We start from the raw sequence: 56,771 nt of genomic DNA, 5'->3' as shown, positions 1-56,771 counted from the left end.
TGTTGATCTTTGTTTTGCTGATCTTTGTTTTGCTGATCTTTGTTTTGTTGATCTTTGTTTTGCTGATCTTTGTTTTGCTGATTTTGATTCTTTTCTTTTTCTTTCTTTAAAAGATCTTCAATTAATTTACGGTTATAAAGTGCATCTTGGTTGGATGAATTAATTGCTAATGCTTTATTGTAGGCTTTAAGGGCTTCTTCATATTTTCCCATATGTGCTAAAGAATTTCCTTCATTATAATATCCCTGCTCATTTCCTGAATTTTGATACAATTCAGCCGCTTTTTGATAGTCTCCAGCCCTATATGCAGCGGCAGCAGCCCAATCACTTCGTGTAAAGGTTTCTTGGGCTTCTTTAAATTGATTTTTTGACATTAACTCTTGCCCTTGTTGGTCTGGGGTAATCCATAAGTCGTGCCAATTAAAAGCATGAACGGAAAAGGAATAGAATAAAAATAATAAAAGAATGAGGCAGCGCTTCATACAGTTACCCTCTGCATCCAACCGCGTCGAAACACTGGTAAGAGCAACAGCAGCGCGGGGATTAAAAACCATCGCCCTTCATCCCGCCAAAGTGGGATATCTTCATTTTGGCTTAGAGCATATTTGTTAGTATTTCCAGAGTTAAGCCATTGATCCAAATCACTTGAGTCGGAGGTATATTTTATCAATTGTCCTTCCCCTTCCTGGGCGAATTTCTGAAATAATGGGTTTAAATTTTGATCTGCTTTGATTGGCATAATCGAGGAATAAATGCCTGATTCTGCTAATTTCTTTGCAAGCGCAATCGATTCGCTTGAAGGGGAGTCTGCAGTCATTACTAAAATTTGTCCTTGATTATAACCTGCTTGTTTGATCAGAGTGCTGGCCTCGTTTAATGCGCTATGTAAATTTTGACCTGTCACGGGCATTATATCTGGAGTTAATGAAGCAAGTAATGATGAAATTGTTTGCCCATCATCAGTCAGCGGGGAGACGACAAAAGGTTCGCTAGTAAAAATTACTAAGCCAAACTGACCTGCATCTTTGTGTGCAAATAAGTCATGCAATTTAAATTTGGCGCGACTTAAACGACTTGGCGATAAATCATTTACCATCATATTTTCAGACATATCCAAAACCAAAACCCTGGGCTGTATTGGCTTGTAGGTTGCCACAGGTAGTTTATACCATACCGGGCCTGCACTACTTAAAATCATAAATAGAAGGCTGAATATTAAGCTCAATAAAGAACCTACTCGTTGGCCTTGTTCTTTCTTTTGAAGCAGGTGATTGAGCAAATGTGGATCACAAACTTCGGCCCATGCATGTAGCTTGGGTTTTTGTCGCCATAAAACCAGGGTTAATCCTAATAAAGGCATTATCATCAAAAGCCACCATGGTCTTAAAAAATGAAAAGTTGTCATCATGGCCTTAATGCCTCCCTTTTTTCTGCTGAAAAGTTTACTCTTAAAGACAGGTCAGTTTTTTCAAACAGCCAAAAGAAGCAAAGAACTAAAGCGAAAGCAACAAACCATGGATAATATTCTTTTTGTGGTCGTACAGTAGCTTGCTCTTGGTTTATCGTTTCTAATTGATTAATCGTTTTGTAGATTAAATGGAGTGATTCAGTATCTGTTGCACGAAAATAGCGTCCTCCTGTCATATCAGACATTTTTTTCAAGGTTTCTTCATCTAAATCTGCCGCGGGACTTTGCATGAGAAAATCACCAACGAGGGCTCTGGAATCGCCTTCCGAACCTAAACCAATAGTATAAATTTTAATTCCTTCCTCTTTCGCTAATTCAGCTGCCTTAAGTGGAGCAAGTACGCCTGAATTATTCGCTCCATCAGTTAATAGAATAATAACACGCCCTTTTTTGGGTGCACTATCTAAACGTTTGACTGCAAGGCCCACCGCATCACCTATAGAAGTTGTTTTGCCTGCAAGTCCGGCTGTGGCATCTTCAAGGCGTAAAAGTATTGAATGTCGGTCGTAGGTTAGAGGTGTTTGTAAGTAAGCTCGGGTGCCAAAAAGTATTAAACCAATTTTATCGCCTGAGCGCTCACGCACGAATTGTTCTGCGGCGCTTTTTACTATATTCAAACGGCTTGTAGGTCTCCCATGCAAAATCATGTCTGGAATTTCCATGCTTCCTGATAAGTCCAAGGCCATCATGATGTTATATCCTTCACGAGAAACGGGTTTAGGGGCACCAACCCAACGTGGCCCAGCTAGAGCAAATACGAGTAATAACCATACTAAGGCCGGTATTAAAAGAGAGTGTTGTACAGAAATAGAACTCTTTTCCTGATCGGCTATGTCAATCATAGCTGCGAAGAAAGGTACTCTTAAAGCCGTGGGCAATTTTACTTTTACCCTGGGCATTAAAAACCAGAGAATTAAAGGCAAAGGAACAAGTAATAAAACCCAGGGGATGGCTAATTCGAACATGGCACTCTCCGTTGTTTAATCCAAAGCTGTGCAGTTTTGAACAGTGGGCTGAGATCCATGGTTTGACCTGTTTTAAAAGGGGCATCTAGAAGCATGTCTTTTACTAAGTTAAAATCTATTCCTTTACCTGTTGCATTTAAAAAACGCAGCCAGTTTTCCTCATGTAAGCTGGCAACTTCACCTCTTGGATAGTAGACTAAGGCAACTCGGCGTAATAATTCTGAAATACGGGCACTTGTCAGGGCTACATTGTGTTCTTTTTCGTATTCTTTTTGATAATTCATTAATAAAATTAAAGCGCAGTTCTTTGCTTTTGCATTACGATGATTTTTGTAAATCCAATAAAAAACAAAGATGAATATTAATACCATAAGTGCGATGACCACATACCACCCCGGGGCTAAGGGCCACCAGCCTATAGGTGTGGGAAGATGAATATCTTTTAATTGCGCCAAGGGGTCGGTGTTAGCCATGGGAAGACCTCCTGGGAAAAGTTTGCCGTACTAATGGAGCTAAATCGAGATCCGCGGTTACTTGAACATACTGAATATGTAAGCGACGTAACTGTTCCTGTAATTGGGTGATGCGCTGCTGGCAGTAATGTTCGTAAGCAATGTTTATTGAGTGAAGGCTGGTATCAAGAATTATTTCCTGTTTTCCATTGGTAATGGCATATTGCTGCGGTTTTGGTGGAGCGAGTTCTATTTTGTCGCAGATATGATATGCCAGAATATCATTGTGTGAGCGTAACCGATTTAAATGCCGCTCACTTTCATTATCCAGAGAATAAAAATCACTGATTAAAACTAAAATACTTCCGGGTCTAATCACACGATTTAAGCGGATCAATACATCACTGAGTTGTCTTGGCTGAGCCTCTCGTTGTTCTTCGGTTTGCGCCGTATAATGACTTAACGAAGCGAGCATGGGAAGAACCCCTACTTCACGGCTACGAGGGGTAAATTCACTGTGTTCGGTGGCTGAAAAAAATAATCCACCTACCCTATCTCCCTCCTTGATTACCGTCCAGGCAAGAAGCGCCGTTAATCGTGCAGCGATTACGGATTTAAATGCGATGCGCGTACCAAAAATCATTGATGGATTAAAATCGGTGAGAATGACTACAGGGCGCTCTTTTTCTTCCTGATACACTTTGACATGAGGTCTACCTGTACGTGCAGTGACACGCCATTCCATGTGACGAATTTCATCACCAGCTTGATAATTCCTTACTTCAGCAAAATCCATTCCTCGACCACGTAATCGGGATAAATGGTTGCCTGAGCGTATCGCTTTACCTTCTGGATGATAACGAACGGATTGTACATAACGTCTTAATTCAATCAGTTCATTGAGTTCTGCAACAACACCATTTGCCATAAAAACCTCTAGTACTTCATTTTACTTAGCCTATTAGATTCTCTAACACGATCCCCAAGTTTTTTTTCGGATCATCTACAAGACCAACTTCCAGCTGCTTTTACGCAGGATCCAGCACTATTGCCAGAACTAAAAAGCCCGCCTACAAGCAGTGGGGCGTCGACATTGTAAGAAATCAAGCATGAAAACTTGAGGATCGGGTCTAAGGAACAGCAACTAAGCGTAACAAGGAGTCAATAAAGTCATCGCTATTAATTCCCTCTGCTTCAGCTTCAAAACTTAATAAAATTCTATGTCGTAAAACATCATGAGCAATTACATGGATATCATCTGGGGTGACGTAATCTCTTCCTGAAAGCCATGCATGTGCTTTTGAACAACGATCCAGGGCAATTGTAGCACGAGGACTGGCACCAAAGCGTAACCATCTAGCTAATTCTTCGCTATACACCCCGGGATTTCGAGTGGCGATGACTAATTGTACCAAATAATTTTCTATTGCTTCGCTAGTATGAACATTTAGCACTTGCTTACGCGCTTCAAATAATGTCTTCTGGGGTAATTTTTCAGTTGTAGCTGGCTTGTTGGCCATCGCAAGACCCATGGCTTCTTTGCGGGATAACGCTAAAATATCGTGTTCTACCTTCGCATCCGGATAACTAATTTTTACATACATTAAAAATCGGTCTAATTGTGCTTCCGGCAAAGGATAAGTTCCTTCTTGTTCAATAGGATTTTGAGTTGCCATTACCAAAAACAATTCTGGTAAGGGATATGTTTTACCTCCTATGGTAACTTGTCTTTCTGCCATGGCTTCGAGTAACGCAGATTGTACCTTAGCTGGGGCTCTGTTAATTTCATCTGCTAAAAGGAGATGATGGAATATTGGGCCTGGTTGAAAAACAAAAGAGCCATTTTGGGGGTGGTACACATCAGTTCCCGTCAAATCCCCAGGCAATAAATCCGGTGTAAATTGGATGCGGTGAAAATTACCTTCAACTCCATCAGATAATTCTTTAACAGCACGCGTTTTTGCCAAACCCGGCGCTCCTTCAACCAATAAATGACCATCAGCAAGTAAGGCGATGAGCAGACGCGAAATTAACGCTTTTTGGCCTAAAATTTGCGAGTTTAAGCGATGACTTAACTGTAATATTTGATGTTGCACCGAATTTTCAGTTTTATTGTCTTCTACTTGCTCCATAGTTTTCTACCTTAAATGTGAATAAATTCAATACTGAGATTAGAGGTCATTGACATTTTGCCTCCTAAGTCTACGTGCCCTATTTTCCTTATATGTGGAGCCAGTGCTGATCATATTCAAGTACCATGATACTAATCGATTCAATATCGCCTTGATTCCGCACACAAAGCTCGAAAAGTAGACAACCTGGAATGAATTGTCAACAGGTTCTAAAATAATGAACTTATCCTAACGTGAATTGCATCTGCTGCCAAGTCCCACAGATAATGGCTGTTTATTATTTGAGCACCAAAAGGGGTGTTGTTAACTTTTTTGAAAACTCGCTAAAGAGTGCAAAGCGCACTAATTATGAAATGCAGAATCCAGGGGCTTCTCTATGAAAACCCAGATGCAGGGCTTCTCTCTACCGTTGATAATCTGGGTGAAGTTCCAAAGGCATCATCATTTGTAAGCGTTGATAAAGGGAAAGTATTTCTTCACAAAAGACATGAAATTGTTGCTGGTTTTCCCAAAGATCAAAATCCGTACCTTTGTGAAAAGCCTGCTGTTTGGTCAATGTTTTTAATAAAAGGATTTCTTGATGAGAAAATCCCAAATGACGGTTTAACTCAACCAGTTCCATAAGCTTCTTATATTCCTTGATTGGACGATGTTCATGCAAACAATAAGCTTTTAATGTAAGTTGAAAGGCTTGATACATCAATGAAGTGACTGGTGTTAATACAATCAGGGAATCAGAGTCCCTTACAGTCCCTTGAGTGAGTTGCTGAAGCAAATAGTCTGCAGCATAGGCATGTTGTGTTGCGATGTTGAGTATTTCCAAAGGAGATAAATAACGTTTGTCCATGAAGGATTTATCCTATTTAATTCGATTTTTTTTCAATTATGTTAAAATTCGCACTCATTATATCCATGAATGAAATTGATGCACGCTTTTATTAACAGTTCTTTGAAAATTGGAGGTTTAACACTACCTCATCGACTTATCCAAGGCCCCTTGGCAGGCTATAGTTGTGCTCCATTTAGAACATTATTTCATAATTATCGCCCACCAGCTTACTGTGTGACTGAAATGAGTTCTGCAATCGATATCCTTTACAAACATTCAAGAAGTTCCCGCTATATTTATCGGGCTCCGGAAGAGCAGATTCTCGCTTATCAACTTGCAGGCACAGAACCACATCTTTTGGCACAAGCGGCACAAAACCTACAACGTTATGGTGCTGATATCATTGACATCAATTGCGGTTGCCCCAAGCCTAAAATCCGTAAAAAAGGTGCCGGAAGCGCATTACTTGAAGCCCCTGACCAATTGGTGAAAATTGTTAAAGAAGTTCGCGCGGCAATCACGATACCGTTAACCGTTAAAATTCGCATTCAAGGCAATGAGCAAGACTTTATTTTGGCGAAAAAAATTCAAGAAGCAGGGGCTGATGCATTGATTGTGCATGGTCGTCGCTGGATGGATGATTATGAAGTCACCCCCGATTTACACCAAATTGCATGTATCAAGCAACGTTTAGTGATTCCTGTTATTGCTAATGGCGACATTCATGATCTTGACAGCCTAAAAAAAACTATAGCGCTTAGCGGTTGTGATGCTTATATGATTTCTCGTGCGGGAAGCGGTAAACCCTGGCTTTACCAGGAGTTATTGGCGCAACAAAATGTGGCGGTGAGTTTTTCTGAAAAAATTAATCTTTTTATATCGCACTTACAAGGCCTTGCTGCATTAGAAGATGAATATAAAGCTGTTTTACAAAGCAAATCTTTGATACGTTACTATTTTGGAAAAGTGTTGGATGCATCATTATTGAATCGTTTTTATCAGTTGGATTCTTTAGAAAAGATAGCGCATTTTTTCATGGTACTGCAAAACGACTGAAAGGGAAATTTAGTATGGTGAAAAAGAGTATTCGGTGGGGAATTATTGGGACAAGTTATATCTCTGAAGTTATGGCACGTGCTATCGAAGAGTCTTCCACAGGTCTACTAGAGGCTATAGGGAGCCGCTCGATGTTAACTGCCCAAACATTTGCAGAAAAGTTTGCAGTGCCTCATTATTATGATAATTATCAAGCAATACTGGATAACCCTGAAGTTGATGTGGTTTATATTGGATTGCCGAACCACTTGCATCAAGAATGGATCATTCGTGCGGCTTTAGCAGGGAAACACATACTTTGTGAAAAACCCTTAGTCATGAATGTACGTGAGCTGCAAGAAGTGATTGCAATTACTGAAGAATCTCAAGTTATCTGTATGGAAGCATTGATGTATCGCTCCCATCCTTTGACGCAAAAAATAAAAGAAATTATTCGCAATAAAAGCATCGGAGAGGTCAAACTATATCATGCGACTTATACGGCAAATATTGCTGAAATCGCCAATCCTATTGCAGGGGGATGTATTCGTAATCTAGGATGCTATCCCATTTCGTTAATACGATTTTTAGCTGATGCTGAACCTGTTGAAATCAAAGCAATGGGTAGAATAAATCCTGTCAGTAACAATGATAATCAAGCAAGTATCCTTTTAAAATTTGAAAATGACGCACTGGCCGTGGTATCTACAGCCGATGATATTGAGATGTACTGGCAATTTGATGTTTATGGGACTGAAGGTCATTTGCAGGTAGTAACAAATCCCTGGCTTCCTACTCAAGACAATAACCTGCTTTTAGTTTGCCGGCATAATGAACCTGCACTGGAAATTCAAGTAGCGGCTGAAGCTTCATTATACAGCTATCAAATTGATTTAATGAATCACATGATTCTTAATGGAGATACATTAAATTCAAAACGTATCTCTTTATTAGAGAGTTATGGAACTATTTCTGTTTTAGAAACCTGGCTGCAGCAAGTAAAAGCTCAGAATTAATGCAAGGCTCTGGAAATTTTAAGTTCCTATCCGCCTTTATGTCCTGACTACAAAATTTGAAAGATGTTTGTATGGAAGAGGAACTAGGTAAGTATGCTTCTTCCTCCGTCAACTTTAAGAATTTGTCCCGTGATATAAGGATTTTCAGCCAGGGTTAAAATGGCTTGGGCAATATAATCTGGATCGCCGTGTTTTTTTAAAGGTATTTTTGCAATTATTTTTTCTTGTATTTCTGGCGTTAATGTATTGGAACTCTCTGGCCAGATGATCGCTCCCGGCGCAATTGCATTTACTCTGATTTCAGGAGCAAATTCGCGGGCTAAGCTTTTTGTTTGCATTTCCAAGGCCGCTTTGCTTTGGCAATAGACAGAATATCCTTTCAGGGGGTTTTCCGCATGGATGTCAGTCACATTGGTAATGGATCCGGATTGTTTTGCAAGTAAAGGACGGGCGGCAAGACTTAATAAAAAAGGGACTTTGACATGAATATCGAATAAGGCATTCCAATTAGGTGGGCTAAAGGATGTCATTTCGGTGCGTATGAAAAGAGAGGCATTGTTCACGAGTAAATCCAACCGCCCAGCCCAATCATTTACTGCAGTCATAATGTCTTCAGCAGCGCTAGCATCAAATAATTCTTTTTGTACCACAAAAACACTGTTCGCGCGTTGGGCATTTAGATTTTTTGCAAGGAGTTGTGCTTCTTGCAGGGATTGATGGCAATGGATAACTACATTATACCCTGTGGCATGCAGTTTTTGGACTATTGCGGCACCAACACGGCGCGCCCCGCCTGTAACCAAAGCGAGTTTTGCTTCTTGTGTTTTTTCGAATTTCAAGGTATTTTCCCTAGATTTTTTATTTATTTTCGTTATGAGTATACTACAAACACTGCAAGAACAACTGGCTCAAAGACAAGCGATCCCCTTTGTAGAATTCATGCAACTGGCATTGTATGCTCCAGGTGAAGGATATTATAGTTCAGGATTGCAAAAATTAGGGAAGCAAGGCGATTTTATTACTGCCCCTGAATTAACACCTTTATTTGGTAAAACTTTAGCAAATCAATGCCTGCAAGTATTTGATGTCCTTGAATCACCTTCAATCTTTGAGTTTGGTGCGGGTTCTGGTGCACTTTGTGTTTCTATATTAGAGTATCTTGCCGAGTATAATTCTTTGCCCGAAGCCTATTACATCCTTGAGGTCAGTGCTAATTTATGCCATCGCCAACGTGAGATGGTCGCACAAAAAATCCCCCATTTAGCGCATCTCGTCACCTGGTTGGATCGTTGGCCAGAAACCCCATTTAATGGCGTGGTTTTGGCAAATGAAGTCCTGGACGCCATGCCCGTGCATCGCTTCATGAACACAAACCAGGGGATTATGGAAAGTTATGTGCGCTTAGATGAACAGCAGCAGGTGGTTGAGATTTTCAAACCTTGTCAAAATAAGCGTTTGCAACACTATATAAATCACAAAATATCCTCGTTAGGTGTCCCCTATCTTTCAGAGGTGAATCTTTTTATTGATGATTGGATTTTGAATACTTATCGTATGCTGAAGCAAGGAGTTGTTTTTTTGATTGATTATGGATTTCCACGCCATGAGTATTATCATCCCGATCGAAATCAGGGAACTTTGATGTGTCATTACCAACATCACAGCCATTCAAACCCTTTCTTGAATCTTGGAGCGCAAGATATCACTGCGCACGTAGATTTCACCCATGTAGCAGAGGCTGGACAACAAGCAGGTTTCCATGTTGCGGGATATACCAATCAAGCCTCTTTTTTGCTGGCCAATGGTTTGTTAAGCTTTATTAACTCATCGGATAGTGAGTTAGAACAGATGCGTGCAAAACAAGCGATAAAACAATTGACGCAACCTAGTGAAATGGGTGAATTGTTTAAGGTAATTGCATTGAGCAAAGAGATAGACATTGCTTTACATGGGTTTCAACTAAATGATAAACGAGTGAGTTTATGAACGAGAAAAAATATCTTACTACCGTAGAGTTACAAAAAGAATCGATGAAGTTTTCTGCTGGCCATACGACAATTTTCTCTGCCACAGAAAGAGAACCATTGCATGGTCATATGTATGGAGTTTATCTTGCATTGACTACCTGGGTTGAAGAAAATGGGATGACCTTTGATTACCGTTATTATAAAGAGCGTATCCATAAATTATGCCGTTATTTGAACCAAACTTTTTTGATGCCGCAATATTCACCTTTTTTAGAATATGCTGAAGATGAGGCTTATTATTATTTTACGTTCAACCACAAAAAAATTCCTTTTCTCAAGGAAGATGTCACTCTATTACCAGTAACCAATATTACCGTCGAAGAACTTTCAAAGTGGTTTGTTCATGAGTTAATTCAAGATAAGGATGAGTTGGATAGGCATCGCATCGAAAAGGTTGTCGTCAAGGTTTTTTCTGCCCCTGGACAATCAGCCAGCCATGAATGGCAAAGAGCGGATGAATAAATCTCTTTCGCAATATACTGCGGAGCTAAAAATGCTTGAAGATAAGGAGTGTACAATTGGGGCACCTATGAAGTTAGGCAACGATTCAAGCACCTTATCGACACTCCAAGTAACAGTTAATACTGTTTATCAAGTGTGTATCCCCAATACCAACCGAGATTGTTTTGATTATATTGCGGATGAATTTGCTCCATGTATCGGAGCCCGAGTTTGGGTTCCGTTTCGCAAACAAACGCGGCTTGGAGTCGTAATCAGCCTAAAAGAAGCTGTGCAGGATAGTGTATTATTAAAAACCATCAGCGCTGTTATCGATAAAGAGCCTTTACTTGATGAAAAAATATTGACTTTATGCCTATGGATAGCAAGTTATTACCAATCCCCCCTATCGGAAGTATTGCCTTTGGCTTTACCCAAAAAATATCGTTTAGGCGAAGTTTGTCAACTGCCTATGAGTGATTTTTATCAATTAGCATTACCTTTGGATGAGGCTAAAAAAAATATCCCTGCTCGTGCACATAAGCAGCTCAAGCTTATCGAATTTTTAAGTATCCAAAAAGAACCTGTTGCGCAACGTGATTTAATCCAAAAAGGGTTTAATCACAGTCAATTAGGTCACTTGGTTGCCACTCAAGTTCTCTCTTTATCGCAAAAAATCATATTCCCTCAACGAGCTGAGATTTCACACATACCGTCATTGACGCTGAATTCGGAACAAGCTGTTGCGGTCGCAACGATTAAAGAAAAGCTAAGTCATTTTCAATGCTTTTTATTACAAGGGGTTACGGGAAGTGGTAAAACGGAAGTTTATTTGCAAGTGATTGCTGAAGTATTAGAGCAAGGGAAGCAGGTGTTGGTTTTGGTTCCTGAAATTGGGTTAACGCCACAATTAGTAGCCCGTTTTACAGCACGTTTTAAACAACCTATTGCAGTGATCCATTCTGGCTTAAATGAATCCGAACGCCAAGTTGCCTGGCAACTGGCAAAAGAAAATAAGGTTAAGGTAGTCATTGGAACCAGGGCTTCTATTTTCACACCAATGCCTGCCTTAGGATTAATTGTGGTTGATGAAGAGCATGATCCCTCATTAAAACAAATGGAAGGGGTGCGTTATTCAGCTCGTGATACGGCATTAATGCGGGCAAATTTAGCAAATATTCCCATCATTTTGGGTTCAGCCACACCAAGCCTTGAAAGTATTTATAACTGCAAGCAGCAAAAATATAAATTATTACGCTTGACTCATAAAGCGTTATCAACAACGCCATTGCATTACCAACTCATTGATCTGCGCTCCCAGGTAGTACAACATGGTTTAGCCACCCCAACCCTGCATGTGATCCAAGAACACTTAAAGAAAAAAAATCAGGTTTTGGTATTTATTAATCGCCGTGGTTTTGCACCGGTATTGTTATGCCATCAATGTGGTTGGATGGTTGATTGTCGTGCTTGCGATAGCCATTTGACGCTGCATAAACAAATAGGGCAGATGATTTGTCATCATTGTGGTTTGACGCAAAAAAAGCCTGAGTATTGCTCGAATTGCCAAGGCACGGAGTTGATGCCGGTAGGAGCAGGTACCCAGCGTATTCATGAATTTTTAGGCTTGCATTTTCCTCATATAGAAGTTATGCGTATCGATCGCGACGCAGTGCGTAAAAAGAATTCTATGGATGAGCATTTAGATAAAATCCATAGTGGAGAGGCTCAGCTGATTGTTGGCACGCAAATGTTGGCTAAGGGCCACCATTTTCCACGCCTGTCCTTGGTAGTGGTGCTCGATGCGGATGCTGGACTGTACAACCAGGATTTCCGAGCCCTGGAGCATTTAGGACAATTACTAACTCAGGTTTCAGGTCGTGCAGGACGTGCAGATTCTGCAGGACACGTTTTAATTCAAACCCACATGCCGGATCATCCATTACTTAATTTGTTGATTCAACAAGGCTATGATAGCTTTGCAGATTTTTTATTAACAATGCGCCAACAAGCTGAAATGCCCCCGTTTTACTTTTTGGCAGTGATTCGGGCACAGGGAAAAGCAGCAACAAATGTAGCAAAATTTTTACATGCGGTTAAAGAGCAGATAAAAACACACTCTATTATCGTTATGGGACCTGCACCAGCGCCCATGCCTCGCAAAGCCAATCAATACCGCATGCAGTTATTGATTAAATCAGCTTCAAGAAAAGCGCTAAAATATGCATTAACACAGTTGCGTGAATGGCTCACAAAAAATAAATTAAGTAATGGTATACGCTGGAATGTAGATGTAGACCCTGTAGATTTATCTTAATAATACGTAAAATGGAATCTAAAATGAATGAGCGAAAAGTTGAAATACATAAAAAAGTGTTCTCTATTGCCTGGGGGGACATGGATGCATTAGGGCATGTGAATAATGCACGATATTTTGAGTATTTTCAGGAAGCACGTATTGAATGGCTAAGGGACTTAAAGATTAATATGACTGAAAAAACAGGTCCAGTAGTGATTCATGTTGCGTGTACTTTTTTAAAACCGGTAATTTATCCTGCAATGGTTACTTTGTGTTCCAAAATTCATAGCTTGGGTAATTCCAGCATGATTATGGATCATGAGCTTTATCAAAATGAAGTGCTTATGGCACATGGTAGCTGTAAAATTGTTTGGGTGGATTATACGCAAAATAAATCAATACCGTTACCTGATATTTTTCGTACTCTTTATGCGATGCCACAAAATTGAAGAATATTTTTGGCTCTATGTATATTGACTATGCTTTGATGAGTATCTTACGTTATCGCTGGATTTGATCTGACAGCAACTCCTGAAACGCTGGAACTGTCAGATCATAGTTGAACTACTATGCCTTTATTTTTTGCTCTACTTCTACTTCCATCCTCTCAAGCATCTCTTTGATTCGTTCCAATTTCTTGGATGATTCGGTTTCAGGTGTTTTGAAGAATGTATTAACGTATCCTGTTTTTGTTGTAGCAACCATTAAGGCAGGGAGTACAGTGAGAGCCGCGATTACACCCAATATACCTTTGAGAACAGGATGAACTTTATGCCATAAATCACGGTGTTGTTTAAATTCTCCCGCCGCTTCATTAATACTGTAATGGCAAAATTGTTTAAATACTTCAAATCCTTCTGCAGAGGGCTGTTCAAAAAATAGTGCGGCCTCTTTTAATTTGCCATACAAATCCAAGGCAACTTGGGTCACGTTTTTGTAGTTTGCATTGTGTTTTTGTTTCTTTTGCAGATCCAAAACAATCACACCAAGTTGTTTTACATAATTAAAATACTCGCTCTTCTGTTTACTTAGCATTTGAGCCCGCGCCTTGGTCGCTGCTTCTTTGGCTACAGGTATGAAGTTTTGTTGGTGTTGTTCTTGCTGGGTCTTTATTAGTGCTCTGTCCAAAGATTTTTGTGCTGCTTCTTTGACTACAGGTACGAAATTTTGTTGGTGTTCTTGCTGTGCCTTTAATAGTGCTCTGTCCAAAGCTTTTTGTGCTGCTTCTTTGGCTACTGGTACGAAGTTTTGTTGGTGTTCTTGCTGTGTCTTTAATAGAGCTTTGTCCAAAGCTTTTTGTGCTGCTTCCTTGGCTATTGGTTCAAACTTTTGTTGTGTAGCAATTGGCTTCACTGATTCTTTATTTGCTTTTTCTTTATCGAGGAATATTGGTGCCTTTGCGTCGAGTTCTTGGTGTGTTACTGTTGCTTCATTTCGTCGCAAGTCCTCTAATGTCTCTGAAATTAATTTTTTTAATTGAGCTTTGCAATGACTGTCTTGAGTCTCAGGAAGCAAAGAATTGAATTGTTCGACTATGGGCGGTGCAATGGATCTGACTATTACTGTCATAGGCATGGTAATCCAGCTCATCGTAGCCAAGAATGTGGATTTCACACTATCAGCATTAGTCAGGTTCTGTAAGGGTTTCATATCTTCAATAAATCGTGCTTTTTTATCTTCTGGAAGATTAGCCATCAAGACATTAAATTGTTCCTGGTTGCTGGCAATGAAGTCTAAAAGATATTTTCTTCCAACAATTTGTGCGTCGTTTTCATTTGCCTTGTTGAGAAGATCCTGCAGCATAACGAAGACATTTGCTTTGGTTTCCGTTGTTTTTTCGATACAAAGTGGTGGTTGTATCTCTATTGGTGCTATTTGAGTTTCTATTGTTTCTTTTTCCAGATTTTTGTCATTTTGATTCTTTATTTGTTGCGGTTCCACCTGCTCATTGATTACTCCAGTCTCTAAAATTACTCTTGCTTCCTCCTTGATTACCGCTGCAAATTCTTGTGGACGCACTTCATTTTGATCCTCGGGTTGATTTATTATTGTCTCTTTAACCCGAGCCTCTTCCTGTTGCTGATTTTCAAGCTCCTTTAATAATTTTTTAGCCTGTTGTATTTGTTCTTTTAACTCTTCTTTTTTATACTTTGTAGATGTTCTGGCTAGGGCAATCAATTCCTTAACTGCTGCAATATGTTTTTTGAGATTACTAAAATTTTTACTATCAAAGATCCAGTTCATTTGCTCGGTTATATAGATCCCTTTAGCTATTGCTAATTGGTCCCTCAATTCATCCTTAATCACTTTAAATGCTACTTCCCTGGAGCGCGGGGTTCTCTTCCTGTAATCGTCTATATTGCTTAAAGTTTCCATAGATACATGATATTCATCAATTATTTCTTTGCATAAACGAAGCTTTAGTTGTGCATCAGAAGATTGATCGGCATCTTTTATCTTTATTTTAAAGCTATTTAGTAGCTTACCTAATTCTAATCTTACATCTTGTTCTTTAGTAAATTTTGGCATGATGATCACCCTGTAAAATTTTAAAAATTTTGCTAAAAATTAATTAACCAGCCTTATCGGTGACATTCCTTTTTTGAAAAATGAAACTTATCCATTTTCCTTTAAACCACAGCATTACTCACCACATGCGATATCGAGCCAGAGAGCTCATAATTAAAACAATCAGGCCTTGATTAATCCAACCAAATGAATTTATATGTGATATAAAAAAATTAGTTACTTATTGATAAAATTAGAAAAATATATGTTTTGAACGATGTAAATAGTTGTTTTATTTCTTGTGGAGTATGATTCTCTTTTTTAAGAAGTCTGTCATCGTGAGAAATTTGGGATGACAGACTTTTGAATTAAGGTTTCGCAATCGATGGAGAAGGTTGCTGATCCGTTAATTCAAACACAAGCGTGTTGATGTCTGTTTTGATCTCTTTATATAGATTCGTAGCTTCTTCCATTTGATGTTTCGCGATCATTTTCGGGAGTTCGCTTTCCAATTCAGCTAAAGCATTTTTTTGCAAGTTCTCTACTATAGGTAAAATTTTATCAGGGGTACAGTTTCTATTGATAAGCGCCCTGATTTTTATTATTTGAGAAGTGGATTCGTTATAATTTGTCATATCATTCGTATCTTCAAGGTCTGCCTTTTGTAGATTAGCCAGCTTGATTAATGCACTTTTTACTTTTTCAATGAGTTCTTTATTAGACATAATATTCTTCCTAAAATGTGTTTGCGGTTTGATGGTATACATCTTTTTCTGGATTATTGTTGATTTGAGTAGTACATTTTAAATGTTTCAATTGACTTTTATAATTATGAAAATGATTTATTTGCTCCAACTTCATACATTCCAAATTTTTCTCGTATACCTCCATGGTCTTGGGAGGAATAGTCTGTCCTAATTGAATTTGTCGCTCAATAACTCTTCCCCAACCTGCATTCATATTGGCGCCATGGCTAATCTCTAGGTGATTTTTTGCTAAGAAGTCTCCAGTAAGCAACACCTCAACTAATTGCTCTTGTGTCTCCCCATAAAGGGTACTACCATCTGCAGTAATCAAAAGCCATGCTCCTTCTAAATTACTTCCGTATGGGTTTCTCATATCAAAACCATGTTGATATAAATCATGGACATTTACATCATGATGCAGATGGGGAATAACATAAGGCGTTTCCTTTTTAATAGCCAAGACGAAATGCGAGGCCATATGCTCAGTAATTTGATTCAGCAAACTTGGAGATATATTCTCCTGCTCCAGCATTATTTCTGCTTGCACTAATCGTCTCGATATATCCATAATATTTTCAGATGTAATAACATCTTTTATAGATACTAATTTATCCATAGCTTTTTGCACTGCATCTGTATTATATTTTTCGCCATAATGAGCATTTAATTTATCTCGATACGCATGATTTAACACTTGTTGAAAAACAAACTCATGAGGAGTAATGCAACCCGCACGTGCTAGAGCGAAATCACTTACTATTTCAGTAATACTGGGTATGGCTAATGTTTTTTCTTCAAATGAAGACAATTGGATGCCATTTGATTTTTTTTCTTGGGCTTTACACTGGATTTCGTTTAAATAGGCATCTGACAGTTCTAAAAGTTTTTGCTTATTTTCAATCCCTTCTGCTTGCGGCGCAAATACATTAATCACTTCAGCATATTTGGAATCTAAACCAGGAGGATGCCCTAAGGCCATGCCATCCCAGTCACCAGCAACAATACGGCCTCCTTTGTCATAGATTTCTAAAATGACCTCATTGGCTGTTTCTTCTTCTAAATGAGTTTTGAATTTCGCTAAAATTTTTTCAAGCGAAGTACATTCTTTTATTAACCCATAGTGAGGATGGTCAATTCCCATTGCTTGTTTAAATTCTTCAGCACTGCGTGGCCTATTGGCAAAAACTTTCGCACTTTTAAGTTCAGATTCGTTCAGATGCGCGTTTTTTGACTCTGCATACTGTAGTTTAAAAGTATGATTAAATAGTTGCTTATAGAGTTCATCGGATACTGCTTCTAGTTCAGGAGGCTTTTTAATAATACCCTGACTCGCATCCCAATTTTTGTCATGTTCTGCTTTATCCCACTCACGAGAGTAAAAAATGGGGTTATTTTCCCCAGCTAATAAATTAACAACAAATTGACCCTCGAAGCCAGTTGGGGAGTTGTCATCAGGTTTAGGTCCATGCCCTTCTTTATACTCAAATCGTAACAGCCCACTGTCTGGATTAAATCCTAAAACTCGTAAATCACCATCAGGCCCTATCTCACGTAAGATGTCCCGCATATTGATATCAAGTTGCATCGTATGTTGATATTCTGGATCAGTAGGTTTTAATGAAAGATGCGCTTCGTCCTTGGGATGATGAGGTCTAGGCTCACCATTTTCAATGCGTGCAAAACGAAGTTCTTCTGCAAGTGAACCTTTAAAGAATCCTTGTTTGCTCGTTTTACTTAAGTTAACCCCGCTTTTAGGACTCCTATGTTTATTATATTGGGGAGGATCTCCTGCTCTTAAAATGATACTGCTGTTAAGCGCATGAGCTTGCATAATATTGGCAGTGACAAATTCAGATTGAGCCCCCGCAGCAATCATGGCTTGTGCACCTATAAGAATTCCCTGGCTTGTTTTGTTATGTGCTACGGTAATTTTTGGGTTAGAGACTACTTGCATTGCAAAAGGCAGATTGGATCTTGCTTTTATATCTTCACTTTTAGGTTTATTCATGATTTCGCCTCATATCCTAAAATAGGATTAATTTCTTAAGCTCATATTAAAAAGTTTAACAAGCCAATGTTATGAGACGCTGATCGCAGAAATCTAATTTTGAATAATGTATTCTTTAAAAGGCAAAATGGATTAAGGAAAAATAAAGAAAGAAGCCTTGCGGATAACAACAATCAATAATTGTAAGCCCCGAGTTTCTCATCAATCTTTATTAGGCAACAATCAAACCCACTTCAAATAATCATAGTGTTTAGGTTAAGTCAATTTGAGCTCATTTCGCATTAGAATGGTTATTACAAGCAATAATTGGGATAAAAAGTGGGGAGCCGTTATTGCTTCTCGGCCACATAGATGTAACTATAAATGTTGCGCTTCCGGTGTATAATTGATTTTAGTTTGTTGTTTGAGGATACCATGAAAAAACAAAGGATTGTACTTAGCTTATTCTGTTCTTTTTATCTCATTTTAAGTTTTGCCGATACTGCATTAAATAAGGAAAAGCAATCAACAGGGGTTAATAATAATCCTCTATTTTATCTTCAAGGCATTTATAGTTATCGAGATTTCAAATTTAAATCAGTTAAGTCTGGGAATTACAACAGTTTTCAAGGCCATTCAAATTTCTATGCGCTAGGAGCCAATAACCTGCAAATAATGGAGGGGCTTACGGGAGGTTTATTTATTTACCGGGCTGATATGAATTTGGGTTCTAACGTGCTTATTTTTCCCACTCCGCTTATTCAAACATCCCAATCAATCCATAACAATTCGCTTTTTGGTCATTTAACAAAATCGATTAAGCCACATCTATTTGTCGATTTTTATGGTGGTTACGGACAAAATAAGCTTAATTACCTTACATTAATGGCGCCTAAAACACCTAATCAACAAACCGCAGCAGCTACAAACCATAGTAATAATTGGTTTGTAAGTTTAAGTACTTTATATAGCACTATTTTTCATAATTTTTTAATTACCGGTGCATTTAGTGTTTTGCATAACGAAATTAAACAAAATGGATTTACTTATTTTTTTCGACCTAATTTAGTAGCAAATACCATAGCACCATTAACCAATAAGTCATCATATCTTTTGGAAAATGCGGAAATAGGCTACAAGATCACGCAAACCATACAACCTTTTATCAATGGGGGCTTAATTCAGGTTGTCCAGTTCTCAAATAGCCGTCCGCTTATAACAGGTACTTTAGTGAGTACTGCGCCTGAATTTAATTTAAATCAAAATGGATTCCAGGTCGGTGGAGGAGTCAATTTTTCATTGAAAAAATTGACCTTGCGCTTGGAGCAACAATATGTACAACGCGCTAATGTATATCATAGCAACCTCTCTATAGTTTCCTTAAAGATTGCCATGGATTAAGGGGGCTTTTTCTTTGATGAAAGCAATTAAGATTAGAACGATTCAATTAGGGTTAGGCAGTTTATGCCTCGTTTTTATTCTTTTATTACAAAGTGAGCAGCCTGCTTTTTTAAATCGTATTAATGGCCTTATCTATGATTATTTATCCAAGATGAGTTTGCATCAGAAAAAAAACTTTCCTCGAGTAGCGATTATCGATATTGACGATTATTCTGTCCAACAAGAAGGCCGTTGGCCGTGGCCGCGTGATAAAATCGCTCTTTTATTGAATAATCTAAAAAATCTTGGGGTAAAGGTTGTTGCTTTTGATATAGTGTTTTCTGATGTTGAAAAAAATTATGCCCAGAGCTTAAAAGAAAAAGTAGCTCAATTACCATTTGCACAAAAGGATACGCAAGAGCAAATTATCCACTTGTTGAATCAGATAGAACCTTATGTCGATAATGATAAGATTTTCGCTGCTACTTTATCAGGCAACAATGCTGTGCTTGGTTATTTATTACATTATGATGCGCAGGTAAAAAAAGGTTCTTTACCTCAACCGCTGCTTAATCAAGATGCGAAACCTATTGATGCAACAAATTACATAGTACCTGAGTTTTTGGGGTATAATGGGATATTGCCCTTATTATTAAAGGCATCTCCCCATGCTGGTTTCGTTTCCAATATTCCAGATCTTGATGGCGTTATCAGACATGGCAGCCTATTAGGAAATTATGCCAATAAATTGTATGCAAACATTGCACTTGCAGCAGTCATGCAATATCTGGATACGGATCAAGTAAAATTGATAACGCATAAGAGCCATGGTAAGGAGCTTTTAGATGGGATCACCATTAAAGATATTTTTATACCCACGAATCATAAAGGACAAATTCTCATCCCATTTTGGGGGCTACCAGGTACGATTGATTACTATTCAGCAAGTGACGTGATACAAAATAAATTATCCCCTGACGAACTTGCTGGTTCAATTGTGATTGTAGGCTCCACTATGGTACTTTTAGCAGATTTGCACCAAACTCCTTTATCTCAAACTTTTCCGGGTGCTGAAATAAATGCCAATATAGTTACAGCAATTTTGACTCAAGACGCGCTGGTAGAATTTAATTGGAATACTGTTACGGGCATACTGGCGATAACTGCATTAGGTGGTATTTTAGTTATTCTATTTCCTTTTTGTAGTCCCTTTATATTGCTGCTTTTTTATTTCTTTATTATTACTTTAATTTCAGGCATTTCATTTTTATTGTTTAATTATCAAAATTTATTTATTGCCCCAGCACTAATATTTCTATTAACTGCTCTATTAGCAATTCTTAATTTTTCATATGATTTCATTCTTGAAAAGCGACAAAAAAACAAAATAAAACAATTGTTTGGACAATATGTTCCTCCTACTTACGTTAAAAAACTCACTGACTTTTCAGAAAATTACACTATGGAAGGTGAAACGCGTGAGATGACAGTTTTTTTTGCTGACATCCGTGATTTTACTACCTTAAGTGAACATTTAGAGGCTAAAGAGATTAAACGGTTGCTGAATGAATTTTTTACGCCAATTACTGATATTATTTTTAGTCATAAAGGCACTATCGATAAATATGTGGGCGATATGATTATGGCTTTTTGGGGGGCTCCTTTACCTGATAACGAGCATTGCTATCATGCTATTTCAGCTGCTTTAACGATTAATGATAATCTTGAAGAAATTAATAAAAAATTATTAAAGATGAATTTGCCCTACATCAGGATAGGTATGGGTCTTGCTACGGGCTTAATGGATGTAGGCGACATGGGATCAGAGTTTCGCCGCTCCTACACCGTCCTTGGCGATACAGTAAATTTAGCTTCTCGTTTACAAGATTTAACCAAATACTACCAAATTTCTATTTTAGTGAACGAGTCAACGCAAATGAAGGAGACTCCTTTTCTATGGCGTTTGGTGGATCAAATTACTGTGAAGGGGCGACATATTCCCTTGAAGATTTATGAGCCTCTAGGCTATAGACAAGATGCTTCGCCAGAACTTTTAGCCGAGTTACAAGAATATGAGCAAGGATTAAAATCCTATTATGGGCAAGAATGGGAGAACGCAAAAGAACAATTCCTAAAACTACTGGCACGTAATCCCGAACGGCATCTTTATCAAATTTTTTTGAGTCGTATTGAAGGTTTCATTCAAAAGCCACCGCCAAAAGACTGGAACGGAGTATTTGTCCATACGCAAAAATAAAAGTTGTTTATCATTTAATCAATAAATTGCCAGGAAAGCAAATGAAAAAATTAATTGTCATCAGTGTACTTTTCTATTCTATCAATGCAGTGGCACAACCTGTTGCTAAAGTGTTAAATGTCACCAATACCGCTATCGCTAAAAAGGGTAACATACAACGAATACTATCTCCGGGCTCACCCGTTCATGTAGGTGAAGCAATCATCACTGAGGCGAATGCCAAAATAGATATTCAATATGAAAACGGTACTCTTGTCGCGGTACAAAAAAATTCTAATTATGAAACGGTGGCGTATAAACCACAGGCAGAATTAAAATTAAACGCTAAATTAAATAAAGGCGCAATTGAATACAAATCAACAGGAAAAAAGAAAGGCCTCATACAAACACCAGTTGTCGCACTTGCTATCCAGGGAACGCAATTCAAACTCATTGCAATACCACAAAAAACATACATCCAAGTTACTGAAGGAATGGTAAAAAGTGGTAACGAACTTCTTGGGCCTTCACAAAAGTTTGCTAGTGGTTCATTTGATAAAAATCAAAAATTTACTCCAGGTTCTATTCCCTGGAAAACTTACAGCAGCTTAGGTGCAACAAACGTGGCGCAGCCCACTCAGAATCAGGCTGTTATACTGAGTAATGAACTCAATATGGATTTAGTTGCAAATGTAAGTACAAATGCTGCTTTAGATAGTTTAGTGACTATGCCGCCAACGGAGTTGGCTGAGCTTATCATCGGTTGCCAATAGATCAAATAGCGTAATAAGCCACCCCAACCAGTTAGAGGCTATATTTGACGTATCCTGAACGAAGGTAGCTGCGAAAATACGGAGGAGCTACAGTTTGTATCACAAGCGATGGGAACGATCTCCTCGCGACCTGTTTTACGTTCGGGATCATTAAATGGGCTCATTTCAAGAGGAAGTGAGCCCATTTAAGATGAAACAATTTAGAATTAAAGATTCCCTGTTATTGCAATACCAGTCGGGTTACTAAATCCACTTCCAGTTGTTCCTGGACAACTTAATGCACCACTACTTTGAGTAATGTTACATAGAGATACGGAGCTACTTCCGCTGTTTGCTATATAAGCAAGAGTATTTGCAGGGTTGATAGTAATGCCAAAAGGCTGATTAAACCCACTCCCTGTTGTGCCTGGACAAGTCAGGGCTCCCGTACTTTGCTCAACGCTGCAAAGAAATACTTGACTAGGGCCGCTGCCGCCAAAACCGTTACTCACATAAGCAAAATTTCCTGCTGGATTCAGCGTGATCCGATTAGGGTGGTTAAAATCACCTGTATACACAGCACAAGAGGTAAAATTACCTGTACTCTGATCGATAGCACATGCAGAAATATTATTAGCCAGCTCATTAACTATATAAGCAAAAGTACCTGCCGGGTTTACTGTAATACCTCCTGGCCCGTTAAATCCACTACCTGTTGTACTCGGACAAGTTAGTTCACCTGTACTTTGATTAATTACACATTGAGAAATGGAGTTATTTCCACTATTAGTGACATAGGCTATAGTGCCTGCAGGATTAATCGCAATGTCAATAGGACTCTGAAAGGTACCGCCCGTGGTCCCTGGGCAAGTTAATACTCCTGAGGTTTGATTCACATTACAAAGCGTAATTTTGCCATTATTTTGATTTACTATATATGCAAAGCTACCTGTGGGATTAATATGAATGGCACGAGGATTGTTAAAGCCGCTACCTGTTGTTCCTGGACAAGTTAATACCCCGGTAGTTTGATTAATATTGCAAAGAGATACAGTGTTTGCTCCGCTATTGGTTACATAGGTATATAAAACCACACAAGTAACGCTTATGTCCGTAACATCTGCCATAACATTTGTACCAGTACCATTGCTCACACTGCATTTTAGCCCACTAGGTTGTTGCAGTACGGTCACCTCATAGTCTCCGCCCTCAGCAATAGGTGTAGAAAATTGGAATGAGGTCGCATTAGCAGGAACAGATAAATTGTCTCCGCCATTATTTTGGAGAACCAATCCAGTTGCGGACAATCCCGAAATTGAACCTCCAATTGTATACGTCGTTACGCTACAGACAATAGTAATATTGTCCACATTAGCCGTAACATTGGAACCTGTCGCATTACCAATGGTGCAGGTTAAGCCTGTTGGCTGTTGCTGTATGGTGACTGCATAACTCCCGCCCTCAGCAATAGGTGTAGAAAATTGGAATGAGGTCGCATTGGCAGGAACGGATAAATTATCGCTGCCATTATTTTGGAGTACTAAGCCGCTGGCTGTTAATCCCGAAATCGACCCTCCAATCGTATAGGTCGTTGCATTACAGACAATGCTTATATTAGTCACATTAGCCATAATATCAGTGCCTGAAGCGTTATCAATGGTGCAGGTTAATCCAGCCGGTTGTTGCTGGATAGTAACGCTGTAGCTTCCTCCTGCTGCAATCAGGTTAGAAAATTGAAACGAGGTCGAGTTAGGAGCAACAGATAAACTATCGCTACCATTATTGAGAAGAATCAATCCGCTGGTAGTTAAACCAGAAATTGAGCCGCCAATTGTGTACATAGGCACACTACAGACAATGTTTATATTGGTTACATTCGCCATAACATCAGAGCCTGAAGCGTTTTCGATGGAGCATGTCAACCCAGTAGGTTGGTGCACTATGGTGACCTCATAACTTCCACCCTCTGGAACTGGTGTTGGAAATTGAAATGAAGTTGCGTTGGCGGGTATCGATAAATTCTCGGTACCATTATTTTGAATAATTAATCCGTTAGACGTTAATCCGGTAACAAAGCCTCCGATTGTATAGGTGATTGCACTACAGGCTATGCTTATATTAGTTACATTAGCACTAACAGTACCTGAACCATTATTGACAGTGCAGGTTAACCCATTCGGTTGCTGTAATATAGTAACATTGTAGCTTCCACCTGCTGTAACAGGATTTGAAAATTGAAACGAGTTTGCGCCAGCAGGTACCGATAAATTATCACCCCCATTATTTTGGAGAATCAAGCCGCTCTTTGTTAATCCCGAAATTGATCCTCCTATTGTATAGGAGGCAGCAACAACTTCCATGGTAATATAAGAAGTACTTGTTCGAGTACCAACAATAGGTATCGAAGTGGCTGCATGTGTTGTTTTACCAGGCAAAAACTTGAGTGCACAACTCTTTTTTGGGGGTAGAACGGCACAATTAGAGGCATCTTGGGAAACATCGACCCAATTAGAGGGTAAAATAGCGTGAATATTAGATGCTGTTACCCTTGCCGAATTATTAAAAATGGTTACCGTAGCCGGTACATTAGAACCGGCAGTCATTTGTACGATACATTCACCAAGGTGATTTCTGTTAAGACAATTTTTATCAGGTATAATAGACAAAGATGCATTAGCCTGAACTAGAGCTAATAACCAACCCATTAAAATTATTATAAGCTGTGCGAATTTATTTTTATTCATTAAATATCCCTTTTCCCTTTAAAAGCAATGCTTATCCTATGGCGACTTTATTCACAACAATCTCCCTAAAGTGTTGCAATATTTAAACTCGACTTCTTGTGGTTAAGCCAGTTAAGAGTCGAGTTTAAATAAAATATATGTTACACAGCAATTGGGGCTTTGATCGCAGGATGAGATTGATAATTCAAAAATTCAAAATCATCAAATGTATATTCAAACAGCGATTGAGGTTTTCGCTTAATGTTTAAAGTGGCTAAAGGCAAAGGCTCTCTCGTTAATTGAGTGCGAGCTTGTTCCAAATGATTCAAATACAAATGGCAGTCACCGCCTGTCCATATAAAATCGCCCACTTGTAAATTACATTGCTCGGCAACCATATGGGTGAGCAAAGAATAAGAGGCGATATTAAAAGGCACCCCCAGGAATACATCTGCAGAGCGTTGGTATAACTGACAAGAAAGAATATTATTGGCAACATAAAATTGGAATAAAGCATGGCACGGCATGAGCGCCATTTGCTCCAGTTCACCAACATTCCAAGCACTGACAAGTAAGCGACGGGAGTCTGGGTTGGATTTAATTTCTTGTACAACTTCATTGAGCTGATCGATTGTGCGACCATCAGATGTTGGCCAACTTCTCCATTGTTTGCCGTATATAGGTCCTAAATCCCCATTGCTATCGGCCCATTCATCCCATATAGTGACCCCGTTTTCATTAAGATAAGCGATATTTGTATTACCACTTAAAAACCAGAGTAACTCATGCACAATACTGCGTGTATGAAGCTTTTTGGTGGTTAATAAAGGAAATCCCTGGCTTAAGTCAAAACGCATCTGATACCCAAAGATTGATAAGGTTCCCGTTCCTGTTCGATCTGTTTTTCTTGTCCCGTTTTTTAAAATATGCTCTAACAAATTCAAATAAGTTTTCATCGTTTGATCCACCATAACCAAATTCCCAGCAACAACATGGGAATAGATAAAATTTGCCCCATTGTTAACCATCCGAAAGCTATAAAACCTAATTGAGGATCAGGTTGTCGGAAAAATTCTGCAATGATACGGCATACCGCATAACCCATTAAAAAAACAGCAGACACTCGACCGGTAGGGCGAGGTTTACTTGCATAAATCCATACGAGTAAAAATAGGCACACTCCTTCTAACCCAAATTCATAAAGTTCTGAAGGGTGACGTGGCTGGTTATCAACATGGCTGTAAACCATACCCCAAGGCATATCCGTTACTCGTCCCCAGAGTTCGCCATTAATAAAATTACCAATACGCCCCGCACCTAAACCAATAGGAACTAATGGGGCAATAAAATCGCCAATTTCCCAGAAAGGTTTACTTTGTCTGTAAGCAAAGATCCACAGTGCAACCACGACACCGAGTAAACCACCATGAAAAGACATCCCCCCTTGCCAGATTTTAAATAAGGACAAAGGGTTATCTATCAGTTCAGGAAAATCATAAAAAAGCATATAGCCCACACGGCCACCGATAATTACTCCGAGGGCAGCATAAAAGATCAAATCGCTTATTTGTTCGGATGTCCAATGTAATTTATAGTGCTTACTGCGCCAATGTGCCAATAACCAGGCACTGACAAAGCCAAGCAAATACATTAGACCATACCAATGGACTTGTAATGGCCCTATTGAAAAAGCAATTGGATTTATATAGGGGAAAGTGAGCATATATTTTTAGGTTCCTTTTTTATAGCCATGCTTCTTGTAATAAAAAATGGTGTCCATTGTAGCTTGGGTGGAGGCTAAGAATCTAGATTTAGAGTGCAAAGAACTCCAGGGCTCTCTATATTTCCCAGGATATAATTTTTATCGTATTGATCTTTATAAAGATTTCCCAGCCCTGATGAGACTGCCCAAGCCTACTTCTTCCAGAGATTTTTGCAAATGAAAGCGTATTTGTGCTGGATGCTCAAACTCAAGGACTTCTGCAAGTATTTTGCGCGCACTGGCAATAGCAAAATTACGGATAACCCATTTTACTCTTGGTAAGCTGGAAGAGTTCATGCTCAAGGTATCAAATCCCATTGCAATTAACAAAATGACGGCGAGTGGATCGCTGGCCATTTCACCACAAATACTCACCTCAACTCCTGCAGCGTGACCTCCTTCTACAACTTTAAGTAAAACCCGTAACATTGCTGGATGCATGGCATCATAAAGACCTGCGACGCGCGCATTATTTCTATCTACAGCTAAGAAGTATTGAGTTAAGTCATTGCTACCTACTGAGAGAAAATCGACTCGCTTTGCAATTTCACGCGCCAAATAAGCAGCCGCGGGTACTTCGATCATCACGCCTAATTTTGGTTTTTCAATGACGCATCCTTCTTCCAATAACTCAGTAAAAGCTTGCTCAATAAGATAAGCTGCCTCCTCAACTTCACTTAAATTGGTAACCATAGGCAACATGATGCGCAAATTGTTTAATTCCTCACTGGCACGCATCATGGCACGTACCTGCATTAGAAATACATCCGGATGATCCAGGGTAACCCGAATTCCTCGCCATCCCAAATAAGGATTGTCTTCTTTTACGGGGAAATAGGGGAGTACTTTATCACCACCGATGTCTAACGTTCGCATTGTTACTGGACGTGGTGCAAAAGCTTTTAATGTTTGCCTGTAAATAATGGTTTGTTCGTCTTCCGAAGGAAAATGATCGCGACTCATAAAAGGGACTTCTGAACGATATAAACCAACTCCCTCTGCTCCCACACTCATTGATAAACCCGCATCCATCGCCAAACCGGTATTTACTTGCAATGAAACTTTATAGCTATCAATAGTTTCTGCGGATTTATCTCGCAAACTTATTAGACTTTGATTTAATGCTTGTTCTTCTTGTTCAAGAAGTTTGAACTCTGCAAGAACAGATTTAGAAGGCGAAATATAAACTTGGCCATAATATCCATCAACAACCATTGCACGCTTGGAAAGTGATTCTAATTTTAAACCACGCACCCCCATTACAGTAGGTACACCCAGTGCGCGAGCTAAAATAGCAACGTGCGAGTTATTTGAGCCCTTTGCTGAGACTACTCCAGCCAAGTAACCTTCAGGTACTTCCGCCAGAGCGGCGGCAGTGACTTCTTCCCCGACAAGGATGGTTCGTTTGGGATAAACAATCTCTTCTTGTTGCGACCATTGTAATGCAGCTAAAACACGACGTCCCAAATCACGAAAATCACTGGCGCGCTCGCGTAGGTAAGAGTCTTCCATGCTTTCGAATTGAGCGATATGTTTTTTTATAACAGTCGCTAAAGCTGCTTGTGCTCCAATTTTTTCCTTGCGAATAACATGCTCTACTTCGACACCCAAGCTGTCTTTATCTAGAATGCGCAAATACACGTCGAAAAGTGCGTGTTCGTCTTCAGCAACAACTGCTTTCATGCGCCTGCTTAAGCGATGCATATCTTCTCTGGTGGATTCAAGGGCTTCATAAAATGCTTTAATTTCTTCATCCAATGTTTCTACAGGATGAAGTGGAACCGCATCGATATCGGCTTGAGGATACACAACTACAGCAGTACCTATTCCAATACCTGGTACGGAGCCAATCCCGGTAAGCGCCGCCGAGCTTACTTCGACTTTGGTCACTCCCATGGGCTTGGGTAGCGTCAACTCCGCTAGTTCCCCCGTAGCCTCTGCGTGAGCGATGATCCCACCAAGCTGGGCGGCTAAGGTAATTAAAAAGGACTCTTCTGTATCATCAAAATGACGTTGTTCTGCTTGCTGAACAATGAGAACCCCATAGATCTTTCGATGCTGGATAATCGGCACCCCTAAAAAGGCTTTGAGATGTTCTTCACCTAATAGGGGATTATGATAAAAATCAGGATGGGCAGGGGCATCTTCAATGTTAATGGGTTCTTCACGTCGTCCTACAAGCCCAACAAGACCACTATCTAATGAAATGCGTACGCGGAATTGAGCTTGCTTGTTTAAACCCTCGGTAGCGATAAGAACATATTCGGCATGTTTGGTATCAATAAGGTAAACGGAAGCAGCCTCCGCATTAATGGCTTTATTAATTTGTTGCACTAAAACACCAAGCGCTTCAGAAAGCTGTCTTGCTGCAGTGACTTCTTGAACTATCCGTTTAAGTACCTTGAGCATCTCTGCTTATTATTACCTCTTTTTTCGTTTAAGGCCGTAAGGTGTACGACGATTTTTTATTTTTAATAAAGGTTCCAGCTCTTTTAACGCCTGAATATATACTTGGCGTTTAAAAAAGATGACCTGCCCTTCGGGTTCATGAAAATCAACCCAACGCCAGCTGTCAAATTCAGGAGAGTCACTGAGATCAAGCTTTACCTTTTGTTCGCTGGCAGTAAGCTTTAACAAAAACCACTTTTGCTTTTGTCCAATTACCAAGGGTTCGCTGCCATGGCGTAGATACTGTTTAGGCAACCTGTATCTGAGCCAACGTTTTGTAGAACCTATGACCTCAACATCCTCCTTATCCAATCCTACTTCTTCATGCAACTCTCGAAACATTGCTTCTAGTGATGTTTCACCAGCAGCTAATCCTCCTTGTGGAAATTGCCAAGCATCATGACCGCTTCTTCTTCCCCAAAAAACTCTGTTCTGTGAGTTGACAAGGATAATTCCTACATTCAGCCGATATCCGGCTCGATCAATTACCATGATGTCACTGTTTTCAATTAAACCGCTAATGTATTGATTCTTTCATAAACTACAAGACCTTGGCAATTAAATCTGTAATTATTATTTAAAAATGGTTTTTATTAGGTGAGGGGAAATCTCAAAAAGGCTGTAGATGGTCGCGTTTACAATAAAAACAACACTCAAATGCTTATTATATAAACCAAGATTTCTGTTTTAGAGAGCGCTAGAAAACCATTCAAAATACACTAATTAGCAACCTGAATCGTTTTCATTAGACCATTTTAAATATTTTGTCGCAGCTGTTTCGATTTTTTGCACGATGCGAACGCCAAACTTGACTCTCTCCAAACCTCAAACATAAAGATCATCAGCCTCTTCTACTGTTTCAACTGTAAGCTGTGTGACAAGATTCATTACTTATTGTCTTACATTGAAAGTTAATCGTCATTTAATCCCTAACCGAAGTTAAAACTAAATCCTGTTCTATTAGTTAGATCTTTAAAAAAGCTTATTGATATCCCTTTTTCCAGTAACATCGCCGCTTGTTTAGTTATATAATTGGAACAAAACTTCTAGTTGACGACCATATGCGTAAACGAATTTTAATACTTAATACCGGTGGTACCATTAGTTGTATCAAAACTAAAAATGGTTATGAGCCATCCTTGGGTTACGTGGGATCAGCATTACAGCAGATTCCTTTGCTTCAACACCAGGATATGCCAGAATATACCATCAAGGAATACCAGCCTTTACTCGATTCTTCCAATATGACGGTGCATGATTGGAACAGAATTGCCAAAGATATTGCAGATGATTATGAGCATTTTGATGGCTTTGTCGTTTTTCATGGTACGGACACAATGGCTTACACAGCTTCTGCCTTATCATTTATGTTGGAGAATTTAGGCAAGCCTGTGATTCTGACCGGTTCTCAGATCCCTTTATCTGAAGTTCGTAATGATGCCATTGATAACGTGGTTACTTCTTTATGGTTATGTGCACATCAACCAATTCATGAGGTATGTATTTATTTTAATCAACATTTGCTGCGTGGGAACCGAACGCAAAAAATAAGCTCCCAGGGGTTTAAAGCGTTTGATTCTCCCAACTATGCTCATTTAGCATCTATAGGGATTGATATTAAAGTTCATAAAAATCTGTTGTTAAAAAGGCCACAAAAGCCGTTTCATTTACAAACTATTGAGCCTCAATTTATTGCTAACTTCAGGTTATTTCCAGGTTTTGCTACGGATGTTTTGGCCTACATATTAAATCAACCCTTATGTGGTTTAATTTTAGAAACTTATGGTGCAGGGAATGCACAAAATAATGATCCTCGTTTTTTAAAACAACTGACTGATGCTTGCGCACGTGGGGTAATCATTATTAATTGCACCCAATGTCAGCAAGGTGGAGTGGAGATGAGTCAATATGCTACGGGGCATTCTTTAAAAAAAGCAGGACTTATTAGCGGCCACGATATGACTCCAGAAGCAGCACATTGCAAGTTATTGTATTTATTAAGTAAACGATTGGATATTTCAAAAATTAAGCAATTAATAGAAACAGATCTTTGTGGCGAGTTAACTTCATAGCCTAGATTTTCCAGGCTATGTTTCTTGCTGAAATTAAAGCGTGAGTGGCTCTGTAACAACTGGTTTTTTAAGCGAAGCAATTTCTTCGAGTACGTGTTGCATACATACCTCTAATCGACCTCTACTTGGTTTGAGCGTCGGGGCTTTCACATTCGCTGTTGCAAAAAATGAGAGACTCACCGGAACGCTCGTAATCGGCTGTGCTTGCCTGCAAATTTCAGCATTTTCTCGTTTAATCGCATCTACTTCTCGAAGTACCAATTCTTGGCGCATCCCATCATATTCATCCCCTTCTTTTACCCCTTTTAACAGATCATCACATTTTTTCAGATGGGAAAGTAAACACGCTTCTTTGTGCTCTCTAACGCTTACAGTCGATGTAGCTCCAACAAGTGATGAAACAGCCTTAACAATATAACCTTCATCGACAGGGTTAAAAATATTTTCACCGAAATAGTATGCGGCATGGGCACAAAGTATATTAAAGGGATGTTTTGAGTTTTCTATATCATTAAGAGGAAAGGGTACAGTTGCCTCAGAGGTCTTAAAGGATAAGGTGGAAATCGTATTATAAAATCGTTCCAGATTGGAATTCATTTCGGTTAAGGTTGTATTCAAATTTCCACGAGCATATTGATATTCCTTGCGTTTTCCCTCTACTTCCGCATCAAGTTCGGCAATTGCTTTCTTTAAAGCAAGCAAACTTTTTAAATCGGTCTCTTTAGGAACAAAGTCATCAATTTGCCTCCTTAGTTTAAGAGTTAACTCTTTTTGTGCCTCAGATAGCTCTGCGTTTCTAAAGCCGCCAAACCAGCTTTGGTTTTTGGCACTTGAGTCTTCCATCGACTTGTCTAGGCATTGAAGCATTAATCTTTTAGCTGCTCTAATAAAAACGGTCATCGCTCTACTCCTTGAACTGCAATTTAGTTATCATACCTTTAGTGCTATTTATATTTAGGTAGATTGTTTCATTGCATACCTGTTATTGTTTTTAACCTAGGAAATTATAATTTCATGAACTTACAAATTATCATTTTAGCTGCAGGCCAGGGCAAACGAATGTATTCCAATATCCCTAAAGTACTTCACCCGCTTGCGGGGAAGCCTATGCTGGTTCGGGTAGTGGAAACCGCACAGCAACTAAATCCTGATGCAATTCATGTTATATATGGTCATGGTGGTGAACAGCTTAAGAACTCACTCCCTGACTTACCTGTGCATTGGGTATATCAAGCGGAACAATTGGGTACAGGCCATGCAGTGATGCAGGCTTTACCTTTTATTCCACCAAAAACACAAGTTCTTGTTTTATCTGCTGATGTGCCGCTTATCCAAGCTAGTACATTAAGTGCTTTAATTGAATGCAGCAATCCAGCAAATTCTTATCAATCCGTTTTGACACTCTTGGTTGCTCATCTTGAAGATCCCTGTGGTCTTGGGCGTATTATTAGAGACAATCAAGGTGAAGTTTCCATCATTGTAGAAGAAAAAGATGCAAATGAGCAAGAAAAGAATATAAAAGAAATTTATACTGGTATTTGCTGTGCAATTTCAGATGATTTAGAAAAATGGTTACCCAAATTGAGTAATGATAATGCCCAAGGTGAATACTATTTGACTGAAATTATTGCCCTAGCTGTCGCCAATAAAACATCTATTAGAACACTAAGTGCAAAAGATGACGCCGAAATCCAAGGAGTCAATAACCGACTTCAATTACAGGAATTGGAGCGTATCTGGCAAACAAGGAAAGCGAATGAGCTATTGCAACAGGGGGTGACCATTGCTGATGCAAATCGTTTTGACTTACGAGGAGATTTAGTTTGTGGCAAAGATGTATCTATAGATGTCAATTGTGTGTTTCGCGGAAAAGTAATACTTGGTGATGGTTGTATTATAGGACCTAATTGTGTGTTGGCAGATGTAGTTTTAGGAGCAGGATGCGAGATTCAGGCTAATAGCGTATTAGAGGGTTGTGTTATAGCAAATGATTGCATGATTGGTCCTTTTGCCCGTTTAAGATCGGGTACACAGTTGGCTGCAAATTGTAAGATCGGTAATTTTGTAGAAACCAAAAAGGCAATATTTGATGAAGGATCGAAAGCCAGTCATTTGAGTTATTTGGGTGATGTCGTATTAGGAAAAGAAGTTAATGTTGGCGCTGGTACTATTACCTGCAATTATGATGGTGTTAATAAGCACAAAACTATTATTGAAGATGGTGTTTTTATTGGTTCAGATACACAATTAGTTGCTCCAGTAACAGTCGGTGCTCACGCAACTATTGGTGCTGGGAGCACGATACGTAAAAATGTTCCTCCCGGTGAATTAACTTTAACGGAGTCAAAGCAAAAAACGGTATATGGTTGGAAGCGCCCTGTTAAAAAAGACTAGAATAAACTTACAAAACAGTTAATGATGCCAACTTAACGAGTTTGTAATGACCCCGCCCCACAGCCTTTGACTTAAGAAATAAAGATAGACTTCCTAAGCTACTGGCAGTGGGGTTGGGTTCTTTTATTAAGGGTTCAGCAGGATAGAATCTTCGTTAAGAGGTATAACCTCATTCTCCTTTGCAAAACGCGGAAAAGGGTCAACCTAAGGAAAAATTGACGCAAGCCATCGTTCTGCTGTTGAAGATGGAGATGTTTTTTTAATTAATCTGACAAGAAATACTTTTTAATCATATTGCAAGGCAGTTAATGTTTTATTTTTTTCCATATGGGTACATAGCCATAAAATGAAAGGTAAAGAAATCAACGTCATTAGTAACTTGTAGTTCCAGACATTAGCCACTAAATTAATGATCTGATCATAGGGATAAATACCGCCAAACAATAAACTGTAATCAATTAAACACAATAAAGAATTCGCGCAAATATTAGCAATTAAGATGCGAAGAGGGCGCTGTAAAGCCCATTTTGGTTGTTTTAAATGATGCAATAACATCGCATTGCTTATGAAGGCGAGAAACAATGTCAAAGATGCGGCAGGCAATCTTTTGAGCATGATGAAGCTGTAAAAAGGGTTCAAATTCAAGAAGGTAGGTGAGGGTAAGGCTACAACAATCATTAATAAGACATCAAATATAAATTGAGTCGCAATTAGAACCAGACACAGTTTTAAGTTTACTTTATAACCCCATAACTCACCTAAAATCGTACTGATCACCAGGGTTATAGGAAAAAATAAAGAACTTGCTGATAGGATATTGTGTTTGTTAAAGAGCGCAATTATTCTGTATTCGCAAGCCAGGCAGATCAACATGACGATGATTGCAAAACAAATAAGATAATCATATAAAGGTAACTTTTCGCTACCTCGCTCGGGGGTAAAAGCTGTATTTTGATGTTTGAGTAAAAAAGTCAAATAAAAAACCCCAATCATAAGCAATATGAGGGAGGCAATCATGGAGGAATCAATAAAAATTTGTTTGAAATTAGGTAGATATGTTCCAGAAAATAGAAGCATAAAGTCCAAACCAAAAAAACTTAGCCCTCCTAATACAGCCAACAGCATGCATTGCTTCGATGTGGGAAGCGTCCTACTGGATTTTGGATAAAACAGTAGGTGCGGTAAGTAAAAACTAAGTGCAAAAGCTGTCGTAGTCGCAAAGAATTTTTTGGGAATATCTTCAAAAATGATTTGGTAAACTGGATTATTATGCATATATTCAGCGGCAGGTAAATTCACTAATACAAACACACCGATACAAAATACATATACAGTCATTAAAGAAATGTTCAAAAAATGCCTTTGTTCTTTAATTGTGAAGTTTCTTAAGGCTAATAAATATAATCCTGCAACTAGCGGACAGATTAAGCCATTCACAGAAAACATCAGTCCCTGCAGAAGGACAATTTTAAAAGAAACATTAATTAATAAAATCAGTGAGGTAATGGCACTTACAGTCAAAAATAAAAAACCAGGGGAATTCTGTGCAGGCAACGATTGATTCATTTGTGTCGGATTTCCATAAACAGTCCTGGCTTTTTCTACGATAATTGCTTTGTAACGAGCTAGTTCGTGCGCAAATATAACACTATAGTATTTAATATGGCAAGCAAATAAGAGCGGTTTGAATAAGGCTTCCTGGCGTTCTTTCTGCGGCAATAGAAGTATGAAGAAAAAGGAATGCTAATGGGATACTTTATCAATAAAAGGCTCTATTGGGCGTATTTGGAAAGAAAATCAAATACGTACGGCTTAACTATTTCTTCGTAGATTTAAAGCCTGGGCACTGCTTAGTAACCCCCGGGGGTCGCTAAGCTGCTCCAGACTACAATGCACCCTAATTGCACCCACTCTTTTTAAAATTGGTTAGCTGTATTGTAATGATTGTATCTCATCAATTTTAGGACCACTATTTAGATTTTTTCGCTGTTTTGTAGAAAATAAACTATTAGCCGTTATTACAGAGGATGGTTTATGAGAAATCAACTGTTTTGCATCAGCGATCATTGTTGGCCGAGGTGTCTTTAACTCTTCAATTGACGGAGGTATTGTTGTTGATTTTTTTGTATCGGATGGAAGTTCGATTATCTTATCGGTTTCGTGTAAGCCAGCTTTAGAATTTGTTTTGGTTAAAATGATTTCACGAGAGACATCGTTGCGTTCAATCCAACGTTTAAGTGCAGTAACAAAATTCCAAAAATCTTCTTTTTTACTTAAAGATAAAAGAAATTCAGATAGTTTTATAGGTAAACCAAAACGATACCAAAGAATTTTAGGTAATGTGTATTTAACTGTAGAAGCAATTGGCTTAGCCCCAGTTGTTAGGGTTTGAATCGGTTTTGTAGATTCAACAATGTCTATAATATTAAGTAAGTCGCTGCGTATTTCAGGCCAAAATTGTTTGATTACTGGATCATTAACGGCATTTTTGGGATTATGAAACATATTAGGCAAAACGACCCGGGTAGCTTGCTTAAAAAATCCAGGTTGGGAAACCTGTACTTTTTCTAAATCACTTTCCAATATTTTTGTGAAAAACTTAAATACAGTTGAAAGTGGAATAAAAGGTTTCGCGCCTTCGGGGGGTTTAAAATCAATAGGCACTCTTTTCATTAAACCTGCAAAGACTACATCAATAATAAATCGTTTTGTCCGGTCATACAAAAATAAGGGATCAACTGGAATTGGGGTATCCTTTTGTGGTTTGACCAAGGGTAGCGACATATGAGAAGCAACATTGATATGCAATAAAAGCAGCAAATGTTGTAATGTTCTGTTATACAGATAGGGGGGGACGCCTACAGTGGATTCAAGTGCGTAATTCATGAGCGCGGAGGTTCCCGTGTACGCCAAACCCAAAGAAAGTATGGATTCTGATTTCATGCCTTTATGACGCTCACAACGCTCAGGTGTGGCCATATAGGTGATATATTCACCGTAAAAATAAAGGCCTAATACCCATGCAATTTGTTTACCACCATACGGAAATTGGCTAATTCCCCATAGCGTGAGATCATTTAAAGCTAATCCTATGGTTCCTCGCAGAGAGCCTTTAAACTTTCGTTTAAAATTGCAATCTTCTTCGACACAAAGCGTTGGGGTTGACGGGACAAGGGCTTTGTGTTCGTTAAAAGCAGAGGGTGCTATTGTGTCGAGAACTAAAGTATGGGCTACTAATTTAGTTGCCTGCCTATAGTTATAGAGTTGAACACCGTAATTGACTAAAGAAAGGGTGGATAAGAAAAGAGCATATGGAGCCAGGAGTGAACCCTGTTCTTCATTATAACCCTCACGAAAATAAGTTTGAATACCGTTATTTACATAGTTTACTGCTACTACGGGAAGTACGTCATGGAATACAACGCTTCCCATCCCCTTAATCACTTTTTTTACGGATTCCACCTCTGGTGTCATTTCTTCTACGCGAGTCTTAAATGGGGCAATTAAAGCAGGAATTGCTTCGCGTAATGCTAAAACTTGTTCGGTCACATAAAAGGCCGTATCTGCGGCATAGCTTACTACTTGTGTGATGGGGGCTTTGCTCAATGCCCAAGCTGCTCCATTACCAAATGATTTAGCCCCATCCATTACCGACGTCAACCAGTTCATACTTTTGCTCTCCGTGCAACCAGGAAATCTCATTGTATGAGGAAAAAATAAGAAATGCCAGTCTTTTCCTCATGAAGTACAGTAACACTACATTTTGCTATGATTATACTATTATTTATTGCATTTAAGACGTAAAACTGCTTAATTTTGTTACTCGCTTCCACCTTGTAGAGGAACAATAGCAATATCGTCACTAATTAATTGCTTTTTCCATGGTAAATCTCTATAAGTCTGCCCTTCGCTTAGCGGTAAAATTGGATATTTGATGACATCAAAAAATGGCGAAAGATCAAAGTCACTTGGTGTATAGAGACGAGGATTTCTATGTATCAATGCATAGCCTGTTTTATCTTTTGTAATCAGAGGTAAAATAGGATAATTCACTGATTGAAATACATCAGCGATCATTGAGGAACAAATATCTTCTGTGGGTTGTAACATATTATGTTGGAATAACGAAGAACGCCATCTGCGTGGAAAAATACTCCAGGGAAAAATAAAACGCGCAAGATCAAAAAGATGCCGTAAGCTGTAATTTTTTCCAATTCGGTGAATTGCCGAAGCAATCACCTTTTCTCTATCTTCTGGTAACAAAAAAGAAGGTCTTAAAATCCTGATGTGCTCACTTTTGTATTCATCGATGCAAGATACTCGAGTTCCTTCTCCGAGTAAGCTTTCAATAATTAACTGATCTGAAGAAAAATTTTTTATATGTTTTTGTACCAATTCATGTAAACCTGGAGCTGTTATGTCATCGATACGGCCAATATATAAAGCGGCATGAGTCCAAGTGCTTTCAGATATGAGCCTAATGATATTACCAATTCGGGTGTGGCTTTCGATTAGCAGAACATCACCAGGTTTTATCTCTTGGGTCAGTTGCACAAAATCATATAAATAAGTTCTTTTTGCCACACAGTCTTCTTTGGATAAAAAGCGATAAAACTTTATTAATATTTTATTTATAAAGGTATTTTTATGATGTGCGCTCATTATTGTTGTCCATAACTTACTATTATATTTTGTCAGTGGAAACTAAAGTTTGCCAGTTATTGTCTGCACTCAAATTATAAGAAATTGCTTCGTGCTGTAATTAACGTCAGCCTCGACAAAAAATAGAGTTATTTTTTGTCGAACAGTTTTATCTGCCCTGGATCTCGTATAAATGCCACCCATTTTACGGGATAGCGATTGTTTAACCATATAAAAGCTTTTCTATCCCTTTTATGCCGAACTCACGTTAATTATGATAAATTTTTATCCGGGTATTCGCAAAGATCTTCAATAATACACGATTTACAATGTGGTTTTCGTGCAGTACATACATAACGCCCATGTAATACTAGCCAATGGTGTGCGTCTTTTAAAAATTCAGATGCTGTATTCTTTATTAAGTTTTTTTCCACTTCCAAAGGAGTCTTACCCTTGGCGATCCCTGTTCGATTCGCTACTCGAAAGATATGTGTATCCACCGCTACAGTAGGCTGCCCAAAAGCAGTATTGAGCACCACATTGGCTGTTTTTCGACCTACCCCAGGTAATGCTTCTAATGCTTCGCGCTGCTCAGGGACTTTTCCATGGTAATTCTTGATCAGCATCTCACATGTTTTTATGATATTTTGTGCTTTGCTGTTATATAAGCCTATAGACTTTATATATTCTTTAAGTTTTTCTAATCCTAAATCAAGGATCTCCTGAGGTGTATTTGCTACAGGGAATAATTTAGCGGTTGCTTTGTTTACTCCAACATCAGTTGCTTGGGCTGAAAGAATTACAGCGATTAATAACTCAAAAGAAGAATGGTAGACCAACTCAGTAATTGGGTGTGGGTTTTGCGCTTGGAAGCGCAGAAAAATCTCACGGCGTTTTTGTTTATTCATGGGTTTTTTTAGCGTTGACACGTGCCAAAGCGAGTTGGATATAATCTTGCTTGGCTTTTATCTCTTGTGCTTTATTTGTGGCTTGCATCGCCAATTGGCGCTTTTCTCTATAAGCCTGTTGTTTTTCATGATCTTCTCGTAATAAACGGGACTGTTTGGCATGAAAGCGGATACGAGCCAAGTCTTTATCATATTCGGCAGCTGACGACTCCACCATCTCAATACAATCTACAGGACAAGGGGCAACACACAAACCACAACCAGTACATTCGTGTGTCATCACTGCATGCATTAATTTACCACTACCAATGATTGCATCTACAGGACACGCTTTAATGCATTTAGTGCAGCCTATACATTCAGCTTCGCGAATGACAGCAACGGATGGGGGGCGAGTATTTGCTCGTACTTCATCCAGATAGGGTGTGGGGTCGATATTGAGCAAAGCGCCTAATGCTGTTGCAGTAGCAATGCCACCTGGCGGACATTTATTGATTGAGGTTGTACCCTGGACAAGCGCTTCAGCGTAGGGTAAGCAACCCGAATAACCACACTCGCCACATTGAGTTTGAGGTAACAGAGCATCAATTTCTTTAACCGAGGCCATGATGCACCTGTTTTGATTGTTCCAGCATGGCTTGAATTTTTTCTTTTTCAACACGAACCATTAACGGTTGGAATGCATTGATTTGATGGTTCAATAAAGGGGTATTGATTGCTTCCCAAGTTAAGGGATTACAATTTAAGAAGGTTTCTGCCGAATGACTCATTAATGGCAGCACTGGTTTTAAATAAGTAATTAAAATACGAAATAAATTAATGCCCATAGTACAAATATCCTGTACCTCGCAAAGACGCTCTTCTTCTTTTGCCAATACCCAGGGTTTATTGGTATCAATATATTGATTGACTTTATCGGCACAGTCCATAATGTGGCGAATAGCACGTGCATAATCACGCGAAACAAATGATTCAATGATTTCGCTACGTACTGCGATGAGCTCTGCGTATAGTTGGGGTTCACTTAAATGTTCGCTTAGGGTGTTGTCAAATCGTTTATTGATAAATCCTGCACATCGACTTGCAATATTAACCACTTTACCTACGAGATCGGCATTAATTCTACTGGTGAAATCATCAAAATTTAAATCCAGATCATCGACACGACCATTGAGTTTGGCGGCAAAGTAATAGCGTAAATATTCCGGGTGTAAATATTCGATATAAGTGCGAGCTTCAAGAAAAGTCCCCCGAGATTTAGACATTTTTTGTCCGTCAACTGTTAAAAAGCCATGTGTATAAACCGCAGTAGGGGTGCGATGACCGCTAGCAGCAAGCATTGCAGGCCAAAATAAGGCATGGAAGTAAACGATGTCTTTACCCACAAAATGGTACAATTCTGTGTCAGAATCTTTATTCCAAAATTCTGCGAATGAAACTCCATGCTCATCACAGTATTTTTTAAAGCTTGCCATATAGCCTATAGGAGCATCTAACCATACGTAAAAGTACTTATCAGTTGTGCCTGGGATAGGGAAGCCAAAATAAGGTGCATCACGAGAAATATCCCATTGCTTTAACCCCGCTGCAAACCATTCGTCTAATTTATTGGCAACTTCAGTTTGTAAATGACCACCTCGAGTCCATTCTTTTAAAAGATTTTCATATCGAGGTAAATCAAAGAAATAATGTTCTGACTCTTTTTCTATAGGTTTAGCCCCGGAAATTGCAGAGACAGCATCAATGAGATCGGTTGGCGAGTAGGTAGCACCACAGACTTCACAGTTATCTCCATATTGGTCTTTAGCGCCGCATTTAGGGCAAGTTCCTTTGACATAACGATCTGGTAAAAACATTTCTTTTACCGGATCATAGGCTTGATGTATGGTTCTTTTAATGATTGAGCCATTTGCTTTAAGCTTTTCATATATTGCTGCAGCTAAAGCCTGATTTTCTGGCGAATGGGTAGTGTGATAACAGTCATAATCTATAGCAAAAGCTTTGAAATCACGTTCATGACTTAGCTTTATTTCAGCCGTTAATGTTTCTGGAGTGAGTCCCATTTGTTCTGCTTTCAACATAATTGGGGTACCGTGCGCGTCATCACCACAAATACTGATGCATTCAATCCCAGACATTTTATGAGTGCGAACCCAAATATCAGTTTGAATGTGCTCGACTAAATGCCCCAAATGTAAATGTCCGTTTGCATAAGGTAAAGCGCTGGTAACCAGCATTTTGCGTTGTTTCATCAATATAAAGCACCTACTTGTATGACAGATGGTTGATTATAACGCAAAAGGAAAGTAAATGCTTTAGAATGATATGTAGAATTGTAACCAGGTTTTAGTGGGACGGGTAGAAATAAAAAACGCGACTTAAGTCGCGTTTTTTATAACCTGTTATTTACATGATTAGCAAGAAAGTTGAAGTGCTTCCTCTTGATCTTTTTTCTCAACTACTGGTATTGAACTTGAGAATAATTCTGTAAATTTTGGTTCACTCTCGCTCTCTTTAGTAGCAAAATTTGTACTTTTAGGAGCTTGTGAATTTAATAAAATGAGGCTTGGGTTAGTATCAGGAATTTCATCATGGCTGTGTGAACTTTCGTCACTTAAAGATTCCTCATTACTGGCAGCTAATTTATCTGTTTTGCTAGGACGTTTAAAGTAACTGGCAATAGCAGAAACAGTGTTTACTGCAGCCGCAGTTAAGTAAGTACCAACAGAAGCAGCAGCAGCAGCTAATCCAGCAGCAAATCCAATTTGCAGCGCAGTGTTAGCGCCAACGATGCCTGCAATAGAAAAACCATATACTGTAAAAGTAGCAACGGCAGTTAAAGCAGCAGGCCACAAGAATAATGTAAGGCCAACACCGGCAGCCGCTGTTAAAGACAGCCAAGCAGCAACAGAGATTGCTCCTCTATGCGCACCGATGAAATTAGCAGTAGATTGGGCAACAGATTTAACTCCGTCAAGAAGAAGGCCTAAAAGACCACGTTTTGTCTTGACTTCTCCCTCTTTATTTTTTTGAGAAGAGCCTAATGTAAGATTAACCGCCCCGATAAAAATATCAGCTGGTAAATAAGCAACCGTCTGCATAAATTTTTTCATGTTTTACTCCAAGGTTATAAATCAGAACGGATGATAGCAATGAATTTGCTACATGTGAATCAAAAATGCTCAGTTTGTTGTAACAAAAGTGTAAATTAATTTGACTTTAAGCAACTTATTGGTTAATAGTTTTTCAGGTTTGTTATTATTTATTCTAAAAGAGCCGTTTTTAATAAAAATCTGATTTATTCGGTTTGTTAATACTCATTTTGGTTCTATAGTAGCAGGACCGTTTTCTACAATTTTGCAAATAGCTGCAATGGTGTTGGCGTTAAATAAAAAAACGCTTTCCTGCTTATCACCGATTGTCATTAGGTTAAGAAGCAAACAACCCAATTTCAAAACTCGGGTTGTTTTTTGAGGGGAATATTATTCTGCACCCTGCGTGTGTTATCAGCTAATAAATTTTAACGGCATCCTATTCAGGATGGCGGTATAAAGTAGGGTCATCAATGCCTGCGCCGATAAATCCTCGCTTTCTAAAAGTACAACTATCACATTGGCCACATGCTTCTCCAGCTTCGTTGGCCTGATAGCAAGAAACAGTCAGGCTATAATCTACGCCCAAGCTTATTCCAAGTTGTATGGTTTGCACTTTACTTAAATATTGTAGGGGGGCATGGATGGTGAAAGAATCGCCTGTTACTCCTGCTTTGGTAGCCAAGTTAGCTAGAGTTTGAAATGCACTTATAAATTCAGGGCGGCAATCGGGATAGTGAGAATAATCCACGGAACTTGCCCCGATAAAAATATCTCTGGCACCTATAGATTCTGCAAAACCCAATGCCATGGATAGAAAAATAGTATTGCGTGCAGGTACATAAGTTACTGGGATCTCCGAGCCTTCCTTAAAATCAGGGACATCCACGCTTGGGTCCGTCAAGGCAGAGTTATGAAATAATTCAGTATCCAAGGTGACAATCTGATGTGTTTTTGCTTTGTAATGTTTTGCAATCCGTTGTGCAGCAAATAATTCTGCTGAATGCCTTTGCCCATAGGAAAAGCTTATTGCATAACAGGCAAAACCTTTTGAGGCAGCTAAAGCAAGGCAGGTTGTTGAATCGAGGCCGCCTGAGAGTAAAATGACCGCTTTTTTCATTGAAAGTCTCCATAAATGACTTATTTTAAACCTAAATGGAATTTGTTAATTATGTTTGCTGTAAAAAAGAACCGCTTTTTTTAGGTAAAAAATACTGTTAGAATGCGCCAATTATGCCATAACATGGAACTTTATGACGACTACTCTTTATCCCGTTATCCTTGCAGGAGGTTCTGGGACTCGTTTATGGCCTTTGTCGCGAAAAAATTACCCTAAGCAGTTTCTTGCCTTAAACGGTGAATTGTCCCTTCTACAACAAACTGTGAAAAGAGCACAAAATCTTAAGAGTTCGCATACCCTTATTGTAAGTAATGATGCACATTACTTTCTTTGCCAGGAGCAACTCGATACTTCCGCTCATTCAATAACGTATCTATTGGAGCCGTGTGCACGCAATACGGCGCCGGCAATTGCAAGTGCAGCCCATTATATATCACAAATTGCTGGTTCTGATGCCGTGATGCTCGTGTTACCCTCAGATCATTGGATTGCTGATGATTTGGCATGGCAAGAGGCGATGCTTATTGGTGCGCAATTTGCCGCAGAGCAACAAGCTTTAGTGACTTTTGGCATTCAACCTGATAGTCCCAAAACAGGCTATGGTTATATAGAGGCAGGAAGATCACTTGCTGAAAATGTACATCAGGTTTTAAGCTTTAGAGAGAAGCCTTCAATTGATACGGCAAAAGAGTTCATCGCAAGTACTAATTATTATTGGAATAGCGGCATTTTTGTCTGTCGTGCCGGTGTATATCTGAATGAATTAGTGGAGCACCAACCAGACATCCATTATTTTAGTCGCCAGGCTGTTTTAAATGCCCAACACCACCATGACTTCTTGCGTCTTGATTTGGAAGAGTTTTCGCGCTGTGAAGCAGAATCAATTGATTATGCAATCATGGAAAAGACAAATAAAGCAGCCGTAATTCCTGTTGCAATGCAATGGAGTGATTTAGGGTGCTGGTCTGCAGTTGCAGATGCGAATAAACCCGATGAGGATGGAAATACCGTTACTGGAAAAGTGGTAGCTCAACAAAGCAAAAATTGTTTTATCCATAGTACAGATATCTTAGTGACAACTGTTGGAGTAGAAGACAAAATTATCGTTGCTACCCAAGATGCGGTTTTGGTCGCTGACAAACAGTATTCCCAACAAGTTAAAGATTTAGTTAATTCATTAAGTAAAGATCACCATGAACTAATCCAGGATCACCAACGCGTATCACGACCTTGGGGGTATTATGAAGTTTTAGCTGAGGGTGCATCTTTTAAAGTAAAACGGCTCATGGTTAAACCTGGTGCACGACTATCACTGCAAATGCACCAGCACCGAGCAGAGCATTGGGTTGTGGTTTCGGGGCAGGCGGAAGTTATTAATGACACACAAACTATATATTTATCAGTAAATCAATCTACTTATATTGCACAAAATACCCTTCATCGTTTAAGTAATCCAAGCAACGAACCTCTCTATGTAATAGAAGTCCAAAGCGGAGTTTATTTAGGGGAGGATGACATTAAGCGATTTGATGATATTTATGCACGTGATTTGTTGTAATCCCGCCTTTTCAAATTTTGAGCCTTTGGGCTTTTATATTGCACAGTTTTATGCCCTTTATTAAGGGCTGAACCTTCTACAAAACTTATTTAATTAGATTATGCAAATTTTAGTTTCAATACTGTAAATCAATCAATGCCCACCTTGTTTTTAAAATTAGTGCTATGTTATAAAAAAGAACACATTGATTTTTACTGTGATTAAAGGAATTAGTCGCCAAGATTTATAAACACAAAGGTAATATTATGGCTACCAGCAGCGGAATCCTTCACTCTTTTCTTAACGATAAATTAAATAAAAACAAGAACGTTGCTGACGTGCACTTTAAAGATTTTCTTAAGCTTCGCAAGGAGTTTCTTGAATACAGTAGGGCAGAGTGTGGTCTCATTGAAGTCGATTTTGATCCCAGCAACAAACTTACTGAGGTTACCCCTTCACTCTACACCAAAAATATGGTGATTGCATACCATGATAAACTTTATTACGCTGATACAAAAAATCAAAAAGTGATTGCGCTTGAAAAAAACAAAAGTAATAAAGATGACTATGAGCAATTAAGAAGAAAATGCACTCCAACTTATAATAAGGCAAAAGGGCATACATTAACCCAGGTACGATCAGTAACTGGTCGTGCTTTTAATGAGCATCGCAGTGATGATTTTCTTCCTTCCTTAAACTTCTATTTGGGAATATTGGGTGATACTGATAAAGCGATGTTTCCCTATATGAGTGAGGCGCAAAAAGAGCAATTACGATTTGATCTAAAAATGACACTTTTGCTTTTACTCGCTCAGCAACAACATGAAATAGACTATCAAAAAACTGAAAATCGCAAGGCATATACCCAGCATATTAAACGATGCGTCGAGTTTCTTCTCGTACTTGATCCTGAATATCAAAATTTCATTATAAAATCTCCGGAGCAAGCTGAGCTTAATCAGGATAAGCCACTAAAATATTTAGGATGGGTCGTTGGTCACGAACTTGGCCAAAAAATGGTAGATTGGACTGATACCAAAACCGAAAAAGGTACGACCAAAACGATTAAAGAATACATGGGGTCTCTTAATGAAAAGAGATTGAATTGGGTGTGGGAGTCAACTTTTTTAAAAACAGTAATTGATTTGATTCCTAAAGATCATCCTAATGCCGGTCAGGCTGCACAGGTAATCAGATATCCTGACCCTTATACAGGTACACTGAGCTGGGCATTATATTATGCACGTTTTGCATTAAATCTTTCTTTATTACTAAAACATACCATTAAAGGTCCCTGGATGAGTGAGGAAGAGGCAAAAATGCCTTGGTATGAGCGTTTTCAAACACAATGGGATCAACGAAAGTTTAGTTTATTGAATGATTCCCTATGGGGAACAGCAAATTTGGTTTGCTTTTTTTGGCTAACTGGAAAGAGTGTTTTAGGCACTTGGGGCGATGCACTCACCGTTGCTTTATTGATTTTTGATATCAGTATCGCTGTTTGGGATTTTGAGGAGCAAAAAACAAAATACAATAAAGCGATGCTGCAGTATTCTGAGGACATTGCCAGAATAGAAAAGCGGCTTAAAATTCTTAAAAGTCATACTCAACAAGAGGGTAATCAAGAGCGGGCTGCTGAAGAACGGCAATTACAGATGCAGCTGCATGCTTTAAAGAGAGAACAAGCAAAATGTGCAAGGGAATGGCAAATGAACAAACTTTCATTAATTAGCAATATTGCTTATGCGGTTGGTTTGATGCTGGCATTTGTCCTTTTAACGATGCCGTTCTTGCCTGTTGCCGCACCTGTTGCAGCTACTTTAAGTCTTGTTGGCGCGGTTGTTTGTCTTGCATTAACCATTATTAATAATGCGATAAAAGGTGGTATCGAATTGTATACCACTCATCAAACAAGAAAGGGAATAAAAGAAGAACTTGATCTTAAAGTGGACCTCTTGAAAAGAGAGGGGCATAAGTTAACTGAAGATCAAAGAAAACTTCTTTTCTTGGAAATTAAGAAGCTCCAGGCAGAAACTGAATATCAAAAGCAAATGATGATTTATCAATCAGTTAATTTAATACGTGGTATTGTACTTGATATTCTTATCCCTGCGATTGTATTCGTAAGTTTAGTATGCATGCCGTTAGGGTTTGGTATACTCACTATTGGTGCTGCGTTGGGGTTCGCTCTGGGTACTCGCGCTCTGGTTGACTCATTATTTAAACCAGAGGAAAAAAAGGCATTGGAGTTCGACCAAGAAGAATATACAAAATTTTATGCTTCGCTTAACAAGGTTGAAACGAAAAAGCCCCAAGGTTTCTTTAAGAAAACATCAGTAGATCCACTGAAAAAACCATTACTTGATGACAAGGATTTTGATTCTTCCATGGATCTAGAAGATGGGCCACTTTATTCAAACTAGATTTTCGATAGGCTGGCCATTTAATCTGTCGGGAATCGCGCTGTGTGGCAAAAAAGAGCCTGGCATAAAGCGCGATTCGTAGACAGGAACTCATGGTTTGATCGTTAATTTAATATTAAATTCAATTAATTAATCCCAAACAAAGAACTGGCATTCATTATCTTCTTCTGTATAATGTTTCCCAAAGAAGCTAAGTGAAGTGTCTTCATGATAAAGTTTATTGCTTTGTTATCGCTTGTTTTTTCAATTAATGTACATGCTATTGAACTGCTGGGCGATTCCTGTGATATTCAGGGCTTGTCCGATTCTTATGTTTTAGCATTAAGTTCGCAACCTGGTTTCTGCCAAACCTACGGATATGAAGCTCGTAAACCAGAATGTACACATTTATCTCAGAACTCTTACCAGGCAAAACACCTTACTTTACATGGATTATGGCCTAATCAAAAAGCGTGTGGTCAAAATTATGGGTATTGTGGGGTGCAACAAAAAACAAATCATTGTGCCTATCCCCCATTGGATTTATCCCCACAAATTTCTGATCTCTTAAAAAGGATAATGCCAAGCTATTATTACGGAAGCTGTTTGGAACGGCATGAATGGAATAAACATGGCAGTTGTCAAATTTTATCAGCAGATCAGTATTTTGCTTTGGCAATTCGCCTGGCTGAGAAAGCCGATGATTCTTTATTTGGCCAATACTTAACGCAACATCAGGGACAAAGAGTTCAATTAACTCATCTCAGAGAAATGATTACTCAATCTTTTGGTCCAAGTAATTCGACCAAAATATATTTAGGGTGCAAAAAAGGTATTTTAGTTGATATTTACATTCAATTACCTGCACTTCTCTCGGATAATGACTCTTTAGAGTATTTAATTAATGAAGCTCCTGATTCACCAATTAAAGATACTTGCCCTGCCACTGTAATTCTTTCTAATTTTAATACAGAGTCTTCATATGATGTAAGTTGAGTTATTAGATCACATGCCCTAAACCTTGAACATTGTTAAAACTTCCTCTAATGTAGAGTAATTATGATATAGGGATAAAATCTTATGCAAAAGCGGTGCTATTTTTTGATTTTTATTGTTTTTTTATTAACTGCTTGCGCACATCATGCGCCCAAAGCCCCTTCTTTACCTCAAATGCCACAAGGTATTAAAACAAAACAAGTTAGAGCAGTTAGTGCTTTTAATCATGTTGATGTACAAGGACAAATGAATGTTACGGTGCATACGGGGTATAAAAAGCCACAAATTATTGTAAGCGGCGATACGCGGGATTTGGCTGCTCTAAAAACAGTTGTGACACAAAATACGCTTTATGTAAGCCTGGGAAAAGGTTATCCATTGTATGGGCCTATTTCTGTTGATATTAGAGGCCAATTTCTTAACCGTTTAGCGTTAAAAGACGTTAATTTTGTTGTAGGTAATCAATTACATACAAGTGTATTAGATGTTTATTCGGTAAACACAGGAACTGTAAGATTAAATGGGGCTATTGGTTTACGTGTGCTGGATATAAAGGGCAAAGGTTTAACGCAAATTGGCGGCATCTCGAGTCAAAACTTGCAAATCCATTTGCAGGGTAGCCCCAAAGTACAGCTTTCCGGGGTCGCTAATTTAGCAAATTTAACCATGCAAGGTAATGCTTGGTTTAGCCTGTATTGGGTTAAAACGGATACTTTAACCATACGTGCAAAGGATTCCTCAACAATTCAATTAGCTGGCGCAGTAAATCGATTAGATGTTGAGCTGTGGAACAAAGCACGATTTAAAGGACGCTATTTACGTGCTCAACGCAGTTTTGTAAAAACACATGGACATTCTGTTGCAGAAATCTCTGTAGCGAAACATCAAAGCAATTTTGCTACCGATGCAAGTGATATTTACTATTATAATCTACCGAAGACCCGAGCTGATTTTATGGTCTTTAATGGTTCGGTATTGGATATGAGGGAATGGAACCAATACGATTTGAAAGATTTCAATCGTTACAACAAACAATTCCCTTAATTACGATAAATTTTAAAAAGGCATGTAAATGCCTTTTATTTTACATTTACACGTTGCTCAAATAGCAAATAGAAAGTTTTTTGATTAGAAACTCAGCAGGGCATTCAATCCTGCTGAAGATAGACGCTACTCTTCCATCATTTATCCATCAACCACTACCTTCCGACTATATGCATTGATTCACACACTGAACAATTTGATCCAAATCATTATCCAAAGGGAGAACGTGGGCTGAGTTTGCAAGCCAGTGTATGTTTGCTTTGGGTAGATGAGCAAACATATTTTCTACTTCTTTTGATGCAACAACCCTATCATGTGTTCCAAGAAAAAGATCAGTGGGGCAGTTAGGAGGTACCCATTGATGCTCTTGGATTAAGGCAAATAGTTCAAGTAGTGCAGAAAGTGGGATTCTACGATAAGAAATTTCAGTGTGCTTATCACTGACAAGATTACCAGCCATGCCACGGAGCTCGCAAAAGCCCAGACTCTTAAGTAGCATGATTAATTTTATATTGCGATTAATATTCATCTGCAGTTTTAGTGCAGGGGCTAAAAGAAACATGTGGTTGAATGAATAATTTCGGCTCAGTTTGCATGCCAGCAAAGCACCAAGGGATACTCCCAATACATCTACCTTTTGGTATTCTTTGAATAATGTGTCACATTCTTGATTAGCGTGCGATACCCAATCATTTCTTTTTGCCTTGGCAAAAGCAGCAATACTGTCGGCATGCCCCGGTAGTGCCGGACACACTACCGCATCATAATTTTTTAATTGGGGAATGAGGTAACGATAAACAGCAGGGGATGACGTAAATCCATGAAAAAGCAGCAGGGCGCGATCTTTTTTTGTGCCTTGTTGATTAATGGGGTGGAGAAGTGAGAAGTCCTCTTCTTTCAAAGTAAGGAGTTGTTTTCCACGGCTCATACAGCGAAAATCATCATAAATCATGAGTAATCCATTTTGTTTGTATTTATTTTGAAAATTTAGTGTAAATTGATTTCATACATAATTCATCAAAAATAATTCTTGATAAGATTATAGTATACAATAAAGTGTATGCCAGCACTGATTCTAGAGCATTACATGCGATGATGTGCTATCTTTAAAAATAATAGGGGTAGATTACTGAGGTTCGATATATGAAAGAAAACGAAGATCAATCAATAAGCCAAGAGCCACCAAAGACAGATACAACGCCTAAAACAGATCCAACACCAAAGACAGATACGGTTGCTCCGCAAAACCCTGATGAAATCACTCTGCCATCAAAAGACCAGTCAACCTCTAATGCAAATCAACAGCAGAGTCAGGCACCGAGTCCTGCTGGGGATAAAAGTGGTAATAAAGAAAAAAAGGGGTTTGATACAGGCAGTCAAGATCCACGGATGAAGATGATAGAAGAACTGTCGAAGATGGTGGAAGAAATTAATGATGATGTCACTGATTTGCTGGCAAAAGGTGCTGGCAAACTTAAAGAAAAATTCAAGGAAACAGAGCTTGGCAAAGAGTGTATGGAATTAAAAAACGAACTGGCGCAGGCTAAAGACAGGTTAGGAAAAGCAGCCACTGATGCATTGAATGAGAAATGGAATGAGCTTAAAACCAGCGAACAGTTAGCGCCTATTGCAAATACACTATCCTCTGCGGCAGAGAAAGTTTCTGATATGGGGGAAAGTATGCGTAAAGGTATGGTCTCCGGAGTGAAAGGCCTTACCGAAGGCGTAAAACAAATTGCTATGGATTCACCAAAAAGTAGTGATGTTACACCTACACAATCAGTCGAATCCAGCGTTAACAATGTTGATGATGGATTAACAACGAAAAAGCCTGACAAAGAACCAGAACAAACGCAAAGTTTGGATAAGGAAGGGCCAAGTATGGGCGGTAATTCTGTTTAGGGTACTCCATTAGAGTGACCGGACCTTATTTTGAAACAAAACAGAGCCTGTAAATATTGTTGATAATGAAGAGGCTCTGTTTTTTTGATTAGGTTAGGAGTTAAGTCTTTTTTAACCTAATAATTTATGGGGTAAACTTTCAATCCGTCCGGCTTGTGTGACAATGACGTAATTTAATTTACGTTGCAGCTCACTAATTGTGTCCGCGCCCGCATAAGTTAAACCGGATCTTAGCCCTCCAACAATATCGGCAATAATTGCATCAGGATTTTCTTTAAAAGGTACCTCTGTTGCTACGCCTTCGGCGGTTTTCCATTCATGCATTTCACCCAGGAAATTCTCCTGTGCTTCTTTGGAAGCCATGCCTCGGTAACGTTTTACTTTGCTGCCATCATTTTTTTGAATGACTTCGCCGGGAGTAGGGGATGTTCCAGCTAACATACCGCCAATCATCACAAAATCGGCACCAAAAGCTAAAGCTTTTACTATATCTCCAGATGTTTTGATTCCACCGTCTGCAACAATAGAACGATCAGCACGCGAACAATCCTGGATGCAGGTTAACATAGGGACTCCGAAACCGGTTTTGATGCGGGTACTGCATACAGAACCACCGCCAATTCCTGCTTTAATGATGTCAGCACCACAGGAGGCAAGATAATCGGCACCTGCGTAGGTGGCAACGTTTCCTGCCATGATACAACGATCGGCGAGTATTTTACGTAAACTTTTTAGTGTTTTTCCCACATATTTGGCATGTGCATGGGCAACATCCACACAGAAATAGTTAGCGCCTGCATCGCGTAAGGCTTCCGCTCTTTCCAGTTCAGCGGTAGAGCAGCCAATAGAGACAAAAACAATACCGCTGCATTTTTTAAATTCTGCGATATTGTCTTCTACAGACATAAAGCGGTGTAAGGCACCCATAGCTCCTTTAGAGGTCATGAAATTTGCCATGGCACTTTCAGTAATCGTATCCATATTAGAACTGATTACAGGTAGTTCCAGTGTTAACTTGCCTAAGCGGTCTTTGCTCGTGGTTTCTACTACCCTTCTTGATTCATGATGATTGTATGAAGGAACAAGGAGAACGTCATCAAAGGTGATGGCATGGTCTGTCATGGTAAATCCTTAAAGTGCATACTATAACGCACATTTTACACCAGGTCTATTTTTGTTTATTCCTCGCAAGACATGATTTTTCACGGTGCATTTATTCACGCAACCAGCTTAGATCGAATCCAAAGTGATTCGATCAAGCCAAATAAAGATATTTTGTGTTCAAGAATAGAGGTTATAGATGTTCTGCAGCGTAAAATGCAAGCCTTGAACGCTCACCACGAGTTAAGCTCATATGGGCACTGTGTTCCCAATGTTTAAAACGATCCACCGCGAAAGTTAAACCAGAAGTTGTTTCGCTCAAGTAAGGGGTGTCAATTTGTTTGATGTCCCCAAGACATATAATTTTCGAACCAGGGCCTGCGCGTGTCACCAAAGTTTTGATTTGCTTGGGAGTTAAATTTTGTGCTTCATCAATAATAATGTAACGATTTAAAAAAGTACGGCCACGCATAAAATTTAATGAACGAATTTTAATTTTATTTTGTAATAAATCCTGGGTTGCGCCACGTCCAAAACTACCCCCAACCTGTGAGCTATGGAGTACTTCTAAATTATCCATCAACGCGCCCATCCAGGGGGTCATTTTTTCTTCCTCAGTACCTGGAAGAAATCCGATATCCTCACCTACAGGAATAGTGACGCGAGTCATTAAAATTTCTGAGTAACGGTTTTGATCCAATACTTGAGTTAAACCGGCAGCGATTGTAAGTAGTGTTTTTCCTGTACCTGCAGGGCCTTGTAAACTTACAAAATCAATCTCCGGATCCAAAAGTAGATTTAAAGAAAAATTTTGTTCGCGATTTTTAGCGTGAATCCCCCACACTGAATGTTTGGTATAGTCACGAACCAATTGAATGACCGCATGATCATTTTCCAGTTTTTTTACGATGGCTTGAAACTGGTCATCTTCAGTACTGAGGCAATCATTTGGATTCCATTGTTCAATTAATGGGCCAGCTACTTTATAAAAAGTTTTGCCGCTTTCTTGCCAGGACCCCATGTCCTTAGCATGTGTTTCCCAGAAATCGTTGTTCAGTATATGTAAGCCCCTATGTAGGAGGTTGACATCATCGAGTACCTGGTCACTGTAGTAGTCCTCTGCAAGAATCCCAAGTATTCCTGCTTTGATGCGCAAGTTAATGTCCTTTGACACAATGATAACTTGCTTTGTTCCGGCATGCTTCTTTTGTAATCCCAGGGCAGTAGCAAGAATGGTATTGTCTACCTTATGCCCAGGTAATGTAGATGGAACCACCTGGTTGAATTCATCGGTTTGAAAATAAAGTTTGCCACTACACTTTTTTTTATCCGAATAATTAGGGATTGGTAAGCCTGAGACAATTTGTTCATGAGAGGAATTGCTCATAAGTTCTACCAACATACGGTTGGTTTGTCGTACGTTGCGTGCTACTTCGGATGTGCCCATTTTATGATTGTCTAATTCTTCTAACACAACCATTGGTAAGTAAATATCATGCTCTTCAAAATGATAGATGGCGGTAGGATCATGCATTAAAATATTAGTATCGAGTACAAACAGTTTCGGAGTGGTATTGCTTTTATCCATAAATTCACCTTTTATGATGGGGCTCTTGTCATTATTTTAAAGTATCCAACACTTCATTCACATGACCATTGACCTTAACTTTTCGCCATTCTTTCATCAGTTTACCTTGAGGGTCAATGATAAAAGTACTGCGTTCAATACCACGCACTTGTTTGCCATACATGGATTTCATCTTTATTACATCAAATAATTGGCATAACTGTTCGTCCTGGTCACTAATGAGCTCAAAAGGAAAGCTTTGTTTGGCTTTAAAATTTTCATGTGATTTTAAACTGTCGCGGGAAATTCCAAATATTTGTATGTTTAACGCTTGAAATTGGGGGTATGCATCTCTAAAGTTTTGACCTTCAGTGGTACACCCTGGAGTTGCATCCTTGGGATAAAAATAGAGGATTACATATTGCCCTTGATAATCGTTAAGTTGGCCTGAAAGTCCGTTTGTTGCAGTAAAGGCAAAATTAGGTACGGATTCTCCTATATTCATCAGTCTCTCCCTGTTTTTTTCATGATGCGTGAGCGATCTCTTTGCCATTCACGATCTTTGATCGTATCTCGTTTGTCATGTTCCTTTTTACCTTTGGCCAAAGCAATTTTGATTTTTATTTTATTTTTCTTCCAGTATAAGGAGAGTGGGACTATGGTATAGCCTTGGCGTTCGACACTTCCGATTAGTTGATTCAATTCTTTTCTATTTAATAAGAGCTTTCGAGTACGGATTGGATCTGGAATGGTATGTGTTGAAGCTGTAATTAGTGGTTGAATTTGTGCTCCCAATAAAAAAGCTTCACTATTTTTTATAATAACATGTGAATCGGATAGATTAATTTTTCCGGCACGCAAGCTTTTCACTTCCCAGCCTTCGAGGACAAGGCCAGCTTCATATTGTTCTTCAATAAAATAATCAAAACTTGCTTTTCGATTGAAAACAATAGTTGAATCAGATTGTTTTTTGTTGGTCATAAAATTTATTCTTTAGCACGCTCTCGATCATGCTTGTAATCTAGTGGTAACTGAGGATAGACCCTATTTAATTCTTGATCAACTGCCACGCGGTTATCAAAAACAAAGCATTGGCCTTGCCAGAGCGATTTCTCCTTGGGCATTTGCTCTATATAATTAAGAATGCCATCATGCAAATGAAAAACATTCTCAAAACCAAGTTCTTTTAAATAAGCGGTTGATTTTTCACAACGTATGCCTCCAGTACAAAACATGGCTATTTTTTTATCTTTTTTGTCAAGCAAACATTGTTGTACATATTCCGGAAAATCGCGGAAATTTTCTGTATTAGGATTAATTGCGTTTTTAAATGTTCCTAATTCAAACTCATAATCATTACGAGTATCGATTAAAACAACATCAGGATCTGCAATTAATTCATTCCACTCTTGAGGGGTTAGATAAGTGCCTACAGTTTTCAATGGATCCACATTTTTTATCCCCATAGTCACAATTTCTTTGCGAAGTTTGACTTTGGATTTTTCAAAGGGATTGTCGTTATCAAAAGTTTCTTTGAATTTTAGATCGGCCAGTCGTCCATCCTGACGAATGAACTGATAAAAAAGATCCATTTGCTCTCGTGTGCCAGCAAAACTACCATTAATTCCTTCGGACGCTAATATGATTGTGCCTTTGATACCGATTTCTTGCATTTTGGTCAATAAAGGCTCGCGCAAAATCTCATAATCTTCTATGAGAACAAATTTATAAAATGCAGCAATGACTATTTCTTTCATGTACTACCTAACAATAGAAACAAAAAATATTCAGCAAAAATTACCATTTACACAGAATTTAATCAATAGGCATGATTTAAATGCACACAAGTTGGGTTTAAATATTAAGCAAAAATTAATTAAATGCGTTGACAAAAGCCAATCAGCGATCATACTGTTATATACCAACACAGGTATTCGTGTTTTTACATACCCGCCGGGCTTATAAGGAGATAATATGGCATATTACATTAGGAAGTTACGTTGGTTTTTGGCCCTTTGTATTTTTATCCCATTAGTCAGTTTTGCTGCTACCCCCGTTAAATCTATGGTTGTATTTGGTGATAGTTTGTCTGACACAGGCAACACCACACACTTGCTTAAAAGTTTACGCCAGGAAGAAGATCCCGCATTCTTAGTTGCACCATTTAAAATATTTGTATTGAATAAAATGGTTGAATACGCCGAAGAATATTATGTTCCTCAAATGGTATTAGATTCAGGTATCGCCATTGTTACTGATTTTTTTGATAACCAGTTAGCGCCTTATATTGCGAATTTAGTCAGTAAAGTCAAGATGGTTCCAGTATTACCAGGAAAACCTTATTGGAATTCAAGATTCTCAAATGGGCAGGTATGGAATGAATATTTAGCAAAAATGATTTCTATTGCCCCAGATGATGAAGAGGTATATTTAAACCGTGCATTTGGTGGAAGCTGGTCAGCTACTTATGACTATCAATTAACGGTATGGAACTTAATTCGCCATCCACTGGGAACAATCAAAAACCTTATAGTGGGTAAGCTTGTTCCTCCAAGTCTTGGCCTAACTGTTCAGGCATATTTATTGGAACATCCTTCTTTGAGTGAGGAAACAGTGTTCTTTGTTTTCTCGGGCAGCAATGATTACATCAATGTTTTGTTTTTCGAAGATAATTACAATACTGAAGTCATGAGCACCTATGTCGACAATGTCCTATCAAGCACTGGTTCTGCAGTAATGAAATTAATGAAGGCTGGAGCTCGTCGCTTTGTGGTTATGGGTTTACCTCATTT

Annotated in this window: 48 protein-coding genes (1 of these 48 only partly in view); 17 read left to right on the top strand and 31 right to left on the bottom strand. The window is 38.8% G+C overall.

Annotated features, from left to right (window positions below):
• The 7 genes from EKG34_RS18580 to EKG34_RS07860 form a co-directional block, all read right to left on the bottom strand.
• Positions 1 to 482, bottom strand: a 482-nt coding sequence (locus EKG34_RS18580; RefSeq protein WP_242616749.1) for a tetratricopeptide repeat protein, incomplete at its 3' end; no start/stop codon positions are given.
• Complete coding sequence (locus EKG34_RS07885; protein WP_003633527.1) at positions 479 to 1,408, bottom strand: vWA domain-containing protein; 930 nt, start codon at positions 1,406 to 1,408, stop codon at positions 479 to 481. The genes EKG34_RS07885 and EKG34_RS18580, both read right to left, overlap by 4 nt.
• On the bottom strand, positions 1,405 to 2,433 hold the full coding sequence (locus EKG34_RS07880; protein ID WP_003633526.1) for a vWA domain-containing protein: 1,029 nt from the start codon (positions 2,431 to 2,433) through the stop codon (positions 1,405 to 1,407). Before EKG34_RS07880 ends, EKG34_RS07885 begins: the two co-directional genes overlap by 4 nt.
• Positions 2,421 to 2,906 (bottom strand): DUF4381 domain-containing protein, encoded by a 486-nt coding sequence (locus EKG34_RS07875; protein WP_080619838.1) that lies wholly within the window; start codon positions 2,904 to 2,906, stop codon positions 2,421 to 2,423. Before EKG34_RS07875 ends, EKG34_RS07880 begins: the two co-directional genes overlap by 13 nt.
• Positions 2,899 to 3,813 (bottom strand): DUF58 domain-containing protein, encoded by a 915-nt coding sequence (locus EKG34_RS07870; RefSeq protein WP_080619837.1) that lies wholly within the window; start codon positions 3,811 to 3,813, stop codon positions 2,899 to 2,901. The genes EKG34_RS07875 and EKG34_RS07870 overlap by 8 nt, the downstream gene beginning before the upstream one ends.
• 202 nt (positions 3,814 to 4,015) lie before the next feature.
• Positions 4,016 to 5,017: an AAA family ATPase gene (locus tag EKG34_RS07865; RefSeq protein ID WP_003633523.1), complete on the bottom strand. Its 1,002-nt coding sequence runs from the start codon at positions 5,015 to 5,017 to the stop codon at positions 4,016 to 4,018.
• Between the two features lie 403 nt (positions 5,018 to 5,420).
• Positions 5,421 to 5,864 carry a hypothetical protein gene (locus EKG34_RS07860; protein ID WP_003633520.1) on the bottom strand — a complete coding sequence of 148 codons (444 nt, stop codon included), beginning with the start codon at positions 5,862 to 5,864 and terminating at the stop codon, positions 5,421 to 5,423.
• A gap of 78 nt (positions 5,865 to 5,942) precedes the next feature.
• On the opposite strand from EKG34_RS07860, the gene EKG34_RS07855 reads away from it, so the two are divergent.
• Both EKG34_RS07855 and EKG34_RS07850 read left to right on the top strand, forming a co-directional pair.
• Positions 5,943 to 6,902 (top strand): tRNA dihydrouridine synthase, encoded by a 960-nt coding sequence (locus tag EKG34_RS07855; RefSeq protein WP_003633518.1) that lies wholly within the window; start codon positions 5,943 to 5,945, stop codon positions 6,900 to 6,902.
• A gap of 14 nt (positions 6,903 to 6,916) precedes the next feature.
• Positions 6,917 to 7,897, top strand: a complete 981-nt coding sequence (locus EKG34_RS07850; RefSeq protein ID WP_003633516.1) for a Gfo/Idh/MocA family protein — start codon at positions 6,917 to 6,919, stop codon at positions 7,895 to 7,897.
• Positions 7,898 to 7,980: 83 nt separating this feature from the next.
• Here EKG34_RS07850 and EKG34_RS07845 read toward each other — a convergent pair whose 3' ends face one another.
• Positions 7,981 to 8,736, bottom strand: coding sequence for a pteridine reductase (locus tag EKG34_RS07845; RefSeq protein WP_003633515.1), 756 nt, complete (start codon positions 8,734 to 8,736; stop codon positions 7,981 to 7,983).
• Between the two features lie 34 nt (positions 8,737 to 8,770).
• Between EKG34_RS07845 and EKG34_RS07840 the strand changes: the two genes are divergently transcribed.
• From EKG34_RS07840 to EKG34_RS07825, 4 genes are all read left to right on the top strand, one after another.
• On the top strand, positions 8,771 to 9,883 hold the full coding sequence (locus EKG34_RS07840) for a class I SAM-dependent methyltransferase (protein ID WP_003633514.1): 1,113 nt from the start codon (positions 8,771 to 8,773) through the stop codon (positions 9,881 to 9,883).
• A complete protein-coding gene (locus EKG34_RS07835) occupies positions 9,880 to 10,386 on the top strand; it encodes a 6-pyruvoyl trahydropterin synthase family protein (RefSeq protein WP_003633513.1) in 507 nt (168 codons plus the stop codon). Before EKG34_RS07840 ends, EKG34_RS07835 begins: the two co-directional genes overlap by 4 nt.
• Positions 10,387 to 10,453: 67 nt before the next feature.
• On the top strand, positions 10,454 to 12,679 hold the full coding sequence (locus EKG34_RS07830; RefSeq protein WP_172622916.1) for a primosomal protein N': 2,226 nt from the start codon (positions 10,454 to 10,456) through the stop codon (positions 12,677 to 12,679).
• A gap of 23 nt (positions 12,680 to 12,702) precedes the next feature.
• Positions 12,703 to 13,110: an acyl-CoA thioesterase gene (locus tag EKG34_RS07825; protein ID WP_003633511.1), complete on the top strand. Its 408-nt coding sequence runs from the start codon at positions 12,703 to 12,705 to the stop codon at positions 13,108 to 13,110.
• A gap of 118 nt (positions 13,111 to 13,228) precedes the next feature.
• Here the strand turns inward: EKG34_RS07825 and EKG34_RS07820 are convergent, their stop codons facing one another.
• The 3 genes from EKG34_RS07820 to EKG34_RS07810 form a co-directional block, all read right to left on the bottom strand.
• Entirely contained in the window at positions 13,229 to 15,190 is a 1,962-nt protein-coding gene (locus EKG34_RS07820; RefSeq protein ID WP_003633510.1) for a hypothetical protein, read from the bottom strand.
• A gap of 347 nt (positions 15,191 to 15,537) precedes the next feature.
• The gene (locus tag EKG34_RS07815) at positions 15,538 to 15,894 is read right to left on the bottom strand and encodes a hypothetical protein (protein WP_003633509.1); all 357 of its coding nucleotides are present in this window, start codon (positions 15,892 to 15,894) and stop codon (positions 15,538 to 15,540) included.
• Positions 15,895 to 15,904: 10 nt separating this feature from the next.
• Positions 15,905 to 17,923 carry a hypothetical protein gene (locus EKG34_RS07810; protein ID WP_003633508.1) on the bottom strand — a complete coding sequence of 673 codons (2,019 nt, stop codon included), beginning with the start codon at positions 17,921 to 17,923 and terminating at the stop codon, positions 15,905 to 15,907.
• A gap of 414 nt (positions 17,924 to 18,337) precedes the next feature.
• On the opposite strand from EKG34_RS07810, the gene EKG34_RS07805 reads away from it, so the two are divergent.
• The 3 genes from EKG34_RS07805 to EKG34_RS07795 are packed head-to-tail and all read left to right on the top strand — an operon-like array spanning position 18,338 to position 22,291.
• Positions 18,338 to 19,303, top strand: coding sequence for an autotransporter outer membrane beta-barrel domain-containing protein (locus EKG34_RS07805; RefSeq protein ID WP_003633507.1), 966 nt, complete (start codon positions 18,338 to 18,340; stop codon positions 19,301 to 19,303).
• Between the two features lie 16 nt (positions 19,304 to 19,319).
• Positions 19,320 to 21,539, top strand: a complete 2,220-nt coding sequence (locus tag EKG34_RS07800) for a CHASE2 domain-containing protein (RefSeq protein ID WP_003633506.1) — start codon at positions 19,320 to 19,322, stop codon at positions 21,537 to 21,539.
• Positions 21,540 to 21,580: 41 nt separating this feature from the next.
• Positions 21,581 to 22,291 (top strand): FecR domain-containing protein, encoded by a 711-nt coding sequence (locus EKG34_RS07795; RefSeq protein ID WP_003633505.1) that lies wholly within the window; start codon positions 21,581 to 21,583, stop codon positions 22,289 to 22,291.
• Positions 22,292 to 22,497: 206 nt separating this feature from the next.
• Here EKG34_RS07795 and EKG34_RS07790 read toward each other — a convergent pair whose 3' ends face one another.
• The 5 genes from EKG34_RS07790 to EKG34_RS07770 form a co-directional block, all read right to left on the bottom strand.
• Entirely contained in the window at positions 22,498 to 25,014 is a 2,517-nt protein-coding gene (locus EKG34_RS07790; RefSeq protein WP_012978751.1) for an NHL repeat-containing protein, read from the bottom strand.
• Positions 25,015 to 25,154: 140 nt separating this feature from the next.
• Positions 25,155 to 25,949: a thymidylate synthase gene (gene thyA, locus EKG34_RS07785; RefSeq protein WP_012978752.1), complete on the bottom strand. Its 795-nt coding sequence runs from the start codon at positions 25,947 to 25,949 to the stop codon at positions 25,155 to 25,157.
• A complete protein-coding gene (gene lgt, locus EKG34_RS07780; protein WP_003633500.1) occupies positions 25,946 to 26,716 on the bottom strand; it encodes a prolipoprotein diacylglyceryl transferase in 771 nt (256 codons plus the stop codon). Before lgt ends, thyA begins: the two co-directional genes overlap by 4 nt.
• A 153-nt stretch (positions 26,717 to 26,869) precedes the next feature.
• Positions 26,870 to 29,164 carry a phosphoenolpyruvate--protein phosphotransferase gene (gene ptsP, locus EKG34_RS07775; RefSeq protein WP_003633499.1) on the bottom strand — a complete coding sequence of 765 codons (2,295 nt, stop codon included), beginning with the start codon at positions 29,162 to 29,164 and terminating at the stop codon, positions 26,870 to 26,872.
• Between the two features lie 12 nt (positions 29,165 to 29,176).
• Positions 29,177 to 29,695: an RNA pyrophosphohydrolase gene (locus EKG34_RS07770; RefSeq protein ID WP_003633497.1), complete on the bottom strand. Its 519-nt coding sequence runs from the start codon at positions 29,693 to 29,695 to the stop codon at positions 29,177 to 29,179.
• Positions 29,696 to 30,264: 569 nt separating this feature from the next.
• On the opposite strand from EKG34_RS07770, the gene ansA reads away from it, so the two are divergent.
• Complete coding sequence (gene ansA, locus EKG34_RS07765; protein WP_003633495.1) at positions 30,265 to 31,275, top strand: asparaginase; 1,011 nt, start codon at positions 30,265 to 30,267, stop codon at positions 31,273 to 31,275.
• 33 nt (positions 31,276 to 31,308) lie between these two features.
• Here ansA and EKG34_RS07760 read toward each other — a convergent pair whose 3' ends face one another.
• Complete coding sequence (locus EKG34_RS07760; protein ID WP_003633494.1) at positions 31,309 to 32,175, bottom strand: hypothetical protein; 867 nt, start codon at positions 32,173 to 32,175, stop codon at positions 31,309 to 31,311.
• Positions 32,176 to 32,289: 114 nt separating this feature from the next.
• Here EKG34_RS07760 and glmU point away from each other — a divergent pair, with 114 nt between their 5' ends.
• Positions 32,290 to 33,669, top strand: a complete 1,380-nt coding sequence (gene glmU, locus EKG34_RS07755; RefSeq protein WP_003633492.1) for a bifunctional UDP-N-acetylglucosamine diphosphorylase/glucosamine-1-phosphate N-acetyltransferase GlmU — start codon at positions 32,290 to 32,292, stop codon at positions 33,667 to 33,669.
• A gap of 285 nt (positions 33,670 to 33,954) precedes the next feature.
• On the opposite strand, the gene EKG34_RS07750 is transcribed toward glmU, so the two are convergent.
• From EKG34_RS07750 to queC, 8 genes are all read right to left on the bottom strand, one after another.
• A complete protein-coding gene (locus EKG34_RS07750) occupies positions 33,955 to 35,235 on the bottom strand; it encodes a VUT family protein (RefSeq protein ID WP_003633491.1) in 1,281 nt (426 codons plus the stop codon).
• Between the two features lie 360 nt (positions 35,236 to 35,595).
• Positions 35,596 to 37,338, bottom strand: a complete 1,743-nt coding sequence (locus EKG34_RS07745) for a hypothetical protein (protein ID WP_003633489.1) — start codon at positions 37,336 to 37,338, stop codon at positions 35,596 to 35,598.
• A gap of 150 nt (positions 37,339 to 37,488) precedes the next feature.
• The gene (locus EKG34_RS07740) at positions 37,489 to 38,331 is read right to left on the bottom strand and encodes a YiiX/YebB-like N1pC/P60 family cysteine hydrolase (RefSeq protein ID WP_012978753.1); all 843 of its coding nucleotides are present in this window, start codon (positions 38,329 to 38,331) and stop codon (positions 37,489 to 37,491) included.
• A 251-nt stretch (positions 38,332 to 38,582) separates the two neighbouring features.
• Entirely contained in the window at positions 38,583 to 39,218 is a 636-nt protein-coding gene (nth, locus tag EKG34_RS07735; RefSeq protein ID WP_003633486.1) for an endonuclease III, read from the bottom strand.
• Positions 39,211 to 39,825, bottom strand: a complete 615-nt coding sequence (locus EKG34_RS07730; protein WP_003633485.1) for an RnfABCDGE type electron transport complex subunit B — start codon at positions 39,823 to 39,825, stop codon at positions 39,211 to 39,213. Before EKG34_RS07730 ends, nth begins: the two co-directional genes overlap by 8 nt.
• Positions 39,812 to 41,455: a methionine--tRNA ligase gene (gene metG, locus EKG34_RS07725; RefSeq protein ID WP_223800117.1), complete on the bottom strand. Its 1,644-nt coding sequence runs from the start codon at positions 41,453 to 41,455 to the stop codon at positions 39,812 to 39,814. The genes EKG34_RS07730 and metG overlap by 14 nt, the downstream gene beginning before the upstream one ends.
• A gap of 177 nt (positions 41,456 to 41,632) precedes the next feature.
• Positions 41,633 to 42,331, bottom strand: coding sequence for a hypothetical protein (locus EKG34_RS07720; RefSeq protein ID WP_003633482.1), 699 nt, complete (start codon positions 42,329 to 42,331; stop codon positions 41,633 to 41,635).
• Positions 42,332 to 42,749: 418 nt separating this feature from the next.
• Positions 42,750 to 43,430 carry a 7-cyano-7-deazaguanine synthase QueC gene (gene queC / locus EKG34_RS07715; RefSeq protein WP_003633480.1) on the bottom strand — a complete coding sequence of 227 codons (681 nt, stop codon included), beginning with the start codon at positions 43,428 to 43,430 and terminating at the stop codon, positions 42,750 to 42,752.
• A 133-nt stretch (positions 43,431 to 43,563) separates the two neighbouring features.
• Here queC and EKG34_RS07710 point away from each other — a divergent pair, with 133 nt between their 5' ends.
• The 4 genes from EKG34_RS07710 (at position 43,564) to EKG34_RS07695 (ending at position 49,409) form a co-directional block, all read left to right on the top strand.
• A complete protein-coding gene (locus EKG34_RS07710; protein ID WP_003633478.1) occupies positions 43,564 to 44,988 on the top strand; it encodes a mannose-1-phosphate guanylyltransferase/mannose-6-phosphate isomerase in 1,425 nt (474 codons plus the stop codon).
• A gap of 245 nt (positions 44,989 to 45,233) precedes the next feature.
• Positions 45,234 to 47,390 (top strand): hypothetical protein, encoded by a 2,157-nt coding sequence (locus EKG34_RS07705; protein WP_003633476.1) that lies wholly within the window; start codon positions 45,234 to 45,236, stop codon positions 47,388 to 47,390.
• Positions 47,391 to 47,597: 207 nt separating this feature from the next.
• Positions 47,598 to 48,365, top strand: a complete 768-nt coding sequence (locus EKG34_RS07700; RefSeq protein ID WP_003633475.1) for a ribonuclease T2 family protein — start codon at positions 47,598 to 47,600, stop codon at positions 48,363 to 48,365.
• Positions 48,366 to 48,449: 84 nt separating this feature from the next.
• Entirely contained in the window at positions 48,450 to 49,409 is a 960-nt protein-coding gene (locus EKG34_RS07695) for a GIN domain-containing protein (RefSeq protein WP_003633474.1), read from the top strand.
• A 166-nt stretch (positions 49,410 to 49,575) separates the two neighbouring features.
• Here the strand turns inward: EKG34_RS07695 and EKG34_RS07690 are convergent, their stop codons facing one another.
• Positions 49,576 to 50,361, bottom strand: coding sequence for an alpha/beta hydrolase (locus tag EKG34_RS07690; RefSeq protein WP_003633473.1), 786 nt, complete (start codon positions 50,359 to 50,361; stop codon positions 49,576 to 49,578).
• Between the two features lie 191 nt (positions 50,362 to 50,552).
• Between EKG34_RS07690 and EKG34_RS07685 the strand changes: the two genes are divergently transcribed.
• Complete coding sequence (locus EKG34_RS07685) at positions 50,553 to 51,311, top strand: hypothetical protein (protein ID WP_003633472.1); 759 nt, start codon at positions 50,553 to 50,555, stop codon at positions 51,309 to 51,311.
• A 111-nt stretch (positions 51,312 to 51,422) separates the two neighbouring features.
• Here EKG34_RS07685 and EKG34_RS07680 read toward each other — a convergent pair whose 3' ends face one another.
• The 5 genes from EKG34_RS07680 to trhO form a co-directional block, all read right to left on the bottom strand.
• Positions 51,423 to 52,433: a guanosine monophosphate reductase gene (locus EKG34_RS07680; protein WP_003633471.1), complete on the bottom strand. Its 1,011-nt coding sequence runs from the start codon at positions 52,431 to 52,433 to the stop codon at positions 51,423 to 51,425.
• Positions 52,434 to 52,605: 172 nt separating this feature from the next.
• Positions 52,606 to 54,000: a PhoH family protein gene (locus EKG34_RS07675; RefSeq protein ID WP_003633470.1), complete on the bottom strand. Its 1,395-nt coding sequence runs from the start codon at positions 53,998 to 54,000 to the stop codon at positions 52,606 to 52,608.
• A 31-nt stretch (positions 54,001 to 54,031) separates the two neighbouring features.
• Entirely contained in the window at positions 54,032 to 54,484 is a 453-nt protein-coding gene (locus EKG34_RS07670) for a peroxiredoxin (protein WP_003633468.1), read from the bottom strand.
• Positions 54,484 to 54,960, bottom strand: a complete 477-nt coding sequence (gene smpB / locus EKG34_RS07665; RefSeq protein WP_003633467.1) for an SsrA-binding protein SmpB — start codon at positions 54,958 to 54,960, stop codon at positions 54,484 to 54,486. Before smpB ends, EKG34_RS07670 begins: the two co-directional genes overlap by 1 nt.
• 5 nt (positions 54,961 to 54,965) lie before the next feature.
• Positions 54,966 to 55,736, bottom strand: coding sequence for an oxygen-dependent tRNA uridine(34) hydroxylase TrhO (trhO, locus tag EKG34_RS07660; RefSeq protein ID WP_003633466.1), 771 nt, complete (start codon positions 55,734 to 55,736; stop codon positions 54,966 to 54,968).
• A 217-nt stretch (positions 55,737 to 55,953) separates the two neighbouring features.
• Here trhO and plaC point away from each other — a divergent pair, with 217 nt between their 5' ends.
• A protein-coding gene (plaC, locus tag EKG34_RS07655; RefSeq protein WP_003633464.1) for a lysophospholipase/glycerophospholipid:cholesterol acyltransferase PlaC crosses the window boundary here: on the top strand, positions 55,954 to 56,771 show its 5' portion. 481 nt of this gene lie beyond the right edge of the window; the window shows 818 of its 1,299 coding nt (coding positions 1-818); the start codon lies at positions 55,954 to 55,956; the stop codon falls past the right edge of the window.

Origin of the sequence: Legionella longbeachae (genome assembly GCF_004283175.1) — a bacterium.
GTDB classification, from domain to species: Bacteria; Pseudomonadota; Gammaproteobacteria; order Legionellales; family Legionellaceae; genus Legionella; species Legionella longbeachae.
The sequence above is the reverse complement of the archived record's forward strand: the minus strand, read 5'-3'. Positions and strand labels throughout refer to the sequence as shown.

Excerpts from the sequence above, each read along its gene's own strand:
- EKG34_RS07885 (WP_003633527.1), bottom strand. The coding sequence starts at position 1,408 with ATGATGACAACTTTTCATTTTTTAAGACCATGGTGGCTTTTGATGATA.
- EKG34_RS07880 (WP_003633526.1), bottom strand. The coding sequence starts at position 2,433 with ATGTTCGAATTAGCCATCCCCTGGGTTTTATTACTTGTTCCTTTGCCT.
- EKG34_RS07875 (WP_080619838.1), bottom strand. The coding sequence starts at position 2,906 with ATGGCTAACACCGACCCCTTGGCGCAATTAAAAGATATTCATCTTCCC.
- EKG34_RS07870 (WP_080619837.1), bottom strand. The coding sequence starts at position 3,813 with ATGGCAAATGGTGTTGTTGCAGAACTCAATGAACTGATTGAATTAAGA.
- EKG34_RS07865 (WP_003633523.1), bottom strand. The coding sequence starts at position 5,017 with ATGGAGCAAGTAGAAGACAATAAAACTGAAAATTCGGTGCAACATCAA.
- EKG34_RS07860 (WP_003633520.1), bottom strand. The coding sequence starts at position 5,864 with ATGGACAAACGTTATTTATCTCCTTTGGAAATACTCAACATCGCAACA.
- EKG34_RS07855 (WP_003633518.1), top strand. The coding sequence starts at position 5,943 with ATGCACGCTTTTATTAACAGTTCTTTGAAAATTGGAGGTTTAACACTA.
- EKG34_RS07850 (WP_003633516.1), top strand. The coding sequence starts at position 6,917 with ATGGTGAAAAAGAGTATTCGGTGGGGAATTATTGGGACAAGTTATATC.
- EKG34_RS07840 (WP_003633514.1), top strand. The coding sequence starts at position 8,771 with ATGAGTATACTACAAACACTGCAAGAACAACTGGCTCAAAGACAAGCG.
- EKG34_RS07835 (WP_003633513.1), top strand. The coding sequence starts at position 9,880 with ATGAACGAGAAAAAATATCTTACTACCGTAGAGTTACAAAAAGAATCG.
- EKG34_RS07830 (WP_172622916.1), top strand. The coding sequence starts at position 10,454 with ATGAAGTTAGGCAACGATTCAAGCACCTTATCGACACTCCAAGTAACA.
- EKG34_RS07825 (WP_003633511.1), top strand. The coding sequence starts at position 12,703 with ATGAATGAGCGAAAAGTTGAAATACATAAAAAAGTGTTCTCTATTGCC.
- EKG34_RS07820 (WP_003633510.1), bottom strand. The coding sequence starts at position 15,190 with ATGCCAAAATTTACTAAAGAACAAGATGTAAGATTAGAATTAGGTAAG.
- EKG34_RS07815 (WP_003633509.1), bottom strand. The coding sequence starts at position 15,894 with ATGTCTAATAAAGAACTCATTGAAAAAGTAAAAAGTGCATTAATCAAG.
- EKG34_RS07810 (WP_003633508.1), bottom strand. The coding sequence starts at position 17,923 with ATGAATAAACCTAAAAGTGAAGATATAAAAGCAAGATCCAATCTGCCT.
- EKG34_RS07805 (WP_003633507.1), top strand. The coding sequence starts at position 18,338 with ATGAAAAAACAAAGGATTGTACTTAGCTTATTCTGTTCTTTTTATCTC.
- EKG34_RS07800 (WP_003633506.1), top strand. The coding sequence starts at position 19,320 with ATGAAAGCAATTAAGATTAGAACGATTCAATTAGGGTTAGGCAGTTTA.
- EKG34_RS07795 (WP_003633505.1), top strand. The coding sequence starts at position 21,581 with ATGAAAAAATTAATTGTCATCAGTGTACTTTTCTATTCTATCAATGCA.
- EKG34_RS07790 (WP_012978751.1), bottom strand. The coding sequence starts at position 25,014 with ATGAATAAAAATAAATTCGCACAGCTTATAATAATTTTAATGGGTTGG.
- thyA (WP_012978752.1), bottom strand. The coding sequence starts at position 25,949 with ATGAAAACTTATTTGAATTTGTTAGAGCATATTTTAAAAAACGGGACA.
- lgt (WP_003633500.1), bottom strand. The coding sequence starts at position 26,716 with ATGCTCACTTTCCCCTATATAAATCCAATTGCTTTTTCAATAGGGCCA.
- ptsP (WP_003633499.1), bottom strand. The coding sequence starts at position 29,164 with ATGCTCAAGGTACTTAAACGGATAGTTCAAGAAGTCACTGCAGCAAGA.
- EKG34_RS07770 (WP_003633497.1), bottom strand. The coding sequence starts at position 29,695 with ATGGTAATTGATCGAGCCGGATATCGGCTGAATGTAGGAATTATCCTT.
- ansA (WP_003633495.1), top strand. The coding sequence starts at position 30,265 with ATGCGTAAACGAATTTTAATACTTAATACCGGTGGTACCATTAGTTGT.
- EKG34_RS07760 (WP_003633494.1), bottom strand. The coding sequence starts at position 32,175 with ATGACCGTTTTTATTAGAGCAGCTAAAAGATTAATGCTTCAATGCCTA.
- glmU (WP_003633492.1), top strand. The coding sequence starts at position 32,290 with ATGAACTTACAAATTATCATTTTAGCTGCAGGCCAGGGCAAACGAATG.
- EKG34_RS07750 (WP_003633491.1), bottom strand. The coding sequence starts at position 35,235 with ATGAATCAATCGTTGCCTGCACAGAATTCCCCTGGTTTTTTATTTTTG.
- EKG34_RS07745 (WP_003633489.1), bottom strand. The coding sequence starts at position 37,338 with ATGAACTGGTTGACGTCGGTAATGGATGGGGCTAAATCATTTGGTAAT.
- EKG34_RS07740 (WP_012978753.1), bottom strand. The coding sequence starts at position 38,331 with ATGAGCGCACATCATAAAAATACCTTTATAAATAAAATATTAATAAAG.
- nth (WP_003633486.1), bottom strand. The coding sequence starts at position 39,218 with ATGAATAAACAAAAACGCCGTGAGATTTTTCTGCGCTTCCAAGCGCAA.
- EKG34_RS07730 (WP_003633485.1), bottom strand. The coding sequence starts at position 39,825 with ATGGCCTCGGTTAAAGAAATTGATGCTCTGTTACCTCAAACTCAATGT.
- metG (WP_223800117.1), bottom strand. The coding sequence starts at position 41,455 with ATGCTGGTTACCAGCGCTTTACCTTATGCAAACGGACATTTACATTTG.
- EKG34_RS07720 (WP_003633482.1), bottom strand. The coding sequence starts at position 42,331 with ATGAAAAAATTTATGCAGACGGTTGCTTATTTACCAGCTGATATTTTT.
- queC (WP_003633480.1), bottom strand. The coding sequence starts at position 43,430 with ATGAAAAAAGCGGTCATTTTACTCTCAGGCGGCCTCGATTCAACAACC.
- EKG34_RS07710 (WP_003633478.1), top strand. The coding sequence starts at position 43,564 with ATGACGACTACTCTTTATCCCGTTATCCTTGCAGGAGGTTCTGGGACT.
- EKG34_RS07705 (WP_003633476.1), top strand. The coding sequence starts at position 45,234 with ATGGCTACCAGCAGCGGAATCCTTCACTCTTTTCTTAACGATAAATTA.
- EKG34_RS07700 (WP_003633475.1), top strand. The coding sequence starts at position 47,598 with ATGATAAAGTTTATTGCTTTGTTATCGCTTGTTTTTTCAATTAATGTA.
- EKG34_RS07695 (WP_003633474.1), top strand. The coding sequence starts at position 48,450 with ATGCAAAAGCGGTGCTATTTTTTGATTTTTATTGTTTTTTTATTAACT.
- EKG34_RS07690 (WP_003633473.1), bottom strand. The coding sequence starts at position 50,361 with ATGATTTATGATGATTTTCGCTGTATGAGCCGTGGAAAACAACTCCTT.
- EKG34_RS07685 (WP_003633472.1), top strand. The coding sequence starts at position 50,553 with ATGAAAGAAAACGAAGATCAATCAATAAGCCAAGAGCCACCAAAGACA.
- EKG34_RS07680 (WP_003633471.1), bottom strand. The coding sequence starts at position 52,433 with ATGACAGACCATGCCATCACCTTTGATGACGTTCTCCTTGTTCCTTCA.
- EKG34_RS07675 (WP_003633470.1), bottom strand. The coding sequence starts at position 54,000 with ATGGATAAAAGCAATACCACTCCGAAACTGTTTGTACTCGATACTAAT.
- EKG34_RS07670 (WP_003633468.1), bottom strand. The coding sequence starts at position 54,484 with ATGAATATAGGAGAATCCGTACCTAATTTTGCCTTTACTGCAACAAAC.
- smpB (WP_003633467.1), bottom strand. The coding sequence starts at position 54,960 with ATGACCAACAAAAAACAATCTGATTCAACTATTGTTTTCAATCGAAAA.
- trhO (WP_003633466.1), bottom strand. The coding sequence starts at position 55,736 with ATGAAAGAAATAGTCATTGCTGCATTTTATAAATTTGTTCTCATAGAA.